This window comes from Rahnella woolbedingensis, assembly GCF_003602095.1.
Lineage (GTDB): Bacteria > Pseudomonadota > Gammaproteobacteria > Enterobacterales > Enterobacteriaceae > Rahnella > Rahnella woolbedingensis.
Genome location: NZ_RAHH01000027.1, coordinates 1 through 57,671 on the forward strand (window position 1 = coordinate 1; position 57,671 = coordinate 57,671).

The window sequence follows — 57,671 nt, forward strand, 5'->3', positions numbered from 1 at the left end:
AGGTGTTGTAAGCGCCGCCTTTGAAGCTGAAGTGTTCTTTGCCGAAATAACCTTAGGTGCCGAAGGATCAATCTCAAACCGCCGCAGGTTTCGAGCTGGATCAACATGATGATGGGTTAGATCTGGCAGCATTTCATGATGGAATTAAGGGGAGGTTTGAGTTTATGGCTGAAGTTAAGTATGGAGAAGTTGACCGAAGTGATGGAAAAAAAATAGAAGAAAATATTAAGAATGAATGGCAACTGGCTGATTCTCTTAGCGCCGTAAATTCGCCATTGCGGATAAATCTGTATGGTAAGGAAAGGATCATGGGCAAACCGATAATATCAACTGCTGTCGACCATGAACCATGGGCTATGGGTTCTAATCCGAACAGGGGAAGATAAGCACAAATGTCGGATATTTTGAGGTTTCAACAAAGAGTAAAATTATGAAAAAATCAACATTGATAACGTTATTAGTCTTTTTAGGAGTCGGTATGGTAACAACTGTGCATGCAAATTCTATAAATTTAAAAATTCGAAGTTTATTCAATATAAAAAATTCATTTTGCAGTATTAAAACAAATGAAGTTTTAGGCATGGATAACAGAAAGCCAGCTTTCTCTGGTCGTGGCGGTGGTATATCAAGCACAAATTCATTATTATTTTTAGAAAACGGAAGCAATACTATCAGCTTAGAGATTGGTGCTCTTAATTGGTTTTCAAAGGATAATTTAACTGAAAAGGAAAGAAGTGTATTCTCTAAAGATGCAGGATGCAAACTGGATTTGGTTAATTTTGATGGGGAAACGAAAAAAATAATTACTTCAATAGACGTAACTATAAATAAAAATGGCGTTCCTGTTGGAAAAAATGATAAAGGCGAACTTATTACCGGCAAGGAAATTCTAGCTGAAAACATTCAGGAAGGTCATATTGATAGCAATTTTTTCAATAAATTTTACTTCCCTAAAAAAATGAAACTTTATGAATTTTCTCAACAGGTGAATATTCATGGAGTTCAGGAGTGGGGGTGGGTAAATTCAACACCCTACAACAATAAAACTGAACAATTAAATAAGTTGCGCGCTGCATATACGCTAATGGCTGAAATTATAAACAGCAAAGATCGAAAAAAATTAAAAGAATATGACCACGTAGCTTTGAAAGCATGGTCTTACACTACAGGAGAAAGTGAGGATGAAATATTATTATCACAGTATCCTGAAGAAAAGTTAGAACAAGGCAAAGCCAGAATTGAACCGATTAATTGGGATGATTATGAAGTCAGAGTTATGAATAAAGGGCGCATTGTGCAATTATTCAATAAATCCAAACCAACCTTTTCTCCTTTAACGTATTATTACATAGATGAAGAACGTGAAAAATTTCTAGGCTATTTCGCCCCGATGTTCTCTCAGATCAATGGGGAATTCGTTCCCGTCATTTAAAAGGAATTTAAAGATGCCAATAGCCGCAAAAGTCAGTGACCAGGGGTCACAGCATGACGGATATCCGGTTACGCTCATTACCTCCGGTTCTCCTTCGGTATTTTTCGACGGGCTTCCGGCTGCACGATTAGGGGATCCGCTGACGCCGCACAGTAAACCTGAACATCCGGCTCACCCGCGTAAAATTGCCAGCGGGTCTGCGGCTGTATTTATTGATGACATACCTGCTGCCAGAACCGGTGACAGCATCGATTGCGGCGGTGTGGTTATCGGAAGTGGCACGGTGAATATTGGTTAACATGGCTGACCGGCGGCGTGTTTTATGCCTGCCGCCGGAAAGTTTTTTACAACGTCGAGCGATGTACCTGATCCCGCCCGTACACCAGCGATTCCCCGCTTATTTCAGCAATGGTTTTCGCGCCGGTTAACGTCATCGCCACCCGCATTTCTTTTTCGATCAGGTTCAGCAGATTAATAACACCTGCTTCACCGCCTGCCGCCAGTGCATACACAAACGCCCTGCCCAGCAACACGCTGTCTGCACCGAGCGCAATCATGCGCACTACGTCCAGGCCGGTGCGGATACCGGAATCGGCAAGAATGGTGATGTCGCCTTTCACCGCGTCCGCGATGGCAGGCAGTGCATGGGCGGTAGAGAGCACACCATCGAGCTGGCGGCCACCGTGGTTAGAAACCACGATGCCGTCGGCTCCAAATTTGACAGCATCTTTCGCGTCTTCCGGATCCAGAATGCCTTTAATAATCATCGGGCCTTTCCAGAATTCGCGGATCCACTCTAAATCTTTCCATGAAATCGACGGGTCGAAGTTGGTCCCGAGCCAGCCGATATAATCTTCCAGCGTGGTCGGTTTACCACGATAGGCCGAGACATTCCCGAGATCATGCGGCTTGCCGTTAAGACCGACATCCCACGCCCATTGCGGATGCATCACCGCCTGTAGCATACGACGCGCCGCCGCATTCGGGCCGCTCATGCCGGAATGCGCGTCGCGATAACGTGCGCCCGGCACCGGCATATCCACGGTAAAAACCAGCGTTTTTACGCCCGCTGCCTGTGCGCGTTCCAGCGCATTGCGCATGAATCCGCGATCTTTAAGCACGTAAAGCTGGAACCACATCGGGCGGTCGATGGCCGGTGCGACTTCTTCAATCGGGCAAACAGAAACGGTGGAAAGCGTGAAGGGAATGCCTTTTTTCGCTGCGGCACGAGCAGCCTGAACTTCACCACGACGGGCATACATACCGGTCAGGCCGACAGGTGCCAGTATCACCGGCATCGCCAGTTTTTCGCCGAACAGCTCAGTTTCGAGGCTCAGGTCGGACATATTTTTTAGGATGCGCTGGCGCAGAGCGATATCGGCCAGATCGGCGGTATTGCGGCGAAGCGTATGTTCGTTGTAAGCGCCGCCGTCGATGTAATGAAACAAAAATGGCGGCAGTTTACTTTTTGCCGCAGCGCGGTAGTCCGTTGATGCAGAAATGATCATGATGTTTTCTCGTTATCTTGCGCTCTTTTACATGGCGCTGTAGGGGTTCCCGAAGTGTAGCTGATAAACACAACTCTTGAGAAAACAAAGACAACGAAATTCAGCGCTGTTTCACGATCCCCATTAATTTTGCTGTGATCTGCACTGAAACGTAAGCAACTTTGCAAACTAAACCCACTCACTTCCTCAAAAGAGACTAAGCTCAGGGGAGACGCCCGCCCGGCGACAAATCCGAACTGCCTCCCTGCCCTCTGCCCATTACTCTCTTCATGTGAACTCTTATCGCAGCCCAGGCAACTGCCTTTTCGGGTCCACGTAAGGTATGTCGACGTGAAAAATGCTGTGATTAACTGGTTTAAAAGTAAACGAGCACCTCCTGCACCGGTCATTACCCGACGTCAACGGGCCAGCGCGCTGGAAAATTCTGCCCCCATCCGCGCCGAGCTTTTCTCTGCGGATCAGATGGAAAGATTTGGCGGAAAGCTGGCTCTGTCTCATAAGCTTTCCGGTAAAAAACTGCCTTATTACCTGCTTAAACGTCTAGACGATAACGAAAAAGTACTGACCCGCAGTTGTCTGATCCTCAGCAGTGGCGAGAAAGCCAGTATCACCCCCGCCGGTGAATGGCTGCTCGACAATTTTTATCTGATAGAAGAACAGATCCGCGTCGTGCGTCAGCTGCTGCCGAAAAACTTCGGCAAAGGTCTGCCATCACTGGGCGCACCGCATTTTTGTCCGCGCATTTATGACATCGCCACCGAAGTCGTCAGTCACAGCGACGGCCTGTGGGATATCACCACGCTGACCCGTTTTCTCTCTACTTATCAGAGTGTACGACCGCTGACGCTCGGCGAGCTGTGGGCGTTTCCGGGGATGCTGCGCCTGGCACTGATTGAGAACCTGCGCCGTGTCAGTATCGAAGTGGCGAATGCCCAGCAGGAGCGCAATCTGGCCGATTTTTGGGTCACCAAATTGCAGGACAGCGCCGAGAACGATCCGGCCAGTCAGATCATCGTGATTGCCGATATGGCGCGCAGCAATCCGCCACGTACCAGCGCGTTTGTTGCCGAACTGGTTCGCCGTTTGCAGGGCCACGGTTCAATACTGGCGCTGCCGCTGACCTGGGTGGAACAGCGTCTGAGCGAAGTCGGCCTGACCCAGCGCGAAGTGATCGACAAATTTAACCAGCAGCTGGCGGCCAACCAGCTTTCCGTCAGCAACAGTATTATGGGATTACGCCAGCTGACTGAAATGGACTGGGCGGATTTCGCCGAAAATCTCAGCGTGGTGGAGAAAATTCTCCATGAAGATCCCGCCGGGGTTTACGCCTCGATGCACTTCGATACCCGCGACAATTACCGTCATCAGATAGAACGCCTTTCACGGAACTCCCGCCACGACGAAGCTTTTGTCGCCAGCCGGGCTATTGCATTGGCACAGCAGAGCGTGGATGACGACCGGCAGCGCCATGTAGGTTATTACCTGATCGACGCCGGTCGCAAGGCGCTTGAGAAAGACTTGCAGGTGCGATACCCCTGCGTGACCCGCCTGCGCGGCCGTCTCAGTCAGACGCCGCTGCTCTCGTGGCTGGGCAGTCTGTTATTGCTGACCACTGCCGTCACTGCCGATGCACTTTACCGCTCAGCGCACCCGGCCATGCACTGGATGTGGTGGAGTTTGCTATTACCGGTGGTGCTGGTCGCCAGCCAGTTCGCGCTCAATCTGCTCAGTGAAATCACCACCCGCAGCCGGACGCCGCAACCGCTGCCGCGCCTCGAATATGCCGGTGGTATTCCGGCATCTGCCAGCACACTGGTGGTGATCCCCTGCCTGCTCGGCAGTCGTAAAAATATCGAAGCGCTGATCAGCAGCCTTGAAGTGTGTTATCTCGGCAACGCGTTACCGAACCTGAATTTCGCGCTGCTCAGTGATTTCCACGACAGTCAGAGCCAGCATAATGCGGATAACGATGCCCTGCTGGCGTATGCCACACAGCAAATTCAGATGCTGAACCGCCGCTATCCTTCGGCGCAGGGCGCACTGTTTACCTTGTTGCATCGCGACAGCGAACTCAATACTCCGCAGGGCGTGTGGATGGGGTATGAGCGCAAACGCGGCAAACTCAATGCACTTAACCGCTGGCTGCGCGATGAAGGCGAGCCGTTCTCCCTGACTGAAGGCAGTACGCAGGCGCATCTGCGTCAGGTGAAATACGTCATTACGCTCGACAGCGATACCGTATTGCCACGGGCAACCGCGCATCAGCTTGTCGCCGCGATGGCGCATCCGCTCAATCATCCGGTGTATGACGAACAGCGTCATCGGGTGGTGTCCGGTTACGCCATTCTCCAGCCACGGCTGGCGGAAGAAATTCCGGAAAACGGTCAGGGGCGTTACGCCGCCTTGTGCAGCAGTGTACCGGGCAACGATCCGTATTCGTCGATGTCTTCTGACATCTATCAGGATTTATTTGGCGAAGGCTCTTTTGTTGGCAAAGGGATTTACGACGTGGATATGTTTATCCGCGCGACGGACAATACCTGCCCGGAAAATCTGGTACTCAGTCACGACCTGCTGGAAGGCTGCTACGCCCGTTCGGGCATGCTCAGCGATGTGGTGCTTTACGAGCAATATCCGGATCATTATCTGGCGGATGTGGCGCGTAAAACCCGCTGGATCCGCGGTGACTGGCAACTGCTTAACTGGCTGGGAATTCATGTCACGCAGGAAGATGGCACGCGCTGCCGCAATCCGCTGACCCTGCTTTCGCGCTGGAAACTGTTCGATAACCTGCGCCGTAGTCTGGTGGCACCGGCGCTGCTGATCCTTATCTTCAGCGCCCTGCTGCTGGTAGCAGACAAGCTGTACTGGTTAGGATTTATTGCCGTGATCTTGCTGTTCCCGGTGCTGGTGGCGCTGGTGCTGGATCTGTTTAACAAAGGCCCGCGTCGCGCGCTGGTTCCTCATGTGAAAAGCGTGGCATCTGCCACCGTCAGCCGGATTTCCCGCGTGGTGCTCAACCTGATGACGCTGCCGCATGAAGCCGTGTATTCGGTGCAGGCGATTTTGCTGACACTGTGGCGCCTCAACGTCAGTCACCGCAAATTGCATGAGTGGGCGAGCGTCAATATCAGCGCCAAAAATCATGCACACCGGCCGACGTATTTTTACCGCCGGATGTGGGCTAATCCGCTGGCGGGGGTGGCTGTCATTCTGCTGGCTGCGCAGTCCCATCCTTCGCTGCTGGCCTTTGCCGTGCCGCTCGGGCTGCTGTGGTTTATCGCACCGCGTATTCTGTGCTGGCTGAGTCAGCCCGCGCGCCGCGAAGTGCCGGATCTGGATGCACAACAACAGAGTTATCTGCGCCAAACTGCACGTCAGACCTGGTCCTTCTTTGAAGTCTTCGTCAATGAAACCGAAAACTGGCTGCCGCCGGATAATTTCCAGGAAATTCCCCAGCCGGTGATAGCGCATCGCACCTCGCCGACCAATATCGGGCTGTCGCTGCTGGCCAATATCACCGCCTGGGATTTTGGCTATATCACGCAGGGCGAAGTGCTGGAACGCACCAGCCTGACGCTGGATACGCTGGATAAACTCGAACATTATCGCGGTCACTTATATAACTGGTACGACACGCGTACGCTTGAGCCGCTCAATCCGCGCTACATTTCCAGCGTCGACAGCGGCAATCTGGCCGGGCATTTACTGACGCTGAGCACCGGTTTACGTCTGTGGCGATCGCAGCCTGCCGTCAATATTCCGGCGTGGCTCAGCGGGCTGGAAGACACGCTAAATATGGCGGAAAACCCGGCAGATGCGCCGCTGCTGGCAAAACTTCGCGAAAGTCTGAAACAGGCGGCTGGCGAAAATGCGGCACAAGGTATTTTGCATCTGCGCGAAATGCGTGCGCTGATAGCTGCCACGGCTGAAAGCTGGCTGCAACGGCTGGCTCAGCAACTGGATGCCGGTTTGCAGGCGTGGTCAGATTTTTACGCTGAACTGTCGCCGGAGGCGCAAAACGGGCCGTTGCCTTCACTGCAATGGCTGGCGCAGCAGGATGCCCGCTCCGCTCCGTCGCTTTCCCGCGCGATCGGTCTGGCGCGCCAGCGTCTGGACATTATCGGCGAGCTGGAACAGCGCCTGAATGACCATGCGCGCATGGACTTCCGCTTCCTGTACGATAAAAACACCCATCTGCTGACCGTCGGATATAACTGCGACGCGCACAAAATGGACAGCGGAAAATACGATCTGCTGCCATCTGAAATTCGTCTGACCAACTACGTCACCATCGCCACCAATCAGCTGCCGCAAAAAAGCTGGTTTGCGCTCGGACGCCTGTTTACCGTGATCGAGAAACAACCGTCGCTGATGTCGTGGAGCGGGTCGATGTTTGAATACCTGATGCCACAACTGGTGATGCCGGCCTATCCGGATACGTTGCTGGTGCAGATGTGTCAGACCGCGGTTGACCGGCAAATCGCCTGGGGCAAGGAAAACAACGTGCCGTGGGGGATTTCTGAATCCGCCTATGCGGCGTTTGATCTCAACCAGAACTATCAGTACCACGCGTTCGGCGTGCCGGGCCTCGGCCTGAAACGTGGTCTCGGCGAAGACATGGTGGTCGCGCCTTATGCCACCATGATGGCGCTGATGATCCGCCCACAGCAGGCTTGTCAGAATCTCAACGTGCTGGAACAGTGCGGTGCGCGCGGGGAATACGGTTTTTACGACGCGCTCGATTACAGCCCGTCACGCCTGATCCGTGGGCAGATTTACATCGTGGTGCGCTCTTACATGGCGCACCATCAGGGGATGGGCTTCCTGGCGCTGGCTAATGTGCTGCTCGGCGCGCCGATGACGGCACGCTTCGCCGCCAATGCCGCGTTCCAGTCGGCACGCCTGCTGTTGCAGGAACGGGTGCCGGATGCGGTGGAACTTTACAGCCCGCGCCGTCACTTTGAATCTCATGACAACACGCTGCAAAAAGTGAACATTGAGCTGCGTGAATTTACCGACACCAGCAGTGCCTCACCGGAAATTCAGTTGCTGTCGAACACCAATTATCACCTGATGGTGACGCAGGCCGGGGGCAGCGTCAGCCGCTGGAAAGATCTGACGCTGACCCGCTGGCGCGAAGATGCGACGCGCGATAACCGCGGGATTTTCTGCTATATCAGCGATCCGCAGTCCGGCGCGGTGTACAGCAACACCTGGCAGCCGCTCGGCAAGCAAAAAGGCACCTATCACGCGGTGCTCAATGATTTTGGCGCGGAATTTAAACGTACGCAGGGTTCGCTGACCATGCAGACTCACATCGTCGTCTCACCGGAAGATGATGTCGAAATTCGCCGCATGACGGTTACGCATCATGGCCGTCGTCCGCGTGAGCTGGAAATCACCACCTATGCCGAAGTGGTGCTGGCACCTGCCGCCAATGACACTGCGCATCCGGCTTTCAGCAATCTGTTTGTGCAAACCGAACTGGTGCCAGCGCAGGAAGGGATTTTGTGTCACCGCCGACCGCGTGAACCGGAAGAACAGTGCCCGTGGATGTTCCATATGATGGCCATTCACGGCGCCGTAGAACGGGAAACGTCGTTTGAAACTGACCGCGCGGCCTTTATCGGACGGGGTAATACCCCGGCCAGCCCGCAGGCGTTGCGCCAGGCCGGACCGCTGACCAACAGCGCCGGTGCGGTGCTGGATCCGGTCATGTCCATCCGCCAGCGCATCACTCTTAAACCCGGCGTGCCGGTGATTATCGATATGGTATATGGCATTTCCGATACCCGTCTGCAAAGCCTGATGCTACTGGAAAAATACCGTGACCATCATATTGCTGACAGGGTATTCGAAATCGCCTGGTCGCATAGTCAGGTGGTGCTGCGCCAGCTGAATGCCACCGAAGACGATGCGGGACTCTATAACCGTCTGGCCGGAGCACTTGTCTTCGCCACGCAGGAAATGCGCGGAGATGCACAAGCCGTCATCGCCAACCGTCGAGGTCAGTCCGGGCTATGGGGACAATCACTTTCCGGCGACCTGCCTGTTATCCTGCTGACCATGACCAGCAGCGAGAATATCGGGCTGGTGAAACAGCTGGTCCGCGCCCATAACTACTGGCGGCTGAAAGGACTGAAAGTCGATTTGGTGGTGTTATCCAACGACCCCGGCGGCTATCAGCAGGCGTTGCAGAATCAGATCCTCAGCCTGGTCGCTTCGGGCGCAGGACCGAGCCAGACCGATATTCCGGGCGGAATTTTTGTCCGCAATGGCGAGCAACTGACTCAGGAAGACCGCACCCTGCTGATGAGCGTGGCGCGGGTGGTGATCGACGACCGGCGCGGATCGCTGGCCGATCAGCTTAATCAGCGTATGCAGTTGCCGCACGTATCGCCGTCTGCGTTGCTGCCGGTGCGCACGGCCGCAGATATTGCGCCGGTCGCCTCACTGCCGCGCGATCTGACCTGTTTCAACGGGCTGGGCGGATTCTCTCCAGACGGGCGCGAATATCAGATTGTGCTCAACGAAGGCCAGAATACGCCTGCGCCGTGGTCAAACGTGCTGGCGAATGCCGGTTTCGGTTCGGTGATTTCAGAAAGCGGGCAGGCCTATACCTGGTTTGAAAATGCCCACGAATACCGCCTGACACCATGGGAAAACGATCCGGTCAGCGACAGCTCCGGCGAAGCTTTCTATTTGCGCGATGAGGAGACCGGCAGCGTCTGGTCACCGGCACCGTTACCGGTGCGCGATAACGGCGGCTATGTGACCCGCCACGGCTTCGGCTACAGCGTGTTCGAACATACCGGGCACGGGATCAGCAGTGAGATGACGGTATTAGTGGCGGAACATGCGCCGGTAAAACTGATTATGCTGACGCTGACCAACGTCTCAGGGCGGCCACGCAGGCTGTCGGTGACCGGGTATGCCGAATGGATGATGGCGGATTTACGCGCCAAATCTGCCATGCATATCGTCACCTCCGCGGCACACGTGGCACAAGGCTGCGGCGTGCTGGCGACCAATCACTACACCAGTAACGGCTCGCCGCGCACCGCCTTTTTCGCGGTGACCGGCGCACACTGTTCAATCAGCGGCGATCGTCGTGAGTTCCTCGGTCGCACCGGTTCAACCGCTGCGCCTGCGGCGATGAAAAATCAGCGGCTCTCGGATAAAACCGGCGCGATGCTCGATCCTTGCGGTGCGGTGCAGTCGGCCACCACGCTTATCGACGGCGACCAGCGCACCTTTATCTTTGCCCTCGGCCTCGGGCAAAACGCCGGTGACGCCGAAGCCCTGATCCATCAGTTCTTCCAGGAAGGTGCCGCGCAGGCCGAACTGGACAGAGTTCATCATCACTGGCATCAGGTGCTGGATAAAATTCAGATCACGACGCCGGACAAATCTGTCGATCTGCTGACCAACGGCTGGCTGATTTACCAGACCCTCGCCAGCCGGATCCTCGCCCGCAGCGGCTATTACCAGTCCGGCGGTGCGTTCGGTTTCCGCGATCAGTTGCAGGATACGCTGGCGCTGACGCACGCGGCGCCGGAACGGATGCGCGAACAGATCCTGCTGTGCGCGTCACGGCAATTTATCGAAGGCGACGTCCAGCACTGGTGGCATCCGCCATCCGGTAACGGTGTGCGCACCCGCTGTTCCGATGACTATCTGTGGCTGCCACTGGCCATCAGCCATTACATCGCGGTGACCGGCGATCACACGATTGCAGAGGAGACGGCGCCATATCTCGAGGCACGTCTGCTGGCACCGGGCGAAGAGTCGGTCTACGAGCAACCGGTGGTCAGCGGTACCCGCGAAAACCTGTGGCAGCACGGGATCCGCGCGCTGAAACATGGTCTGAAAATGGGTGAACACGGTCTGCCTCTGATGGGCGCGGGCGACTGGAACGACGGCATGAATCTGGTCGGTCTGGGCGGGCGCGGGGAAAGCGTCTGGCTGGGCTTCTTCCTGTATAACGTGCTGCAACGTTACGGCGAGCTGGCAGAAATCCGTCAGGACGCCGCGACCGCCACGTTATGCCGCGAACAGTCGGCGCAGCTGAAACAGAACCTCAACGATCACGCCTGGGACGGAGAATGGTATCTGCGCGGCTATTTCGACAGCGGTGAAACGCTCGGTTCTCATGTCAATGCGGAATGCCAGATAGACGCCATCGCTCAAAGCTGGTCGGTACTTTCCGGTGCTGGCACGCCGGAGCGTACTGCCAGCGCCATGCAGTCGGTGGATAAGTATCTGGTGGACAGCGACGCGGGGCTCATCAAACTGCTGACGCCGCCTTTCGATGGTAACGGGCCGAACCCCGGTTATATCCGCGGTTATCTGCCGGGAGTACGTGAGAATGGCGGGCAATACACGCACGGGGCCATCTGGGCGGTAATGGCTTTTGCCAGACAGGGCAACACCGAACGCGCGTGGCAATTGATGTCGATGATCAACCCGATCAATCACAGCCTGACGCCGGAGGCGGTCAGCCGTTACAAAGCCGAACCTTACGTGATTTCCGCCGATATTTACTCGGTGGATCCGCACAGCGGGCGCGGCGGCTGGAGCTGGTACACCGGCTCCGCAGGCTGGACGTATCGCCTGATCACCGAATCTTTGCTCGGCATCACCCGCCACGGCGACGCCATTTCGATCCACAGCAAACTGCCGCAGGAGTGGCCGGAAATCACCGTCACTTACCAGCAGGGCAGCAGCCGTTATCTGATCACCGTCCGCCGCAGTACCGGAGAATATGGCGTCACACTGGACGGCACGCCGCTTGCCGGTGACAAGATCCCGCTTACCGATGACGGTACTGAACATCGGGCGGAGGTAATGCTTGGAGGTTAATGCGTTGACTGAATAGTTCGGAAGAAATGCCCTGCATTGCAGGGCATTACGCCGCCATCAGGAAGTTTATCGGGGCGTTACCGCCGATAGATGTGCTGGTGACCGACGCCAGCGACGACACGCAAATTACAGATATTGCCGTCCGACCGAGGCGGGATAAGGTCGACGGTAAAAGATCAGCTTTATTCATGCGCCCTGAGGAAAGTTGCGGTGCAGGGTATTAACCTCAAATGTGCCTTTCAGTGATATATTTTAACCATTTCAAATTATCTATAATAGGCGGTTAATTCACTTGCTATATATTTTAATTTTCTGTTTTATGGGTGTGAATTAGCTCGCCACTCATTCAATGAATATATAAACCATCAAACATACATATGGAACAATTATCAAAGGAGCAACAGTGATGCGTAAAAAAATTCCTGCACTGCTGGTTTTTCTTTCCCTGCTGGTTCTGAATACGGCTGGTGCGATTGATATAAAGCCCGGTGAATGGACAATGGGCCAAACGGGCAGCTTTCAACAAAAACTTTGCGTCACGCCTGAAATTTCAAAGGTGTTTTCACAGTTTTATAAAAATAATAAATACAAGCATGACAATTGCGAGAATTATTTAACAAATAATACCTCCCGGCACGCGGTTCTAAAAAGAATTTGCGTTGTGAACGGTGTGACATCATCCGAAATTGTGGAACTGACCCGGATGAATGAGAATAAAATTTATGCCAGAGTACACACTCTACAGGATATTAAAAAGCGATCGACATACCGGGGAGGCTCAGGGTTATTGCGCTACACGTCAAAAAAATGTTCTTAGCCCGAAATAGAAAAAGACTTGGATTTTCATCACACTCACCTCCCTTCGTAAAGACACGACGCACCTGAACGCGTACAGCGGCGCTGCCCGAATGCAAATTTCCGCCACTGGGAAAAGACTCCTTGATACAGATCATCACAAATGCGTTTTGGGTTTGATCGAATGATAATCATTATCGTTTAATGCCAGCGAATGAATGATGATTTCTTCAGGAGAAGACAAACTCAATGAGCTTAGACCTCGCGTGCTTTTACGCTGCCGCCGACGGGCTGCCGTTTCCCGACCGCTGGGCAGTAATGCCCTGGCGGTCACAGCAGCCGGTTCCGCCGCAGGAGATCCCCGCTCAGTGGCAGGCGCTTTGTCAGCGCCTGCTTCCTGCCAATAAGCGTCTGGTCTATCTGCACATCCCCTTTTGCGCGACGCACTGTAAATTTTGCGGGTTCTACCAGAACAAACTGGAAGCAGAGGCTACGGAACAATATTGCGATTACCTGATTCGGGAAATAGAACAGGAAGCCCCTTCGCCGCTGCATCAGTCCGCTCCCGTCCACGCCGTCTATTTTGGCGGTGGCACACCGACGGCGCTCAGCGCAAAGCAATTACACCGGATCATCAGCACGCTGCGGCACCGTTTGCCGCTGGCACCGGATTGCGAAATCACCGTCGAAGGGCGGATCCTTAATTTCGATGACGAACGCATTGACGCCTGTCTGGAGGCGGGGGCTAACCGTTTTTCTATCGGCATTCAGACGTTTGATACCCGTGTCCGCCAGCGTATGGGACGCCGCGCCAGCCGTGAAGAAGCGATACAGTTTTTGCGTAAACTTGGCGAGCGTGACCGCGCAGCGGTGGTCTGCGACCTGATGTTCGGATTGCCGGAGCAGACGCCTGAGAGCTGGCACGAAGATTTGCAGATTGTCCGCGATTTACCGCTTGATGGCGTCGACCTTTACGCCCTGAACCTGCTGCCTTCCACGCCGCTGGGCAAAGCGGTGGAAAATAAACGCGTCTCGCTGCCAGATGTCACTCAGCGTCGTGATTTTTACCTCGAAGGCGAAGCCTTTCTGGCGCGCGACGGCTGGCATCAGATAAGCAACAGCCACTGGGCGCGCAGCACGCGTGAACGCAATTTGTACAATTTGCTGATCAAAAAAGGCGCCGATTGTCTGGCCTTTGGCAGCGGTGCCGGCGGCAATCTCGGCGGGCAATCGTATATGACCGCACGCAGTCTGGAGATGTATTACCAGCAGATGGACGCCGGACAAAAACCCATCATGATGATGACCGCTGCGGCGACGGGTGAGCACCGCTGGCGACTGGATTTACAGGGCGGCATCGAGGCGGGACGGTACGACCTGAGCCGTATCATCACCGATACTTTCCCGCTCGAACCGCTGTTACAGCAATGGCAAGAGTGCGGTCTGATGCACACCGAAGGTCCGCGCTTTAGTCTCACTCCCTCCGGACGCTTCTGGGCCAGCAACCTGTTGCAGGCGCTGCAAACCCTCATCCCACAACTGACTTTACGGAATACCACCCATGCCAACGGATAAACTTCAGTCCCTGATCGACTTTCTCGCCACTCAGCCCGACGGCACCGTCGAAGATATCGCCCGCGAATACCGCATCACATCGCTGGAAGTGATTCAGAACCTGCCGGGAAGTTATCTGTTTGCCGGGACGCAATTCGACGCCATATGGGACAACATCACCGGATGGGGCGATGTCACGACGCTGGTCAATAATGACGACCTGATCCTCGAATTTCACGGCCCGTTACCGAGCGGAACACACCGTCACGGTTATTTTAACCTGCGCGGCAAACAGGGCATGAGCGGGCATATCCGCGCGACGCATTGTCAGCATATTGCGCTGGTGGAACGTCCGTTTATGGGAATGAGCACAGTAAGTGTCTGGTTTTTAAACGCTTCTGGTTATGCCATGCTCAAGGTCTTCGTCGGGCGTGACAGCCATCGGGAATTACTGACCGATCAGCTGAATGCATTTCGCGCCCTTCCCGCCCTTCTGGCCGAGAGAGAGAACCAACCTTGAATACTTTGCTGATTTTTGGCGCAGGCAGCGGCGTCGGTGCTGAACTGGTGGCGTTGACGGCGCAGGAACGTCCGGTCGTGGCGCTTATCCGTAACGCAGAACAGGCGCAAACGTTGCGCGCCCTGGGTGTGACCGTGATTGAGGGTGATGCGCTTGATCCCGCCGACGTTTTACAGGCCTGCGGGATGGCAGGCAGCGAAGCACAGATCGTTTCCACGCTGGGCGGAAAGCTTTCTGATTACACCGCCAACCGGCTGATCATCGATACCGCCGAACAAACCGGTATCCGCCAGATGTTGCTGGTGACGTCTATTGGCTGCGGCGACAGCTGGCCGACATTATCCGCACGCGCAAAACAGGCGTTCGGGCAGGCAGTACGCGAGAAATCACTGGCCGAAAGCTGGCTGCAAACCAGCACGCTGGACTGGTGCATTTTACGCCCCGGCGGCCTGATGAATGGCGATGCAACAGGCAAAGCACATTTGATCCAAACCGAAGCCCACGGCCGCGTGCGCCGCAGCGATGTCGCGCTGCACATTCAGCAACTGTTGGCGTCCGGCGAAGACTGGGGCGAAATCTTTGCGCTGTGCGATTCGACGCTGGAAGGGGAACGGTTTTAACCCTTCGGCTTTTGTTCAGACCTACGAATAAAGCATGAGTCAGAGTGAAACATGATGACTGACCACGGAACCGTCAATAAAACGGTGAACCATCAGTGCGGGTGGATCGTTCGCAGGCGGCACCGAAACCGTGCCAAACCACAGCGGATTTGCAGGACAGATCGACCCGCAGATGTATGCGGGTATTCCTGCTAATGTTCCGGCAACGGGCCGATGAACGTGGCCCGTCGCAATCGCCAGAGGCCGTTGCGGGTTTTGCCGTAAAAAAGCGCCAAGCTTCTGCGCATCACCACACATGATATCGTCCAGAGGGGGAATACCACTCGGGAAAACGTGATGGTGCATAAACAGCATCGACGCCGTATTCCCTTTCGCAGACAATGCTTTCTCTAACCAGGGGATGTGTTCCCCTGCACTTGCGGCAGAAGCTCCGGGGATCGTCGCGTCCAATCCGATAAGTCTTATCTCACCCATATCAGCCACAAAATGCATGGCCTGGTCGCCTTCTCCATCTGCATTCAGGTCGTTGTGCAATACAGAGCGCATTACACGGCGGTTGTCAGAATTTCCCGGCAGAATGAATTTTGGATAAGTTCTTGAATTCAGGCAGGCCGATATCTTTGTATATCCATCCCGCCAGTCGTTATCTGTCAGGTCGCCGGTGATGACCAGTACATCGGGTTTAACCGAATCCAGCCAGGCTAATGCGCACTCAAGCCGGGTTAAATTGTCATTTTCGGGTGCGGCATGAATATCTGAGATCTGAGCAATAATCACAAGTCCCCCTGCGTGAGAGCAAAAACTCCGCTGATAAAATCGAGAAAGCCGCTCATGTTACAAAGCGGCTTTTTGTTTTTGTCTTATCAGGTTATGCAATGGTTTTAATTCGCCTCAACATACCGGGCAAAATTATTCAGGATCGCCTGCCAGCCCTGTTGTTGTTGCTCCACCGGATTTTCGGTTTCTGCATCAAACGTCACATGCACGGTCACTCCCGTTTCATCAGCTGTGAATTTCACTACGCCTGTACGTTCACCGAAGGTATATTCGATGACTTCACAGGGCACGATACGGGTATAAACGCCTGCAAAATCAAATCCGAAACTGCCGTCTTTGGCCTCCATACGAGAAGTGAATTTCCCACCCGGACGCAAATCCACCGTCGCTTTTGTGGTGTGCCAGTCATCAGATGCCGTGTTCCACTTCATAATATCTTTCGGGGTGGTATACGCATTCCAGGCTTTTTCAGGCGTCGCACTGATGTGGGTCTCAACGGTGATTTTCATAGTCATGCTCCGGGGAGTGAGGGACTTTCTTTAGGCTTTCGTAGCTAATTTTAGCAGAACCACGCCAGAGAAAATCAGCAGCACGGCGATCACGCGCAGCGGGTTGAGGCTTTCGCCAAACATCACCACGCCGAGAATAAAAGCACCGATGGCGCCGATACCGACCCAGACGGTGTAGGACGTGCCGAGCGGCAGGGTTTTCATCGAAATCGCCAGCAAAATCACGCTGAGGATCATGAAGAAAATCGTGAGGATACTGGGAATAAGGCGGGTGAAACCGTGGGATTCTTTCATTGCGGTCGACCAGACCACTTCGAAAATGCCAGCGAGAAACAGATAAAACCAGGCCATGATAGTTCCTAAATGCGCAAGGTCGTCCCTGCATCAGGTTGGCTGAGTCTCTGGTCGTCCAGTCAGCATGAAGAGTGAAAGATTATAGTCCACTCTTTCATGCTTTTACAAAAACATAATCAGGATTCAAAGCGGCACCGAAAACTGGAAGCAGGCGCCGTGCTTTGGCTGTTCGATGAGTTTGATGTCGCTGCCGTGCAGTTGCAGAATGCGCCGCACGATCATCAGCCCCAGGCCGCCTGCGCGGTGTTTGTTGGTACTGAGAATCGACGGACGAACAAACAGATTATCTTTCAGCTCCGGCGCGATGCCCGGCCCGCTGTCTTTCAGCTGCACCATCACCTGCCCTGCGTGCGGCCACAGTTTGATTTCTATCGTGCCGCCTTCCGGCGTGAAGCGGATGGCGTTATCCAGCAGGTTGGTAAGCACCCGCTCAATCATGCCGAGATCGGCATTCACCAGCGGAATACCCGGTGTGATATCCGCCAGTAATTTTTGCCCGCGGGTTTCTGTCGCCAGTTCGAATTTCTGGAAAACATCCTGCACTAATTCACTCAGCGAGAAAGATTCTTTCTGCGGTTTCACCACGCCATATTCGAGGCGCGCCAGTTCGAATAATTCCTGCGCCAGCCGACCGACTTTTTTACTCTGCGTCAGGGCGATATTCAGATAGCGCTGGCGGTCTTCGTTACTCAGGTTGTCAGATTTCACCGACAAGGTTTCCAGATAGCCGTGCAGCGACGTCAGCGGTGTGCGCAGATCGTGGGAAATATTGGCGATGAACTCCCGCCGTTGCTGATCCTGCACCATCAGGCTTTGCCACTGCTGATCGATGCGTTTTGCCAGCGCGATGAACGCCTGTTGCAGCAGCGTGACTTCATCACGGGCGGAGCCTTCCGGCACATTGGTTTTCGCCAGCGCCTGAATCGCTTCCATTCCGCCCGTATCCAGCCGGGCAATCTGTTCGGTCAGTTTACGCACCGGACGCGTTACCCAGCGAAACGCCAGCGCACCGGCCAGCAGGCCGAACAACGCCACAAGCCCCATAGAACGTAACGCCAGCGCGATGGCTGACTGATATTGCGCGTCGCTGGTCAGCGTGGTGTAGGCATCGCCGAGCAAAACGATATACACGTAGCCCTCTATCTGGCCGTTAACCTGCAACGGCGCCGCGCTGAAGACCTGCGGAGTCTGCGGATCCCGCGGATTATCGCCATACACCGGCATTTTTGCGCCATGCAGCAGCGCGTTAACCGGCGCCAGATCGATGCGTTTTTGTTGCAACCTGCCGGCCGGAGCCGCATTGCCGACGATGTTGCCTTCTTTATCCAGCAGATAGACCTCAACGCTCGGATTCACCGCCATCAGCTGGTCAAACAGGGTATGGACCACTTTAGGATCCCAGTTGCCCTCGCTGAGCAGCGGATTATTGGCGGCAATCTGCGTCGCCAGATTGGCCGACAGCCGCTGGATCACCGACTGGCTGTACTGATTGCTGGAACGCACCTGCATATAGCCGGAAAGCGCACAGCAGGCGATCAGCAGCACCATAAATACCAGAGTCAGTCTTTGCGCCAGCGTGAGATTTTTCATGATTTACCCTTGCGCGTCTTCAGCGGAAGACACGAATTTATAGCCTTTTCCCCACACGGTCAGAATACGTTCCGGCTCAGCCGGATTGGCTTCTATCTTGATGCGCAGCCGGTTGATATGGGTGTTCACCGTATGCTCATACCCTTCGTGTTCGTACCCCCAGACCTGATTTAGCAGGCTGAGGCGCGAGAACACTTTGCCGGGATTTTTGGCAAAGAAATACAGCAGATCAAACTCGCGCGGCGTCAGCTCAACGGACTGCTGATTCAGCATAACTTCGCGCGCAATCGGGTCGATCGCCAGCCCGGAAAAACTCAGGGTACCGGCGTCCATTTTCATATTCCGGCTCATCGCTTCCTGCCGCCGGAAAAGCGCCTTCACCCGCGCCACCAGTTCCAGCATCGAGAAAGGTTTCGCCAGATAATCGTCCGCACCCAGCTCCAGCCCGAGCACGCGATGCACTTCGCTGGAACGTGCGCTGATAATAATGATTGGCGTGTAACGCGTCATATTGCGGGCACGGCGGCAGATTTCCAGGCCGTCGACGCCCGGCAGCATCAGGTCGAGGATCAGCGCGTCCCAGCCGCCCTTTTCCAGATGTGCCACGCCCAGATTGCCGTCTGCGGCGTGAGTGATTTGATAACCTTCATCGCGCAGATGCAGGCTCAGCAGTTCGGCGATATCTCCGTCATCTTCAACTATCAGGATCTTCTTCGTCTTATCCATGTGTCATCCCAAAACGTGGCGTTCCCCAATGGTTTGAGTCTACACAAGCAACCGGCTGTGAGTTATCACATTTTATTTAACTTTGCGTGAGGTCTCGGGGAACAAATCTGTTCAATACTCGCTTCATCACAGGGCGGACAGCCGGACTTCATCATGACAATACACACGGATTTACCCGATCAGGCAAAACAAAAACCAGCCATCGTACATCCTTTATGGCTGCGTCTGACCCACTGGCTGAATGCGCTGGCGGTGCTGATTATGGTGACCAGCGGCTGGCAAATTTATAACGCCTCCCCGCTGTTTGATTTTATTTTTCCCCGGGCCATCACACTCGGTGACTGGCTGGGTGGCGGCATTCAGTGGCATTTCGCTGGCATGTGGTTATTCGGCGTTAACGGCCTGTTTTATCTGCTGATGAACATTTTTACCGGCCGGATGAAAGAGAAATTCTGGCCGCTGACACCGCGCGGCATCTTCAACGATTTACTGGCTGCCCTGCGCGGCAAGCTGAAACACGATGATTTGCGTCACTACAACATGGTGCAGCGCGCGGCGTATGTATTCGTGATGTTCGACGGCATCGTGCTGGTCCTTTCCGGGCTGGTGGTGTGGAAATCCGTGCAATTCCCACTGCTGCGCGAACTGATGGGCGGCTTTGATACCGCGCGTTACGTGCATTTTCTGGCGATGGCGTCGCTGGTGGGATTTGTCGTGCTGCATATCGTGATGGTGGCGCTGGTGCCGAAAACCCTGATTGCCATGCTGCGCGGACGTTAAGGAAAACCGATGAAAAACATAGTTAAAAAAACCATCAGCCAGATGTTCAGTCCTTCCGACAGTGAAGCGATTTTACAGGAAGCGAAAAAGCAGATTATCCGCGAACTGGATGTGCCCTCCCGCCGCCTGTTTTTACAGCGCGGGCTGACGCTCGGCGGTGTTGCGATGCTGACCGGCTGCGACATCAGCGATAACGCCAGTGTGGAAAGCGCACTGGGTAAAATCTCCGGCTTTAACGACCGCGTACAGGGCTGGCTGTTTGGTTCAACTCGACTGGCGCCGGTATATCCAGAATCGATGATGACACGTCCGTTTCCGTTTAACGCCTTTTACGCCGAAGACGACGCACCGGAAGTCGACGGTACGGCTTATCGTCTGAAAATCGCCGGTCTGGCGCTGGATAAACGCGAATGGTCCTTGCCGACATTATACAAAATGGCGCAGGTCAGCCAGGTCACACGACACATTTGCGTCGAAGGCTGGAGCGCGATCGGCAAATGGGGCGGCGTGCCGTTTGGTGATTTTTTGCGCCTGATCGGGGCCGATCTCACCGCGGAATACGTCAGCTTTAAATGCGCCGACGAGTATTACACCAGCATTGATATGGCGACGGCGCTGCACCCGCAAACCCTGCTGGCGCTGACCTATGACGGCCAGATTTTGCCGCGCAAATACGGTTTCCCGATGAAGCTGAGAATGCCGACCAAACTCGGTTACAAGAATCCAAAACATATCGAAGTGATTGAAATAACCAACAAGTTCACCGGTGGCTACTGGGAAGATCAGGGCTACAACTGGTTCGGCGGAAGCTGAACATGATCCATAGGGATCAACACTGTCCACAACAACCTTTGTATCTCAAAACCTAAAAGAAGGAATTACCATGAAAAAGTTAACCGTAATGATGATGTCTGCTTGTCTGATGATGGGCGCTGTGAGCACCACCTATGCTGCTGACGCCATGGCGAAGAAAGATACCATGGGCCATGACTGCATGAAAAAGGACAGCATGGGCAAAGATTCCATGGCGAAAGACAGTATGGGCAAAGACTGCATGTCCAAAGATCATATGAAGAAAGACAGCATGTCTAAAGACTCCATGTCCAAAGACTCAATGTCTAAAGACTCAATGTCTAAAGACAACATGTCGAAAGACGCGATGAAAAAAGATACCTCCAGTCAGTAAGCGTCATTAAACCCGACCCTGTAGCTAAAACGCCCCCGTCTGTTCAGCGGGGGCGTTTTGTTTTTATCAATTCTGAAAACGTTATTTCGCAGCGCCGGAAGCCAGACGGATCTGAATATCGTTATCGAGATTATTCACCCAGTGGTTATAGCCGCGGTGGATTTCACCCTTTTCCGCCATCAGATTCGTACTGCTCACATAATTAATGGTGTAGCTGTTTTGTGTGTAATTGACGCGGATATTCGCCACGTGATCACGGTTGTTCAGACGGCCATTAATCACGCCCGGTCCGCCATCTGTCATGATCCATCCACGGTTTAATCCCGCGCTCATGATCGCGGTTTTAATCTGGTCTTCAGAATTGTGCGTCGTAATGGTGGTGTGTGGCGTTAATACCGATTCAGTCCGCGAGCAGCCCGCCAGTGACAAAATGCACACCAGGCCAATGAGTAACTTACTTGTAAATTTCATGTGAACCTTTTGAATATATAATTTGGGATAAAGAATTGAAAACTCAACATAATATACGCCAGTCGCGAAAAGGTGTCATGAGATGCACCGGTTGAGTTTAGGGTTCATTACACGTAGTATATAAAACATATATGATTCGTATACTACTGAGGACGCCCGATGGGTATCATCAAAATTTCAGAACTGATGCATGAGAATCTGCGTATCGCCAGTCTGGCGTACACGCGTTCCATCAACGCGCAGGCCGAACACTGGATGAAAATCGGCATGCTGATGGAGACGCATCCGGACATGACGCACAGTGAGATTTCGCAATTGCTGGTGCGTTGTAGCCTGGAATCTGAAGAAAATACCGGAAGTATTCGCACGCTGTTAAACGTCGGCGGCACACACAGGAAAGCAAGTAATGAATAATGGTTTAGACAGCCGATATTTCGTCAACAATAACCGTATGGTCAAAACGCCGGAAGGCATCGATAAAGCCCGTATCGCCGGTAAACTGGCGGCACGCGTGCTGCATATGATCACGCCTTACGTAGTGCCGGGCGTCACAACCAATGAACTGGACCGCATCTGTCACGATTTTATCGTCAACGAATTGCAGGCTATCCCGGCCAATATCGGTTATCACGGCTACCAGAAAACCACCTGCACCTCCGTCAACCATGTGATTTGCCACGGTATTCCTTCCGATAAAGCCCTGAAGAAAGGCGACATCGTGAACATCGACGTGGCGCTGATCAAAGACGGCTGGTACGGCGACACCAGCCGTATGTATTACGCCGGTGAGCCGGGCATTATGGCGCGTCGTCTGGTGGATACCACCTTTGAAGCGATGATGGCCGGTATTGAAGTGGTGCGTCCCGGCGCAACGCTCGGTGACGTCGGTCATGCCATTGCTGCTGTTGCGAAACGCGAAGGGTTTTCCATTGTGGAAGAATATTGCGGTCACGGTATCGGCATGGGCTACCACGAAGATCCGCAGGTGCTGCATTACGGCGAGAAAGGCCGCGGACTGGTCCTGCAGGAAGGCATGTTATTCACCATCGAACCAATGCTGAACGCCGGTAAAAAGCAAAATAAAGTGCTGCCCGATGGCTGGACGGTGGTGACCAAAGATCACTCTTTGTCCGCGCAGTGGGAACATATGATTGCAGTGACGAAAGATGGCTATGAGATCCTAACGCCGTGGCCTGAAAGCTAGACTCCCCTTCATCCTTCGTGTTGTCTCTGCGTTGGCTGCCTTCATTCCCCCCGGTCACTTAGTTCACTAAGCTCCCGGGGATTCATTCAGTTGTCGCCTTGATACAACACGAAAGATTTTGGGGATTTTTTAAATTAAATGAACTAACTACGCTCGATTTCTTTGGTCGCGCGGTCTAATGCATCGGTAATTTTATACAGCGTTTCCTGTTCAATCGGCCCTTTTGCCAGACGCAGATTGAGCGCCATGCGCATGTTGTTAATCGCGCGCTGCATTTCCGGAATACTACGGTTATTCGACAAAATCGCCAGGGAATGCAGTTTTTCCGTCACCGCGACGAACAATGGTTCCTGTTCAGCCAGCGATTGCGTGCCTTCGGGCGTAATCGAATATTGCTTCTTACCCCCCTCGTCCTGATCCGCCGTGATCAAACCCTGTTCTTCCAGGAAGGTCAGGTTCGGATAAATAATACTGGCGCTCGGCGTGTATTCGCCTTTAGAGAGTTCTTCAATGGCTTTGATCAGTTCATAACCGTGAGCGGAACGTTGCTGCAAAAAATGCAGCATCAGCAGGCGGATATCCCCCGTTTCGAACATCCTTTCGCGGCGGTGTTTATGATTCATCATGGTTACTTATTGTGCCAGTACGCGACACAACGGACTAAATTAGCGTCCAGACCGCGATTTTCGACGAAGTCATCATTCAGGCCTTTAACGAATTTTCCTTCGCCCGTCGCCCAGATGTAGTAATCGCTTTCCGGCAGGGACAGGCTTTTCAGCTTTTTAACTGCCGCGTCATTTTCCTGATAACCGTTTTGTTCTTCGCTGACCATCCATTCGATGTCGAAATCATTTTCTTCAGACAGATAGCTGATACAGCTGACATCTTTCACTTTTACCAGCACGGTCACTTTCGCGTCTGATGCCGCCTGTTTCAGCTCACGCAGACGGCGTTTTACGGCCGGAAGACCGGTTTCGTCACAGACATACAGCTGCCATTTATAGGTCGTCGGGATAATCAGAGAACCGCGTGGCCCGCCGATGATCAGTTTATCGCCCGGTTTCGCGCCAGTTGCCCATTCACTGGCGATACCGCCGTCGTGAAGATAGAAATCCAGCGTCAGTTCATTGGTCTGCGCATCGAAATGCAGCGGCGTGTATTCGCGGTTCAGCGGACGCGGCCCTTCGCCCCACACAATGCCTTCTTCCGTCGCGGTCGGCGGCGTGATCACATCACCCGGATTCGGCGGGAAAAACAGTTTGATGTGGTCATCAAAGCCACGGGAATTAAAACCTTTCAGCTCGTCGCCGTTTAAAACGATGCGCTGAAAACAGCCGGAAAGGGTTTCGCTGCTTTTAACCGTGATGTGACGAAAAACCAGATCGTTTTTGACACGAATAGGCAGATTTGCGGCAGGGATTTCGGTGCGATGCAGGGTCATCACGTTTTCTCTTTTGAAGTAAGGTTTAGCGAAAGATATATCTTAGTAATATTTTCCGCAACCCCGAAAATCGTAAGGACACTGACCTTAGCCCCCGTCCTTTTCATCTCCCGCTGGTTCATTTTTCACCACGCATTGCAAAGATTTCGTTAAGAACCGCATTTTTATTTATCAATTTGTTGATAACAATTATCAGTATCATTATCATTCGCACCAAGCCAAAATGGGTTGGGACAATAAATAAACTCATATTTTATAAGGACAAGGGCTTTTCACGGAAGAACTGAAAGCAGATGACCAGCGCGTCTGATTTGTCGAAAGGCAGTAAATGCGAGCAGAACTTAAAAAATTAGTGCAGGGCACAAAACAAATGTTCAAATCCTTTACACAGCAGGGTTTGGTGAAAAACGTCATTTTCATGGGGACGATTCTCACCACCACCTTTAACGTTAATGCAGCAGAAGCCGTTAAAGACACCACCGATCTGGCAGCGAATAAAACGCCACCCTCTGAAACCATCAAGAAAAAACCGGTGGTGCGTACGGCGCAGGATCTGGCGCAAAGCAACGAAGAAGTGATGACCGTCACCGAAACGATGCCTGATAAAAAACCGGGCTCGACTACCACCATCACCGCAGCAGACATGCAGAAAAAAGGCGGTAACGACTTCGGTACCATCATGCGTTATGAGCCGCTGATCAGCGCAACCGGCGCCAGCGGCGGTTCCGGCAACGGCAAAAGCGGTTTCGACCGCAGCGGCTATACCGGCTATAACATCCGTGGTCTGGAAAGCAACCGTGTCGGTATCGACGTCGACGGCATCCCGCAACCCAACGCCACCGGCCGCAGCTACGTCAGCCGCGCGGGCCTGAACACCTTTGGTATTGGCCGCGATTACATCGACCCGTATATTTACGGTCAGGTGGATATCCAGTCCGGCGCAACATCAGCCGATCGAGCCAATACCTCCATCGGCGGCGCTGTTTCCTTCCTGCCAAAATCTGCCGACGATTATCTGCGTCCGGGCAAAGAGACCTATTTCGGCTACCAGTCTGATTATGACTCCTCCGACCGTTCATGGCATAACGGCATCACGGCAGCTGCGGGTGACGAAACCCTGCGAGGCCTGATTGCCATCAGCCGTCGTGACGGTCAGGAAACCGATAACAACAGCGGCACGCACGACGCGTATCCGGCAAACTGGCACTCCGATGCGGTGATGACATCCGTAATCTGGCAACCGAATGACGAACATAAAGTCACCGGTACGCTCGATTACTACGAAAAAGTTAACCATACCCATTACGACACCTGGAACAACGCGGGCAGCGCGATCATCGGGACCTCGCAGCAGCAAAGTAACACCCGCCGCTGGGGCGCGAGCCTGAAAGACGAATGGACGCCGTTCAACGATTACGTCGATGCCATTGTTTCCAAAGTTTATTATCAGTACACCCAGGCGCACGACAACACTTACCTGCCGAACGAAAGTTTGCAGATGATGAACGTCTATTCCAACTATGACGTGAACACCTACGGTGCGGAAACCAGCTGGCTCAAAACGCTGGGACGTCATGAGCTAAGTGCCGGTATCAACGGTCGCGTGTCCAACACCGAACGTCCGTTCCGTGAAAGCCCGGATCAAAGTACGTTTACCACCATCATGCAGCCGGAATCCAACAGCCGGACTTACGTTCTGGGCGGTTTCCTGCAAGACACCATTAAGTTTGATCTCGACGGTCACAACTTCTCCGTGGTGCCTGCGGTGCGTGTTGCGTATCAGAATACCAAGGCCAAAGATCTGTCGGATCTCTCTAACAGCATCGTTTCTGAAGATCAGGTTTCCACGCTGTACGGTAAAGCCAACTCCGACACGCAGGCCCTGCCTTCTCTGGCCTTCACCTATGACATCACCCCGAAGCTGATGACCTACGTGCAGTACCAGCGCGGTGCGCAGTTCCCGGACGCCAGCCAGTTATACGGTTCCTGGAACCTCGGATCTAACTATGCCGGACGCGGCCAGTACGCGCTGATCGGTAACACGGATCTGAAAACCGAAACCAGCAACAACTTCGAATGGGGCATGAAGGGTGAAGCGACCGAAGGCGTGACATTCAAGACTTCCGTTTTCTATAACACCTACAAAAACTTCATTGCCAACACCCGTTACACCCGCTCGGGCAGCCCGGGCATGTTCACCAACGTGCCCTCCAATATTTATACGATTTATCAGGCTGAAAACCGCGATGACGCGTATATCTACGGTGGTGACCTGAGCACCAAAATCAATTACGGCCCCTGGTTTAGCAGCGTGGATGGCCTGAGCACCACCTTTGCATTTGGTTACGCGCAGGGACAATCCAAATCCAGCTACGATGGCGACAAATATGTCGACCTCGACAGCGTGCCGCCAATGAAACTGGTGGCAGGCGTGGCGTGGGATGATCCGTCCGGCGTTTACGGTACAGCGCTGACAGCGACATTTGTGAAAGGCAAAAAAGCCGAAGCGACAAACCGTCAGAGCTACACCAACGCAGGTACGCCGATCACCAGCTCCACCACGGAATACATGAATGTTCCGGGTTACGGTATGGTGGATGCGACGGCTCACTGGCAGGTCGTTAAAAACGTCAAACTCAGCGGCGGTGTTTACAACATTACCGACCGTAAATACTGGGATTATCTGAGCAGCCGTACGCTGACAGAAACCACCAATCAGGATGCTTACAACAAAGCGCTGGCCGCCATGCCGGGCCGTAGCTTCCAGTTGGGCGTGAATGTTGATTTCTAATCGATAACCGGTAATCCCCTCAGGCGTCATGCAATTGCATGGCGCCTTTTTTTGTTTCACGCCAATAACCTGTTTTCACGCACATTCACAATTCGGGTGAGCCGCTACACTCAGGTTTTACCTGACCGAAATGTGAGATTACATGGAATTAATCAGAAAGCCGCTGGTGCTGGCTCTCGCGCTGCTGCTGTTACCGGCAGCCGTTTCAGCCACCACCACCCTGCGATATACCGATCACGAACCTCTCGGCGCGATGCGCACCCGTTTTATCCACAATGTCTTTTTTCCTGCCATCGAAAAAGAGTCTCAGGGTCGCCTGAAAATTGAAGAACACTGGGGCGGTGAACTCTCGACAGGTTATGACGCATTACGCACCGTCCGCGAGGGAAAAACCGCAGATATCGGCATTGTGGTGCCGGAATATGCGGCCAAAGAACTGCCGCTGCATCAGATTTTTAAAAGCTTTCCCGTCGGGCCTTCCGGCGATAAACAAATCGCTTTTTTCCGCCGTGTTTTCACCGAAATACCCGCCTTCCCTGCTGAATTAGAAAAAGCCGGCGTGGTGAACATCTTCTCTGCGACCGGTTATCCGGTGGCCTTTTTCAGCACACATCCGCTGAAAAATCTTGAGGATATTAAAGGGACCACCTGGCGTTCAGCCAGTTTCTGGCATCAGGATTTTCTGCGTAATGCCGGAGCCCTACCGGTGACGATGCCGTGGGGCCCGCAAACCGTAGAAGCCTTTAAGACCGGCACACTCGACGGCATTATGGTCAATGTCGACAGCGGGTATGACCTGAAAATTCAGAAAATGGCGCCTGAAGTTCTGGTCTCAAAAGAGCTGTGGCTGGGCCATGTTTATCTGCTGGTGATGAATCAGAAAGTGTGGAACGGACTGGCAGAGGAAGATAAAGCAGCCATCTCGCGCGCCGCGGAAATTGCGTATAAAACCGCAGGCACTGTGATGGACAGCAGTTTCGAACCACAACTGGATGCCCTGCGTAAAGACGGTGCGAATGTCCGTGTTCTGCGACACAGTGAAGTGGCGCACTGGCAGCAGGTTACCCGTTATCAGGACGCTCAGGCGCAGTGGGTGAAACAACAGGAAGCGCTGGACAATAAAGGCGCCGGGCCGGTGATGGAAAAAGTCAGCGCGATAATGGCGGATGCGATGAAACCCGACTGATCAGCGCTAAGCAGCAGGTGCCTCAGCGCGGTGGCGGTTGTCACGCGAGCCGGTTTCTCGTGTAAACTGAAAGCCAGCACCTGCAATGTCTGTAATCTGAGGAGTCATCAGAATGAATAAAGAACTCAACGAATTTGAACGTTTTGTTATTGAAAATAAAGGGACCGAGCGCCCTCACACCGGTGAGTATAACGAACACTTTTCACCGGGCCGTTATGTCTGCAAAAGATGTTCTGCGCCGCTGTATTCTTCCGAACATAAATTTGAATCTCACTGCGGCTGGCCCGCTTTTGATGACGAAATCCCTGGCGCGGTAGAGCGAGTGCCGGACGCCGATGGCCGCAGAACCGAAATCGTCTGCGCCAACTGCAAGGCGCATTTGGGCCATGTCTTTGAAGGAGAATATTTAACCGAGAAGAATCTGCGCCACTGCGTGAATTCCGTTTCAATGGTTTTTGAAAGCGCCGACGAGCAAGGGAATTACCACAAAGCAGAGTAAGCCTGTTACGCTAAATAAGGGCCGCACATCTCTCATGGGCTGCCCTTAATAGTGAGAACGTCACAATCGCCGCCAGTCTGTCACATCGCTTTCTTAAACATCCTGAAGAATGCATTAACGGATACATATCCCACAGAGTGGAAGTCACGCCGTGCGGTTAATCAGGGGGTTACCGCTGAATCATTATCTGAATTCAAAGTTTCGCGCTAATCTGTTGGCCTGAATTTTTACAATAAGACAGCACAGGAAGACAGGAAATGGACTCGCGTAAACCGCTGGACGGATTTGCCAGCAGCGTGATGGTTGGGCTCTGTATTATCTGGGGTGTGCAGCAGGTGGCGATTAAAAGCGCCGCGGCGGATATCACCCCGTTGTTGCAGGTGGCGCTGCGCTCGGGCATAGCGGGGCTGGCGGTCATGATCCTGATGCTTATCCGCCAGCGGAAAATCCCGTTCAGCGCACAGACACTCCGCCCTGGATTGCTGGTCGGTTTGCTGTTTTCCGTCGAGTTTATGTTTGTCGCCGAAGGCCTGCGGTTCACCACCGCCGCACATATGGCCGTTTTCCTGTACACCGCACCGATTTTCGCCGCGCTCGGCCTGCATTTTCTGGTGCCGGAAGAACGGTTGAGCCGCCTGCAATGGTCCGGCGTCGGCATCACCTTTCTCGGCGTAATTGTCGCGTTTCTCTTTGGCGGCAATAATGCCGCTGCACCGCAGGCCAGCAACATGTTGCTCGGCGATTTCTTCGGCCTGCTGGCGGGAGCCTTTTGGGGCATGACCACCATCGTGGTGCGGCGCAGCGCGCTATCTTCCGGCAGTGCCACCATGACGCTGTTTTATCAGCTGGCAGGCGCATTTGTTCTGCTCGGCGCGTTGGCGTTGCTGACCGGTCAGACGCAGTTTCGCCTCACGCCGGTTTCAGTCAGCAGCATGGTGTTTCAGACCGTGATCGTGACATTCGGCAGTTATCTGGCGTGGTTCAGCCTCATGCGCCGTTATCAGGCGTCGCGTCTGGGGATCCTCTCGTTTATGACGCCGGTTTTCGGCATTATTGCGGGCGTTGTTTTTCTGCATGAACCGCTGAAAATCAACTTTATCGCCGGTGCCTTACTGATCATGCTAGGAATTCTAACGGTGAGCGCCGAAGGAATGTTGCGTCAGTGGATAGCAAAAAGGCGTCAGGGGAAATTGCGTTAACGCCTGAATACAGGGAAAATTAATCCTGATCACTAAGCGCGCAACACTAAACAGCTACCCTGCCTGTCTGATCGTTTACCAATAAATGGAGTTTATCATCACCCGTTTTCATCACATCTCCGCGGTCACGGCCGTCAAAAAAACAGCTGCCCTGATGGGGCTGGCGCTGTTACTGGCCAGCTGTTCTTCCACGCCGCCGAAATCGCTGGTCACTCCGCTGCCGCCGGTGACCAAACAGCCATTGCCGGGTAAAGCCGCGCAGTCGCAGGAACCCGTGCGCGGTGTGTGGCTGGCGACGGTTTCCCGCCTCGACTGGCCGCCGGTATCCTCGGTCACAGCCAGCAGCCCGTCGGCACGGATCAGCCAGCAGAAAAAGGCGCTGACGGACAAACTTGATAAGCTGAAAAGTCTCGGGATTAACACCGTGTTCTTCCAGGTGAAACCAGATGGCACGGCGCTGTGGGCCTCTAAAATCCTTCCGTGGTCGGATACCCTGACCGGAAAAATCGGGCAGGATCCGGGCTATGACCCGTTGCAGTTCATGCTCGATGAAGCGCACAAGCGTGGCATGAAAGTTCACGCCTGGTTTAACCCTTACCGCGTGTCGGTCAACACCAAACCCTCTACGGTGACGGAGCTGAACAACACGCTGCCGCTGCATCCGGCCAGTGTATTTGTGCTGCACCGCGACTGGATCCGCACCGCCAGCGACCGCTTTGTGCTCGACCCCGGTATCCCCGAAGCGCGCGACTGGATAACCAGCATCGTGGCCGAAGTGGTGTCGCGTTATCCGGTCGATGGCGTTCAGTTTGATGACTATTTCTATACGGAAGCGCCGGGTTCGGCGCTCGACGATAACCTGACATTCAGACGCTACGGACAGGGATTTGCTTCGAAAGCCGACTGGCGCCGCCATAATACCCAGCTGCTGATCGAGCAGGTTTCGCGCACCATTAAACAGCTCAAGCCTGGCGTAGAATTTGGCGTCAGTCCGGCAGGCGTGTGGCGCAATGTGTCGCATGACCCGGCCGGTTCCCGCACCTCGGGCGCGGCGGCCTATGATGAAGCCTATGCCGACACCCGTCTCTGGGTGCAGCAGGGTTTGCTCGATTACATCGCACCGCAGCTCTACTGGCCTTTTGCCCGCAAAGCCGCCCGTTATGATGTGCTGGCGCAGTGGTGGGCCGATGTGGTGAAACCGACCCATACGCGCCTCTACATTGGGGTCGCGCTGTACAAAGTGGGTGAGCCTTCAAAAAGTGAACCGGACTGGATGATTAACGGCGGCGTGCCTGAACTGAAAAAACAGCTCGATATGAACGAATCTAACCCGCAAATTCAGGGCACCATTCTGTTCAGGGAAAACTACCTCAACCAGCCGCAGACGCAGGAAGCCGTCAGTTATCTGAAACAACGCTGGGGAAGTTAAAAACTCGAGAACCCGCCTGAATGGCGTGACCTTCACAGTTATTAAAAAAGGCTCAACACGTTAAGCAACGTATTGAGCCTTTTTGTTTACGATTTTTTCACGAAGACTGGAAAACCTGAAAACTTAGTTTTCTTCCAGCTTCAGCGTGGTTTCACGTTTAAGGATCACGCGTAAAACAAAGTAATAAACGACGCCGATTGCCAGCCAGCTCAGGCCGAGAATTTTGGCTTCCCAGTCCATTTCGTAAATAACAAACGCAATGATACAAAAACCAATGACCGGGAACAGCAGGTGCAGCACCAGATTGCGGGATTTCTGGCGGATAATGTAGTGATTAATCACCGCAACATGCAGCACCAGAAAGCCCATCAGTGCGCCGAAATTGACCAGACGGCTGAGATTGTCGATATTGCCGTTAAACCACAAGCCTGAACACAAAGAGATCAGCCCGACCAGCAATGTACTGACATACGGCGTTTTGTAACGCGGATGCACTTTCGCCAGCAGTTTAGGCAGCTGTTTGTCACGCGCCATCGCGAAAAGAATTCGCGAGACGGCAGCCTGTGCGACCAGCGCGTTTGCGATACCCCAGGAGATAGCCGTGGACCAAATGGTGGCTTGTTTCAGCCACTCGCCACCGGCCAGATTTGCAGTCTCGTAGAAAGCCGTATCCAGGCTGGAGAACTTCATGCCAACGGCTAAATCAGCGGCGATCCAGGTCTGCAAGATAAAGAGCACCCCCACCAGCAATAATGCGCCGAGAGAAGCTTTACCTACCGTATCCACGCCGCCTTTGGTTTCTTCAGACAGGGTCGAAATACCGTCAAAACCGAGGAAGGACAATACGGCAATGGATACCGCACCCACGACCAGTGGCAGACTGAATTTATCGGCGTTATACAGAGGTTCCAGCGTTAAGTGACCTGCCCCGACGCCGGAATACAGCGCAATCAGACCCAGCACCACAAAAATGCTCAGGATAATGATTTCGGCAAACAGGATGTAGTTATTGGCCTTCGCCGTAAACTGGATCCCCACCAGATTGACCACACTGTTGAGCGCAATAAAACCGACGATCCATGCCCACGAAGGCACGTCCGGTAAGACCGGTGCCAGTGCCGCCGCACTGACGATATAAAGCAGCGAAGGCACCAGAATATAGTCAAGCAGGATAAGCCAGCCGGCAAAGAAACCTACCGTTTCGTGAATACCACGCTGTGCGTAGGCATAAACGGAACCCGAAACCGGGAAAGCGCGTGACATGGCCCAGTAACTCATGGCGGTGAAAAACATCGCCACCATGCCTATCAGGTAAGCCAGTGCCACCATGCCATTCGAGCCTTCCCACACGTAGCCAAACACGCCAAAAGGCGCGATGGGCACCATGAAAATCATCCCGTAGACCAGCAAATCTTTCAAAGTCAGTGTTCGGTGTAACTCTTGTTTATAACCAAATTGTTCGACAGACATCAATATTCCTCAATCTTCAACTTCAGCTGTGCAGCCACTGTTTTCGGCAGTGCAAACCGGCAGGTTTTTAACGGGTCAACCACCTGACAGATTTGTAAATCACCGGTGATGCTCAGCAAGTTGATGGCATCAGGCAGACTGACATCTGTGTTATCGGTAATAAAATGCGCCATATTGCGCGTGGCGATATTCGCGGCGTCGTCCAGCGTTTTTGCCGAAGCGAGTGTGAAAAGGGTGTCGCTGTTTTCCAGCATCGGAGTCGGTAATTTCCGGTTTTTAATCACCCGGAGATTGACGACAACTTCGCCGGGAATTTCCAGTCCGCAGACAGAGACTTCACCATCCCCCATTGCGGCATGTAAATCGCCCAGCGCAAACAATGCACCCGGGACATTAACCGGTAAATAGAGCGTGCTGCCGGCGGTGATCATTTTGCAATCCATATTGCCGCCATGGCTGTCCGGCGTACCGCAGGAAATAGCCTCTCCGGCCGGGGCAACGCCGATGACACCGATCATGGGGTTGATTGGGAAACGCACCCCGCCCGGCAGATGCGCCATGCCTTTTTCAACAGGAACAGTCAGGATGCGCGGTTCGGTCAGTTCATCCCCGATGACGCCCAAATCCGGTGCGGTGACCATGACCGCCTGATTTCCACGCATGGCAATATGCTTGATTTCAACGCGCAACACGTCGCCAGGTTCAGCACCTTCGACAAAAACCGGGCCGGTTGCCGGGTTGATTCGCTGCCAGTCCAGTTCATTAAATTCGGCCTGCTCAGACTGGATCTGATCAGAAAAGCAGTCGCAGGTTTCGAAGCTCACATCGCTGCCGCTGGTGAGGGTTGCAGCAGGAGGATTCTCGCGGGACATCGCATAAACCAGATGGGTGTTATCAATTCTTAACATAGTCGCCCTGTAACGTTTAAAGTGTTTTCCATTCTGTTATTCGGCTTACAGTTATTTCGACTGCTAATCACCTTTCTCAGAGTCCATATATGTTGCTATTTTCACAGAGTGCAGTGTTATTACTTATTATTTCAGGCGTAATTCCAGCATCCTCTGCGGGGTGTATTTATCGCATAAAATGATGCTCTGCATATTCGGGGATAATAAATATAGAAAACCTTTCAGAGCTGCAAGCGTTATTTAAATATGTACATTTAACGCGCGCGTCATTTTATTTATTGAAAATACAAATTCGTATTAATGGGTCTGGTCATACATCTATTCAGGATGCAGCGTCGGGTTTTACGATGACAGATACCTGCTATTTCGGAAATACATAATAGGTTGGTCATAAATAACAGGTTTTTCTTCTCCCCCCTCCCTGCTCGTCAATATTCAAAAACGTGACCCAGGTTTTGAAAAAGACATCCCGCGTCAAAAAGTGTTGACCCTCTGGCTGATAAATGTACATTCACAACTTAGTTACATAAAAGAAACATATATTCCATAATAATGAAACAAACAGGTGATAAATATGTCCAGAACTCTGCACTATTTCTTTGCCATCCTGATGACGCTCACCAGTGTCAGTGCATACGCCCAGGCTGAACCGACCAAGGGCGGTATCATTAATATCGCCATGATAGGCGAGCCCCCAACGCTCGATCCGATGATGTCCACCGCCGATCTGGTTGGCACCATCACTCAACATATTTTTGAAACGCTCTATACCTTTGATGAGAAATGGCAGGTCATTCCGCTGCTCGCCAGCCAGATGCCCGCCATTTCTGATGACGGGAAAACGTATGTGATCCCATTACGTCAGGGGGTGACGTTCCAAAATGGTCAGCCGATGACGTCAAAAGATGTCCTGGCTTCGCTGCAACGCTGGGAGAAAGTCGCCAGCCGCGGGCGTCAGACGGCAGAAACTATCACCGATATTTCTGCCCCGGATGACCACAGCATCAAAATAGTCCTGAAACGACCTTATGCGCCTTTGCTGGCCCTGCTGTCGCTGAACAATTCCGCGGCGGTGATCATGCCTGAAGCGCAAACCCGGCAAACGCCGCTGACCGAATTTATCGGCACAGGCCCTTATCAGCTGAAATCTCATCAGGCCGATCGTTTTATCCAGCTGACCCGATATGAGGGGTATCACAACCAGGCAGGAGAACCCGATGGCTACGGCGGTGCCCGCAAGCAATATCTGGATGAAATCCGTTTTGTTCCGGTAGCTGATCCGAATACCCGCATTGAAAGCGCTGTTTCCGGGCAGTTTGCTTACGTTGATTCTTTGCCGGTGGAATCGTTCGACAAGATTAAAAACGGCAAAGATAAACCCGTGTTGCTCAAACCGTATGGCTGGCCGGTATTTGTGATGAATTCCAGGCAAGGGCTGACTTCAGACATCCTGATCCGCAAGGCCATTCAGGCCGCACTGGCGCCGCAGGACATGATGACAGCAGCCTTTGGTTCGCCGGAGTTCTTCAGCACTGACGGTGCCATGTACCCGAAAGACAGTATCTGGCATACCGAAGCAGGCACTGCGCCCTATAAACCGATGGGTGATACCGCTAAAGCGCAGCAGCTGTTGAAAGAGGCGAAGTATCATGGACAAACGCTGCGTATTCTGACCAGCCGCCAGTACGAATTTCACTATAAGCTGGCGCAGGTGGCACAGGCTTATCTGCAAGCGGCGGGTTTTAAAGTTCAACTCGACGTAGAAGAGTGGGCTTCCCTGACGCAGAACCGCGCCAATCCTGAACGCTGGGATATGTACATTACTCACAGCCCTTTCCTGCCGGAACCGTCCCTGACCGGCATCATGTCTGACACCTCACCAGGCTGGTGGGTCAGCGACAAAAAACATGCGGCCTTACAGGCATTTAACAGCGAAACCGATCCTCAGAAACGCATCGCACTGTGGGCGAACGTGCAGAAAGCCATTTACGAAGATGTGCCGATGTTTAAGGTCGGTAACTTCAATGCGCTGGCGGCTCAGTCTCCGGCATTGAAGGGCGTGAGACCTTCGCCGTGGCCTTATTTCTGGAACGCCTATCTCACCCAATAATCGCCGGGACTTAACATGTTACGTTCAATATTGAATCGTTTGTTTGGCATGCTGGTGGTCATGACGCTGGTGGTCTCGCTGGTGTTCCTGATCGTCCACATCACCCCCGGCGATCCGGCGGCGGTGATGCTGGGGCCGGATGCGACAGGGGCTGATATTGCGGCGTTGCGGGATCAGCTGGGGCTCAATGCCCCGCTTTTGCAACAGTTTGCCCACTATATCGGCGGCGTGTTGCAAGGAGATCTCGGGCGTTCGATATTTCTCAATATTCCGGTGACGCAAGCCCTGTGGCAACGCGCCGAACCGACCTTTTTCCTGACCATTATGGCGCTGCTGATCGCCACACTTATCGCGTTGCCGGTAGGCATTTTGTCCGCTTATTACCGGGGCTCGCTGTTTGATCAGGTTGCCACGGGGGTCGCCATGCTGTCGGCCAGCGTGCCGTCATTCTGGCTGGGTTTGCTGTTCATTCAGTTTTTTGCCGTCAGGCTGGGGTGGTTTGATACCTCAGGTTACGGCGGGCCCGATGCCTCTTTCACCCAGCGGATGCAGCATCTGGTGCTGCCTGCGCTGTCACTTGGCGTGGTTTCCTCTGCACTGATCATGCGTTTTACCCGCGCCAGCATGCTCGACGTGCTCAATGATGATTACGTTCGCACTGCGCGTGCCAAAGGGCTGTCCGAATTTCGCGTTGTCGTAAAACATGCCTTCAAAAACGCATTGATCCCCGTCGTTACGGTGATTGGCCTGACGGCGGCGCTGCTGATTTCCGGCGCTATCGTCACCGAAACGGTATTCGGGCTTCCCGGCGTGGGCAGCCTGACCGTTTCCGCGGTATTGCGCAGGGATTATCCGGTTATCCAGGGCACGCTGCTGGTGGTTTCTGGCCTCTACGTGCTGATGAATTTCGCCGTAGATATGTTGTATTTGTGGGTTGACCCGAGGGTACGTCGCTAATGTCTATGTCATCAATTGCAGTGGCCCGCCATTCCCGCCATGACTCATTAATGTGGCAATTAATGTCGCGCCCGACCACGGCAATCGCACTGATTTTACTGGCGGTTATCGTGGTCAGTGCGGTGCTGGCGCCCTGGGTTGCCCCTTTCTCACCCAGCCAGCTGGCCATTATGCAGCGCCTGAAAAGCCCGGAAGCCACGCATCTCTTCGGCACCGATGAACTGGGGCGCGATATCTTTTCCAGAATGCTGTTCGCCGGGCAGACGTCTCTGAGCGTGGGGATCTCCGTCGTGGTATTTACCTCGGTCACCGGCGTTTTACTGGGTCTGCTGGCAGGATATTTCCGTGCGCTGGACGCGCCAATATCGCGCCTGATTGACGCGATGATGGCGTTTCCGGACATTCTGCTGGCGATTGCACTGGTCGCCGCGCTGGGGCCGTCGGCCACCAATGTGGTGATTGCCCTCGGCATCGTCTACACGCCGCGTATGGCCAGGGTTATCCGCGCTTCGACACTGGTTATTCGTGAACTGCCGTATGTCGAAGCGGCAAAAGCACTGGCGGTACCGACGCCGGTCATTTTGTATCGCCATATTTTGCGCAACCTGACTTCACCACTGCTGGTGCAATGTACCTTCATTTTTGCCAACGCCATTCTTGCAGAGGCCGGTTTGTCATTCCTCGGCGTGGGTATTTCTCCCGACATCCCGACATGGGGAACCATGATCAGCCAGGGCCGTCAGTATATCGATCAGGCGGGTTGGATCATGCTGTTCCCGGGCGTTGCCATCGTGATTACCGTGCTCTCGCTGCAATTACTGGGTGACGGATTGCGCGATTTACTCGATCCCCGACTTTCAAAAGGTGCCTGATGAACACTCACAACACACAATCTGAAGAAGCTTTACTGATCAAAGCGGTCAGGCCGATAGGTTTCGGCCCGGTTTCCAATGCGCTTAATGGCTGCATTGATGTGCTGATCGGCAGGAACGGGCAAGTGATACGAACCGCCGCTGAAATCCGCCCGGAAAAAGACGTGGAAGTGATCAACGGCAACCGCTGCTGGCTGTCCCCTGGCTGGACCGATTTGCATACGCATATCTGGTACGGCGGCACAGACATTTCCATCCGGCCTGAAATTTGTGGTTTGTCCCGGGGAGTCACCACGCTGGTCGATGCCGGTTCTGCCGGGGAAGCCAATTTTCACGGTTTGCGTGAACTGATTATTGAGCATGCCAGCGAAGACATTTTTGCCTTTCTGAATCTGGGTTCCATCGGTCTGGTGGCCTGTAACCGTGTCAGTGAACTGACCGGGCTGGCGTCGGTGGATATCGACCGCATTGCCGCCACCGTCGAAGCTAACCGGGATCTGATTGTCGGCTTAAAAGTGCGCGCCAGTGGCACCATTACCGCAGGCTGGGATATCGCGCCGGTTAAACTGGCGAAGAAGCTGGGACGGATCCTGAAATTGCCGGTTATGGTGCACGTTGGCGAACCGCTGCCGCTGTACGACGACGTGCTTAAAACGCTGGGCGAAGGTGACATTATTACCCATTGTTTTAACGGCAAAATCGGCGGTTCGATTCTGGAAGATGAAGAGCTGTACCGGCTGGTGGAAGAATCACAGCAGCGGGGCGTGGTGATGGATGTCGGTCACGGTGGCGCGTCGTTTTCGTTTGAAGTCGCCAGAGCCGCGCTGAGCAATAAACTGCTGCCGGACACCATTTCCACCGACATCCACAAGCGTTCTATGCCGGGCTCGGTATGGGATATGTCCACCACCATGTCGAAATTGTTGTCATTAGGCATGCCGCTGGAAGACGTGATCCGCGCGTCCAGCACCCGGCCACGTGAGGTGATACGCCGTCCGTATCCTGCGATGCTCGAGCAGGGCGCGCGCGCCAATTTCACCCTGTTTGAACTCAATGATTCTGACCTGATTGTACGAGACTCAAAAGGGGTTCCCAGCGCACTTAAACAGGTATTTGACCCGCGCTTCACCGTGCTGGGCGCACAGCACTGGACGGCGTCACGTTATCAGCCCGCAGAACATGCGCCGCGCTGCACTTGCGGGGGGCATGTATGAGTCCGGCAAAAGAGGATGACGTCATTTTATCGGTCAGGGATTTGCAAACTTGTTTCACCACGAAACGCCAGAATGTCACCCCCGTTGACGGAGTGACGTTTGACCTCAAGCGGGGGCAGACGCTGGCGATTGTCGGGGAATCCGGTTCCGGGAAATCAGTCACCAGCCTGTCAGTCATGGGATTACTGGGGAAAAACGGCCATGTCTCCGGCGGCGAAATTCTCTACCGCAACCGGCAACAGGAACAATTACGTCTGGACAGGTTCACTGCCGGGCAATATCGGAAGGTGCGCGGTAAAGAAATTGCGATGATTTTTCAGGAGCCGATGACCAGCCTGAATCCGCTCTTTACTGTGGGAGATCAGATAATGGAAATGATCACCCTGCATCAGCCCATGTCAAAAAAGGAAGCGCGGCGCAGTGCTATCGAAATGCTGGAGAAAGTCGAAATTCCGGCGGCGGCCACCCGGATTGACGATTATCCGCACAGCATGTCCGGCGGGATGCGCCAGCGCGTCATGATTGCACTGGCACTCTCCTGCAACCCTGCCCTGCTGATTGCCGATGAGCCAACCACCGCGCTGGATGTAACCATTCAGGCGCAGATCCTCGACCTGCTCAAACGCCTGCAAGCTGATCTGGGAATGAGCATTATCTTTATCACTCATAATCTCGGCGTCGTGGCAGAAATTGCCCAGGATGTGGTGGTGATGTACGCCGGAAGAGTCGTGGAACACGCACCGGTTGAAACGCTGTTTTCACATCCGGGACACCCTTACACCCGTGGTTTGCTGGCCTGCACGCCGAATAATCATAACGCTCCGGATGATGGCTCGCGCGGCGAACTTTACGCCATCCCCGGAGCCGTGCCTTCTTTAAGCGAGTTACCGGCTGGATGCGCGTTTTCTCCACGCTGTGAGTATGTGAGCAATGACTGTCTGGTTGCCCGGCCAGCGCTGCGCTGCGTGGGTAAAAATACCTGGTCACGCTGCATAAGGAGTGAAACGTTATGAGTGGTTCTTTAACTTCTCAGCCCGCGCCACTGCTGCGCGTCGAAGGTTTATGCCAGTATTTTAAAACGCAAGATGGCCGCACGGTTCACGCCGTTGAAGCGCTGACGTTTGACATCAAACGCGGCCATACCGTCGGGCTGGTCGGGGAATCTGGTTCAGGAAAAACCACCGCAGGGCGGGCTATTTTACGCCTGCTGGAACCGACCGCCGGACAGGTGTTTTTCAACGGGACCGATGTGCTGTCCCTGCCGTCGAAAGAGATGAAACGCTACCGGCAGAAAATGCAGATCATCTTTCAGGATCCTTTTTCCAGCCTGAATCCCCGGATGCGTGTTTCTCAGATCATCGGTGAAGCGCTGAATACTGCCGGTTACCCCAAAGGAGAGGCACGAAAAGCGCGCGTAGAAGAGCTGTTGCAACGCGTGGGGTTACAGGCAGAGCACGCGGATCGTTATCCGCATGAGTTTTCCGGCGGTCAGCGCCAGCGTATTGGTATCGCCCGCGCCATCGCCGTCGAACCTGATTTTATCGTGGCGGATGAATCGGTTTCAGCGCTGGATGTGTCGGTGCAGGCTCAGGTGCTGAACCTGCTGGGAGAACTGCAACGCTCTCTGGGATTAACCCTGTTATTCATCGCACACGATCTGACCGTCGTGGAATACCTGTGTGATGAAGTGGTTGTGATGTATCTCGGTCGCGTTATGGAACGCGGGCCTTGCCGGGAAGTCTATGCCCGTCCGCGCCATCCCTATACTCAGGCCTTACTTTCTGCCGCACCGGTGCCGGATCCGACCCGGAAAAAACAGCGCATCGTGCTCAGGGGCGATATTCCCAGCCCTATTTCTCCGCCTTCCGGCTGCGTATTCCGCACCCGTTGCCCTTATGCGACAGCGCTTTGTGCAGCGGATGTGCCCGCCGAACAGCACGTCAGCGATGAACATTGGGTGAGCTGCGTGCGCCTGCATGAACTAAACCTTCAGGAACAAGGAAGACACGATAATGCATACCAATAACCGGCAGAGTATGCCTTACCAGCGGCTGGCGGAGATGGGTATTGTTTTGCCGGTTTCTCCTGCACCCGTTGCCAATTTTAGTTCTCACGTCATCTCAGGTAATTTGCTGTTTCTTTCCGGTCAGGGCCCGGTGGGCGCGGATAACAGCAAACAGCGTGGCAAAGTCGGGCGCGATATTTCTGCTGAGGACGCTTATCAGCACGCCAGACTGACCGGCATCAATCTGCTGGCGGTGATGCATGAAGCACTGGGGGATTTAGGGCGTGTGAGACAAGTGGTAAAACTGCTGGGAATGGTGAATGCCGACAATGAATTTAGCGATCACCCCAAAGTAATTAACGGCTGCTCGGATTTACTGGTCGGCGTTTTCGGTAAACAGGGGATCCACGCCCGCTCCGCCGTCGGTTTCTCTTCATTGCCAGATCAAATTACAGTCGAAATTGAAGCGATCGTCGAATTCGAATAAACCTGCGGAGAACGGTAAAGATGAAAAATACTGAACTGGCACAGGCCTTACAGCTGACACCGGTCATCAACGTGGCCGGAACCATGACCTATCTGGGTTCCTCCATTGTCGTGCCTGAGGCGATTGAAGCCATACAGAAAATTCTGCCGGAATTCGTCAGGATGGAAGAATTACAGCGTTTTGCCAGCGGCGTGATTGCGCAGCTGACCGGCGCAGAGGCGGGTTTTATTACGGCTTCCTGCGCGTCCGGGATTTCGATGGCGGTCGCAGGCTGCCTGACTCAGGACAACCTGCTGGCTATCGAACAGCTGCCGGAACTCAGCACGCCAAAAAACGAAGTGGTGGTACAGGCGGGTCATCTGGTCAGCTATGGCGCGCCGGTGGAACAGGGCATCCGTCTGACCGGGGCAAAATGTGTGCGTGTCGGTTACGCGACGCAATGTTCTGCTTATCATCTCAGGCAAAGTATTAATGAACGGACGGCGGCGGCGGTGTATGTCGTGTCGCACCACGTTGTCGATCACGGGCAGTTGCCCTTAGCGCTTTTTTGCCAGATTGCCCACGAACAAGGGGTTCCGGTCATTGTGGATGCCGCTTCTGAGTACGATTTACAGCGTTTCCTGGCCGATGGCGCAGATATCGTGATTTACTCCGGGCATAAGTTTCTGGGGGGGCCGACATCCGGCATTGTGGCCGGTAAAAAATCCTGGGTGCGCTATGCCTGGTTACAAAATCGCGGCATCGCCCGCGGTATGAAAGCGGGCAAAGAGAGTGTTTATGGCACGATTGCCGCGTTACAGGCGTGGGAAAAGCGCGATCATCACGCCATCCGCGAGCGGGAAAACCGGGCGCTAACACTGTGGATGAGCGGCCTGCAAAACCTGAAAGGTATCCGGGTTTCGCTGGAAGCCGATCCGACCGGAAATCCGCTGACACGCTGTAAAATTGAGACTGACCCGGTGCAGGCGAAGATCACCGCCTGGGATCTGAGCAGCGCCCTGGCGGCAGGAAAACCGGCGGTTATCGTTCGTGATCATCAGGCGGAACTGGGCTATTTTTATCTCGACCCCTGCAATCTCCATCCTGAGCAGGAGCACATTGTGCTGACACGGATTGTCGATGAACTTGATAACGCGCAGCGCGCGCCTGAACCGATAATTACCGATTTCGGGCAATACCTGTTACAACGTGAGCAGTCCATATTACGCTGGCCTGATTAACCGCAACGAGATAAACATGACTCAGGAAAATGAAGAGCAGTCACCGCAGCAAAGGCGACCACGCACCAGCGGCATAGACCGCGCGATACAGGTGTTAGACCTGCTGCAACAGCAGCAACAGTCGCTGACCTGTTATGAGATGGCGAAAGCGGTGGGCGCACCGCTGTCGACCATCTATTCTGTCGTAGACGATTTGGTCAAAAAATCGATGCTCGAACGTCAGAAAAATGGGCTGATATGGCTCGGACCGCGTCTTTACTACTACGGCTTATCTTATGGCCGTAATCTGGATTTGCTGACCGTGGCGACACAAGAAATGGAAAATCTCAGCCGGCAATGCGGGGAAGTGATCCAGATTTGTGGCCGTGACGACGATAAAATGGTGGTGCTGGCAATGGCCGAAGGACGCGATCATTTTCAGGTATCCTCCAGGGTCGGGACGCGCATTCCGCTGAACTGGTCTGCCTCCGGGCGTTTACTGGTGGGGCATCTGAGTCTGGAAGAAAGGCTGGCACTGTTTACAACGTCTGCACCGCCCTCACCCACCGGAAAGGCCGAAACCGATCCACAGCGCCTGGCGCAAAGTGCTTTCACCGCACTGGAACAACGTTTGTCGATTCAGGCCAACGAATCTGATTTCTCGGTAGCCTGCATTGCTTCGCCCATTTGTGACAGCAGCGGGGCATGTCGTGCCACCATTTCAATTGTCGTTCCCGCCAGCAAGGTGGATCAGACCCTCCCGGACTTGCGGGCGCTGGCGCAAAATGGGGCAGAAATGATTGAAACCCGGCTGGGATGGCGGCCACTGCTGGCCTGAGCCCTCCCGTTGTCAGCGCCATAAATATTATCTCTCCGGTTATCCACGCCAGAAAAAGCGGGAAAACAGTATTAATACCGGATAGATTTCCAGACGCCCCAAAATCATCGCGGCGCACATCAGATATTTTGCGCCGCTGTTGAGCGTGTCAAAGGTCGAAGCCGTTGCGCCAAAACCCAGCCCCATGTTGTTGATACAGGCGGCAACGGTAGCAAACGACGTCATCAGGTCATAGCCCATCAGGCTCAGCGCCCAGACAAAGAAAACACTGATCAGGATATACAGGAAGAAGAAACTCCACACTGAACGTAACACGCGTTCGGTGACGACGCTACCGCCGACGCGGATCGGCAGCAGCGCGCGCGGATGCGAAAGCTGATGCACTTCCTGACGGGTTTGTTTAAACATCACCAGAAAGCGCAGCGCCTTGATGCCCCCGCAGGTCGAACCTACGCAGCCACCGAAAAAACTGGCCATGAGCAAAAGCACAATGACATTTGATGGCCAGCTGGCGTAATCGCCGGTGGCCAGACCATTGTCGGTAATCATCGAACTGGTGAGGAAGAAGGCGTGAACCAGGCTGTCCTGCAGGTTATACATCCCGGCATGCCAGACCTGCAAGGCAACGATCAATACGATAATAAAGGTGACCAGCAGGAAAAAACGCAGCTCAGCGTTTTGCCGGAAGGGTTGCAGCGTTCGCCGGGAAAAGGCGATAAACCAGACGGTAAAGTTAATCCCCGATAACAGGGAAAATGCGCCGGCCACCAGCTCAATTGCGTTGCTGTGATAATAGCCGATGCTTTCATTGTGCGTCGAAAAACCGCCCAGAGAAACCGTAGACAAACCGTGACAAAGGGCGTCAAAAGCAGGCATCCCGGCCATCATATAAGCAGCCGAACAGGACAGCCCCAGCAATACGTATGTCAGCCAGAGAGTCCGTGAAGTATCGGCAAGACGTGGCGTCAGACGCTCTTCTTTAAACGGCCCCGGCATTTCCGACTGATACAGTTTTGCGCCACCAATTCCGAGTAAGGGCAGAACGGCCACGGCCAAAACAATGACCCCCAATCCGCCAATAAAATTGAGCTGTGCGCGGTAATAAAGATACGTTTTTGACAACCCGCTGACATTGCCGATCACCGTTGCACCGGTCGTTGTGATCCCCGACACCCCTTCAAACAGTGCATCCGCAAAACTCAGCCCCAGCGTTTCATCCAGCCACAGCGGCATGGCGCTTATCAACGAAAACAGCAGCCAGAACAAGACGATGATAATAAATCCGTCGCGGGTCTTAAGCTGTATACCGCTGCGTTTGGTAAACAACCATGCCAGGCCGCCCACCACGAAAAATGTCAAAAATGTCGATAAAAAAACAAAGTAGCTGCGGTCCTTGTCAAACAACGCGACCAGCATCGGAGGCAGCATGGAAAAGCTGTAGAGAAAGACCAAAAAACCACAAAGATGAACCACGACCTGAAGTCTGGGGATCCTCAATAAAGATAAACGCTGCAAATCACGACTCCGGTGAACTCTGATTCTTATAAATGTACTGAGCTGTATTAAAGCTTAAAAACAACAAAAGGAAAGGAGTAAAAGGGTCAATGAAGTAAATTAATATTACATCCATGAAAATAGCCCCGCATACTGCCTGCCCTTAATTGACAGACATGCGATTGATAAAACCGGACTGATGTAAAACCGACCTGCAGACACTGAAGAAATAGTTATCTTTTCGCTTTTTTTGTATGAAGATTTTTAAATATTAACTCCACCCAAAAAAATCCTCTTTCTTCAGACGCATCGGCGTAATCGGCATTCCGTAAAAATCTGTGGTGGGACCGGTGATAACCCCGCCCAGGTCACTGATGATTTTTACTGTTGAATCCCGCGCATCGAGCAGTATTTTATCCGTTTGCGTTAACATTTCCCTGAGTGAAACCCGCGCCAGTTGCTTACCAATCCCCATTGCGCGATAGCAGGGGTCCACCGCAAACCTTCCCCAGTGCCAGTGATTATTTTCCTGCCAGCCAGAGACAGTGCCCAGAATATATTCACCTGAGCGGACTATCCAGCACTGACTTTTCAACTGTGGCGGTAATGAAATCAGTTGTTCCGGAATATTCTGTTCCTGCGCAAACGTTTCAGTTAATAGTCTCATCACTTCCGGCTGGTAATGACTGCGTATCATTTCTATTTGTATTCTGTCCTGATTGCGCGAAGCGTTCCGCCGGAAGGTATTTATTCTCAGTGTCCGCAATCCCGTTATAATTTTCTGCGCATCCTGTAATTCCATTTCATCATTAACAAATGAAAAGGCGTTATCCGCAGCGCCATCTGCTTGCGCTAATTTCTGCACACCTGCCGCCGTCAGCTGAAAACTTTTGAGACGTTTATCCTCAGTTCCGGCAATTGTCTCCACGTAATTCTTACCTGCCAGCGCATTCAGCGTCCGGCTCAGTGACGCTTTATCCATGCTCAGTTGCAGGCACAATTCAGCAAAAGGCGTCACGCCGTTTTTAGACAAATAGGTCAGCAGATGCGCCTGCGTCAGGGATAAACCCGAATCAAAACAGTTTTTATCCAGCAGCCCCAGTTCTCTGACAAGATAGCGAAGTTCGGTACGAATCGAATGAATGGCCGACATGGTTAACCCTGATAGTTGATAGTATCAACAAAACTAAAGGGTCATTATTATTCTGTCAAGGAACTGGTTGAAGGCACGGAACATCGACGTTTTCGCCCCCGTCCCTGAGGCAGCGGCTCCCTGATGCTTAGATGAGAGCAAACTGTCCTTCAGGCTGATGAGTGAGTTAAACAATCTGTCGTTGTCCCGCTTCTGCGGAAGTTTCATACGATGTATTTGCGTAGCTTGCGAGTTTTATGACGGCAAAGACCGTAATCAAACAACAGACGGCGAGGTAGCCCGAAACATAATGAGAACTACCATCCGCATACTGGACCAATAATGCACAAATCAGTGGCGTAGGTCCGGCGATAAGCATGCTGTTGAGTTCACGAGCCACGCTGATCCCCGAGAAACGGTATTCTGTAGGAAAGATTTTCGCCAGCAGCAATCCCTGCGGGCCTGCCATACCGCCGAAACCCACAATGAAGCCAATACTCATCCCCAGAGTGATCCACTCCATACTTTTTGTGTCCAGAAGAATAAACAGTGGCCACGCAAACAACGCCGTAAAAATCGCACTCAGAATATAAACCTTCGCTGCACCAAATTTATCCGCCAGCCATCCCATAATGGGCGCACTGATCACGCCGCACAGCGCAGCAATAAGCAGCGCCGTCAGCGCTTGTGATTTCGCAATACCTAAGGTGTTTGTCATATAACTCAGACTAAATGCGCTGAGGATATAGACATTCGCATTATGGCCGGTGACCGCCAGGAAGCCATAGATCAGCTGACGGGGATAGCGCGTGATCAGCATTTTTAGCGGTAATTTATGCTCTTTCTTATCCTGCTCAGCCTTTTTCATTACTTCTAAATATTCTGGTGTTTCATCCAGTTGCCGACGAATGTACAGCGCAATGACAAATAATACGGCTGAAGACAGGAAGGGTATACGCCAGCCCCAGCTGATGATATCCGTTTCCGAAAGCTGGGAAACACCGAGGAATGCCAGGCTGGCAAACATGATGCCCACGACCGTTGAGGATTGCAGCAGTGCGGTGAAAAAACCGCGCAGACGAACGGGGGAATATTCGTAAACCAGCGTAACGGCACCGGCATATTCAGCACCGGCGCCGAATCCCTGCACCATGCGCATCAGCACCAGTAAAATGGGGGCCAGGATCCCGATCTGCGCATATCCTGGCAGCAACCCAATCGTTACGGTACCTAATCCCATCAGGGAAATGGAAAAAATCAGCGCCGGCTTACGACCGAAACGATCGCCAAAGTGTGAAATCAAGACCCCGCCCAGCGGACGCATGATGAAACCAATGGCAAAGGTGGCAAACGCAGCCAGAACCCCGGCGGTCTCTGACAACTCGGGGAAGAAAATATGATTAATGATCAGCCCGGCAGCGGCACCGTAAAGTGCATAGTCGAACCACTCAATAATCGTACCAATGACAGAGGCGACAACGGCTTTTGTGACGCCCGCCTTTTGGGGAGTTCTCATAGTATGAACCATAGCTGTATTCCTTGGTGTCGGTGATAAAAGCTGTGTGGACTTCAGCGACTGGTGATGGGAAGAGGCATACTGAGCCCCTGTTCTGCCGCCAGTTGGCTGAGCGTTTCGATCAGGGATTCGGATAACGGGACTCCGTTTCGCTGCCCTTCTGCCAGCGTCGCCAGACCACGCTCACCCGGCAACCTCACGCGTTTTATGCCGGGTTTCGGCGGCGAGTCGTGGCAAGCCTGAACTAACGCGTCAATTTGTTTCAGGTAAGCGTCGTTACCCGCCATGGCGGCAGGTGAATGCAAGGTAATGGTTATGGCAGCGCTCCAGCCCTCATTGACTTCGCCCCGTCCCCGCCCGCCCAGGCAACCGGAGAGGATCTCCACCATTAGCCCCAGCGCATATCCTTTATGTCCTGCATCAGTACCGCCGAGCGGCAAAATCGTGCCCGGCGTATCACCCGTGAGCAGCGAGGGATCACCACTGGGTTGCCCCTGCGCATCCTGCAATATGGGTGTAGAAAAATGTTCGCCTGCCGCCTGCTTACGCGCCACGATGGCATTGGTTGCCAGCGAAGTTGCCATATCAATGAGGATCGGGTCGCCACTGGTGGGCGCACCTAGTGCGATTGGGTTGGATGTCAGTACCGCACCGGTCCCGCCAAACGGCGCCACGCTGCGGTGTCCGGGATCGGTCAGAGAGATAAAAATAATAAAACCGCGTTCAGTTGCTGCCTGAAGATAAGCGCTCAGACAGGCGGCGTGGTGGCTGTTTTGCACGCAAACCGTTGCCGTACCATAGCGCTCCGCGCGGGCGATGGCTTCGCTGACCGCCCGCTGAACCAGCCATGGGCCCGGCAGTTTGTTACCATCCCATGTCAGACATGCCGCAAAATCCTGAATAACACGCGGTTCGCCTTCAAGGTTCATACCGCCCTGGTGGATCTCACGCAGATAGGCAGGCAGTAGCGCAAGGCCGTGTGTCGGGGAGCCAAATCCTTCGCCACGCACCAGCACATCGGCCACCGCCCGTGCCTTATCATCAGGCATGCCTGCCCGGGACAGCAGTGCGTAACTCAGGGCAGCGAGGACCTGCATGTCATAACGTTTGCGCATGACATTCACTTTCTGGTTATCGGATAACATGACGCGATCCCGGAACACAGTGCACATCAATAGCCCGCTGACTCCAGTCAATACCCAAACCAGGCTGATCGCTGGGGAATGCTCTGCCATTTTCGATACGCATACCGGTATGCGTCAGGTCATCAAGCTGAGGGATATATTCGAGCCAGCGGGCGTTAGGCACTGCGGCGCAGAGTGAAACGTGCAGCTCCATCAGGAAATGCGGGCAAACCGGCACATTGAAACACTCTGCCAGGTGCGCCACTTTCAACCAGGGGGTGATGCCGCCGATGCGGGCGACGTCGACCTGAACAACGGAACAGGCGCCCTGCTGTAAATACTCGCGAAAATGCAGTGCGCTATACACACTTTCTCCGATGGCAATGGGCACCGGACTGTGCTGCGAAAGGCGCACATGCCCGCTGATGTCATCGGCCGGGAGTGGCTCTTCAAGCCAGCCGATATCCAGCTCTTCATATCGCCGCGCCCGGCGAATGGCTTCGTCTACACGAAACGCCTGATTTGCATCGGTGAAGATTTCAAACGACTCTCCTACGGCCTCGCGTACCGCACGCAGGCGGGCCACATCCTCATTGACCGGGCGACCCACTTTAATTTTGCATCCCTGAAAGCCTGATGCCTTCGCCTTCACTGCATCATCCACCAGTGCCGCAGGCGAAAGATGCAGCCAGCCCCCTTCGGTGGTGTATAACGGAATACTCTGTTGCGCGCCGCCCGCCATAAGGTGCAGCGGCAACCGGGCACGACGGCAACGCAAATCCCATAGCGCGATATCAATGGCTGCCAGCGCCAGTGCGGTCAAAGGCCCCACAGTGGTCGCGTGCGTCATGAACGAGAGCTCATGCCAGATGCTTTCAATCCGTTCGGCGTCTTTGCCGATTAGCGCCGGTGCCAGCGTTCTTTCCAGCAATGAAATGATCGCCGGTCCACCGGTACCGATGGTATAGCTATAGCCCGTGCCCACTACGCCATCAGCATCAGTGATGCGGACAAAGGGCGTTTCCTGACAATCAAACGACTGGATGGCATCAACCCGCTTCACTTTGGGCTTCAGTTCAACCATAAAAATCTCAACGTGCGTAATTGTGGCCATAAAACATCAACTCCTGCGGTCAAATAGGCAAAAAATACGATTAATCAGCGGCGTAAGTGACCTGGTGCTGTTCACCCAGTCCGTCAATGCCAAGGCGAATATGCTGGCCCGCCTGCAGGTAAACCGGCGGATTTTGCCCCATCCCTACGCCCGGCGGTGTGCCGGTAGAAATGATGTCGCCGGGGTGCAGGCTCATAAATCGCGAAAGGTAAGCGATCAGATAGGCTACGCCGTAGACCATGGTTTGCGTGGAGCCGTTTTGATAGCGGTGACCATCCACCTCCAGCCACATAGACAAATTCTGTGGATCTGGCACTTCATCACGCGTAACCAGCCATGGGCCTGTCGGACCAAAGGTGTCGCAACTCTTTCCTTTGCACCACTGACCTTGATGCTCCAGTTGAAAAGCGCGCTCGGACAGGTCATTAATGACGCAGTAGCCCGCCACATACTCCAGCGCTTCTTCTTCCGTGACATACTTGGCGGTTTTGCCGATGACCACTCCCAGCTCAACTTCCCAGTCCGTTTTGACTGAGTTGCGCGGGATCTCGACCGGATCATCAGGGCCCACAATGGCGTCAGGGGATTTCATAAAAATAATGGGCTCAGGTGGGACGACCGCCCCTGTTTCAGCGGCATGATCGGAATAGTTAAGACCAATACAGATGAATTTTCGGCTGTTCGCCACGCAGGGCCCAATCCGTTGTTCACCGGAGACTATCGGCAGTTGCTCCACCTGCAGGGCCGCCAGCATGGCCAGATTTTCCGCACTGAGTGCAGCAGCATCAATATCGTTAATATGATCGGCGAGAGAGCGAATACGCCCCTGATCATCAAGTAATCCCGGTCGTTCATGCCCGACCGGGCCGTAACGTAGTAATTTCATCCGTTTTTCCCCAACTTACGCGGTGTAATGAATGGATCAGGCAGTCCAGCCGCCATCGATAATATGGACCTGGCCGGTAGTAAAACTGGCGTCCGCCAGATACAGCACCAGGTCGGCAATCTCCTCCGGCGAACCGATGCGGCCAATCGGCTGACGGGCAATAAAGGCCTTACGTGCCGTTTCATAATCTCCCTGCGCGCGCAAACGCTGCTGGAGCGACGGGCTGTCGACCGTACCGGGACAGATAGCGTTGCAACGAATACCCTGAGTGATGTAATCAGCAGCGACTGATTTTGTCAGGCCAATCACTGCGGCTTTCGTCACGCTGTAGGCGAAACGGTCAGGCACCCCTTTGATGCTGGAGGCCACTGAGGCCATGTTGATGATGCAGCCATCCTGCTGTGCCAACATGCCAGGCAACACGGCCTGGATCAGCTCATACTGCGCGCGAACATTGAGCTGCCAGGCGAACTCCAGATCACTGCGCGAGCATGTCTGCACCGTGCCGTTATGTACGACTCCGGCGCAGTTAAACAGCACGTCAATAGTGCCCGTTCGTGCGATCAACGCGTCCATATCTCCCCGGTCCAGTACATCAAGAGACTCGGGCTGGATATTTTCCACGCCTTGCAGCTCACTGAGTTTTTCCCGATTCACATCGCTGGCGATGACATGGAAACCCACCTTTGCCAGGCGCAAAGCAGAGGCGCGGCCAATGCCCTGGGCTGCGCCGGTGATCAATACTTTTCTGGCTTTTTCTGCGGTCATAATACGTTTCCACTCCATTACTTGTTTGTTTCTAAAGATGGGATTTAATGTAACTGATATGCTCTCATTACCCATTAATGAATTTTGAATTCATATATGAGCGTCACAACAATTCATATTACCTGCTGTAAAATTTCGGATGAGTTCACAGAAATGATAAGATTTGAGCGGATCGGGTGAACAGGTAGCGGCGCAGAAAGGGAGAAAAAACAGAATGAATGGCCAGAAAGCGGAAGAACATAAAGACGAGGAAGGACAGGAGGATCGCTATCGTGCGCCAGCGCTTGATAAAGGGCTGGATATCATTGAGATGCTGGCGGGACGTGAAGAGGGCATTTCGCAGGCGGAAATTGCGAAGGTATTGGGACGTAAGCCCAATGAAATTTACCGCATGCTCGACCGGCTGGTGCGCCGTGGATATGTCATCCGTACCAGCGTTGATCAGTACGAACTGTCGCTAAAAATTTTTGAACTGGGAAATCGTCATTCGCCGTTTCGCCGGCTGGCGACGCAGGCCCTTCCATATCTTCGACAGTTTGCCCGTGAAGCGAAACAGGCTTGTCATCTGGTGGTTTACGATCGCGGCGCACTGACGGCGATCGCCCAGGTTGACGCGCCAGGTTACTGGGGCTTTGGTGTTCGCACGGGTTCGCGGATGGATCTGCTGAATACCGGCTCAGGACATGTGATGCTGGCTTTCTCACCCGCCAACGAGCGCGAGTTTATGCTGCGCGAAAGTGAAGATCCCGGCCTTACAATCAGCGCTGAACTCGCGCAACAGTTAACGTTGGTACGCCAGCAGGGCTACGAAATGATGCCCAGCCAGCAAACGGTCGGCGTTTATAATATTGCCGTTCCAATACTTGCCAACGGGGATAAAGTCATCGCGGCGCTGGCCTGCCCTTATTTACAGCACCTGGATTACCTGAATTCGCCCTCGCGTGATCAGGTACTCGAACAACTCAAATATACGGTGGCGCAAATCATGAGTGCGACACCCCTTTAAGTAACGGGAAGTACCTTTCAGACAGGCCTGATCCGCGAACAGCTGCATCACTGCGATGCAGCTGTTTTACTTCGTGTGTTCTGGGGCACTACAACATCACTTTCGCCGCCATTTCCCGGCTGTAGTCGCGGCTGGCATCGACCAGCACGCGGGTGTAATCGTCCCTGATATCGCCGCGCAGCAGCGCATCGGTTTCCAGTGTTTCGAGGATTTTGCCGTATTTCATCACCGCCACGCGCTGGCAAAGATGAGCAATAACGCCCAGATCGTGAGTGACCATCAGGTAGGTCAGCCCTTCCTCTTTTTGAAGATCGAACAGCAAATTGAGGATTTCCGCCTGCACGGAGACATCCAGCGCAGAGGTCGGTTCGTCGAGCAGCAGCACGCGCGGTTTGAGGATCAGCGCCCGTGCAATCGCCACGCGCTGGCGCTGTCCGCCGGAAAGCTGATGCGGATAACGGCTGCGAAACGCGCGGTTCAGGCCGACTTTTTCCAGAATGGTATTAATGCGCTGGTCCCGCTGGTCGATGCGGTGAATTTGCAGCGGCTCTTCCAGAATATCGTCGATGGTGTGGCGCGGATGGAGCGACCCGTAAGGATCCTGAAAAACCATCTGTACCAGACGGCAGCGGTCGCGACCTATGCGGTGTTCCAGCTGCTGGCCGTCGATTTCAAGTTCACCCTTCCAGTGGGTAAACAGCCCCGCCAGACATTTCAGCACCGTGGTTTTGCCCGATCCGGATTCCCCCACCAGCCCGAAAATTTCGCCCTCGCGCACCGCGATATTCACATCCGTCAGCACCTGCGTGGTTTTTGCGCCCTCACCAAAAGTCAGGTTCAGGTTTCGCACGTCAATCATGGTTTTATGCGTCATTTGGGCTCCTTAATCGGTCAGCCAGCTGGCCTGCCGCTGCATCACCGGCAGCGGATAACGGCGGTTATCCATGTCCGGCAACGCATTGAGCAGGCCGCGCGTGTACGGATGCTGCGCGTTATCCAGATCGGTGGCGGCGATGGATTCCACGATGCGTCCGGCGTACATCACCAGCACGCGATCGCAAAAGCTGCGCACCAGATTGATGTCATGACTGATAAAAATCAGCCCCAGACCGCGCGTTTTCACCAGATCGTCCAGCAGCGCCAGCACCTGTAAACGCACCGACACGTCGAGCGCCGACGTCGGTTCATCAGCAATCACCATTTCGGGGTCGGTGATCAGCATCATCGCAATCATGATGCGCTGCCCCTGCCCGCCGGAAATTTCATGCGGATACAGGCCGTATACGCGTTCCGGGTCGCGGATGCGCACCACGTCCAGCATGTTCAGCACTTTGCGTTTGGCATCCTGATACGAACATTTGTGGTGCGAACGCCACGCTTCAGCAATCTGATCGCCGACGCACAGCACCGGATTCAGCGAATATTTCGGATCCTGCATAATCATCGAAATCCGCTTACCGCGTACCTGCCGCATTTGTTTCGGGCTGGCACGCAGCAAATCGACATCCGCAAACTGCATTTTGTTGGCGGTGATTTGCGCTTTTGAAGGATGCAGATGCAACAGCGCTCGTCCCACGGTGGATTTACCTGAGCCAGACTCACCGACAATCGCCAGTTTTTCGCGCCCGAGCTGGAAGGAAACGCCACGCACAGCCTGCGTCACCTGACGGCCATTCACAAAGCTGACGTGCAAGTCCTGCACATCCAGTAACGCCGGAGCGTCAGTCATTTCGGGGATCGAGAATGTCACGAAGGCCATCTCCTAAAAAGTTGAACGCCAGGCTGTTAATCAGGATCGCCAGACCGGGAATCGTCGCCACCCACCAGCACTCCATCATGTAGGTACGGCCGCTGGAAATCATCGCGCCCCACTCCGGATCCGGTGGCTGAGCGCCAAGACCGAGAAAGCCCAGACCGGCGGCGGTCAGAATAATCCCCGCCATATTCATGGTGATACGGATGATCACCGACGGCAGACACAGCGGCACAATATGGCGCCACAACACCCGCACCGGGGATGCGCCCTGCAAACGCACTGCCGAGATAAAATCGGCCTGACGTAATGAAAGGGTTTCAGCGCGTGCCAGACGCGCAATCGGCGGCCAGGCGGTGAGCGTTATGGCGATCACCACATGTTCCAGACCGGGGCCGAGTGCAGCGACAAACGCCAGTGCCAGCACCAGACTCGGGAAGGAGATGAAAATGTCGGTGATACGCATCAGCACCATATCCGTTTTGCCACCGAAGTATCCGGCGGTGACGCCGAGCAGCAACCCGAGCGGCCCGACGGTCACCGACACCAGCAGCACGATGTACAGCGTAATGCGCGAGCCGTAAACCAGACGGCTGAAGATATCGCGGCCAAACTCGTCAGTGCCGAACCAGTGCGCTGCCGACGGCGGGCTGAGCGCGTTGTTTAAATCCTGCACCAGCGGATGAAACGGCGCGATCCACGGGGCGAAAATCGCCACAATCATCAGCACCAGAACAATTGCGCCACCGATGGCGGTCAGCGGATTACATGCCATCTGCCACAGAAAATGACCAACGCGACCCAACGCCCTTTTCACGCGCTGACGTTTTTCGTCGCCCGCGCTGAGCGTGACGGAATCGAGAGAAATCGTCATACTTTTGTCCTCGGATCAAAGACCTGATACAGCAGGTCAGAGAGCAAATTCAGCACCACGAAAATCATGCCGACCACCAGCACGCAGCCCATCACCGCGTTCATGTCGCCCAGCATCAGACTGCTGGTGAGATACGAACCAAAGCCCGGCCAGGAGAACACGGTTTCGATCAGCACTGCGCCTTCCAGCAGCGAGCCGTACGCCAGCGCCACCACGGTCAGCAACTGAACCAGAATGTTGCGAAATGCGTGATTCCACAGCACATGCCATTCGCTCAGCCCTTTGACGCGGGCGGTGATGATGAATTCCTGCGAAAGCTGCGCCAGCATAAAGCTGCGGGTCATGCGGCTGATGTAAGCCAGCGAGTGAAAACCCAGCAGAGATGCGGGTAAAATCAGGTGATTCAGCGCATTGCGGAACACTTCCCAGTTGCCGGCGATCAGCGCGTCAATCAGCATGAAACCGCTGTGGCGCGTGACCTGTCCGTCGAGGCTGAAATCTACCCGCCCGGCGCCGCCGACCCAACCGAGCCAGGCGTAAAACACCAGTAAACCCATCATGCCGACCCAAAAGATTGGCGTGGAATAACCGGCCAGACTGATGATGCGCACCGCGTAATCCGCCATGCTGTTCCGTTTTGCCGCTGCCAGCACGCCGATCGGAATACCGACGCCCGCGCCGAGAATGATCGCCAGCGTCGCCAGTTCCATGGTGGCCGGAAACACGCGCAGAATGTCCTGCGTCACCGGTTTCCCGGTCAGCAGCGCATTGCCTAAATCACCGTGCGCCAGCCCGTAAAGGTAGATGCCGAACTGCGTCCATAACGGTTTATCAAAACCGAGCTGATGGTAAACCTGCTGGTAAGTGCTGTGGTCAGCGTCCGGTCCGACAATCGCCAGCACCGGATCCACCGGCATCACGCGGCCAATAAAAAACGTGAGCAGCAACAGGCCGAACAGCGTCACGGCCACCTGCACCAGCCGTTTGCCGATGCGTCCGGCGGGGAGTGACATCCGCGCCGTTTGCTTTGAAGCAGGCGCCGGAATTTGCATGGTCATAAACCTTTACCTCCGGTTGGCTGAGCGTTTTGCGCGGCGGACTGCGGGCTGTCGTCTTTATAAACATCGCGCAGGAATGTGGTCGCAGAAGGATGTGGCAGAAAGTTTTTAACGTCCCTGCGCACCACGATGGAATCGACCATCTGTGAGACCGGCACCAGCGCCGGGATCAGCGCGTCGTAGCGTTCCTGAATGGCAAAGTAATCCTGTTTTTGTTTCTCCGGATCACGTTCCAGCAACGCCTGATCGATATCGGTGTTCAGCTGTTTGTCGTAAAAACCGGTGCGCCAGCCCTGAAAATTGGTCAGCCGTGCGGCGTCGCTGTTATCGGGGTTATACACCAGCGCGCGCAGGCTGGAGTGCGGATGGGGTTCCACGCCGCTGCCCCCGCGCCCGACCAGCATGTCGAACTTGCGCTCACGCATCGCTCCGTAAATCTGGTTGCCGGTGCCGGTGACGATTTTGGCGCGAATGCCCGCCTGCATCAGCGTGGACTGCACAGCAATGGCGATATTGAGGAACGGCTGATCCGCCAGCACCCGCAGCGTGGTATCAAAACCCTCCGGATAACCGGCGTCTGCCAGCAGCGCTTTGGCGCGAGGAATGTCGAGCTTGTAACCCGGATCCGGCAACGTCGCAGGCATCCCGACCTGAATCGGACGCTGATGCACAATGCCGTAACCGTTCATCAGTGCCTTGCCGATGCCCTGATAATCAATCAGATAGCGCACCGCTTCACGCACTTTCGGATTGGCGAAATGCGGCTCTTTCATGCTCATCGCCACGTAATAAATAGTGCCTTTTTTCACCTCATCGACCTGTATGGCCGGATCGTGACTGAGCGCGGTAACATCTGAAACCGCCATGTTATGGGCAATATCCAGATCACCTTTTTCAATCATCAGACGCAGGGTTTGTGACTCCTGAAAATGGCGGAATACCACGCGCGTTAATTGCGGTTCGCCGCGCCAGTACTGAGGGTTACGGCTCATTTTCAGCACGTCTTTCGCCTGCCAGCTGTCGAGACGAAACGGCCCGGAACCGGCTTCATTGGTGGTCAGCCAGCGGTTGCCCCAGTCGCCGTTCACTTCATGCGCCTGCACGGTTTTGCTGTCCAGCGCGACCACGCTGCCGAGCGCCGCCAGCGAGTAAATCACCAGTTTCGGGTCATTGGGTTTAGGTAACTGAATTTCGACGATACCGGGAGACGGCGAGCGCACCATCTCATCGACATTCTTTTTACTGAATCCGTAGGATTTCCATACTGACGCCTGCGCCAGATTGAGGTGCAGAATGCGGCGCATCGACCACACTACGTCATCGGCAGTGACCGGATTGCCCGAGTGGAATTTCACGCCATCGCGCAGATGAAACGTGATGAGATTATCGGCGTCGTTGACCTCCCACGAGGTCGCCAGCGCCGGACGCACATGGGTGAGTTGTTGCGGAT

At 54.0% G+C, this 57,671-nt stretch carries 52 protein-coding genes (1 of these 52 running past the window's edge); 28 read left to right on the plus strand and 24 right to left on the minus strand.

All coding sequences use genetic code 11. From position 1 onward, the window contains the following. Positions 1–164 precede the first annotated feature (164 nt). The 3 genes from D6C13_RS19700 to D6C13_RS19710 are packed head-to-tail and all read left to right on the plus strand — an operon-like array spanning position 165 to position 1,730. Positions 165–386: a hypothetical protein gene (locus D6C13_RS19700; protein WP_208642916.1), complete on the plus strand. Its 222-nt coding sequence runs from the start codon at positions 165–167 to the stop codon at positions 384–386. 44 nt (positions 387–430) lie between these two features. Continuing rightward, a complete protein-coding gene (locus D6C13_RS19705; RefSeq protein WP_244212727.1) occupies positions 431–1,432 on the plus strand; it encodes a hypothetical protein in 1,002 nt (333 codons plus the stop codon). A gap of 13 nt (positions 1,433–1,445) precedes the next feature. Beyond that, positions 1,446–1,730 (plus strand): type VI secretion system PAAR protein, encoded by a 285-nt coding sequence (locus D6C13_RS19710; protein WP_120134368.1) that lies wholly within the window; start codon positions 1,446–1,448, stop codon positions 1,728–1,730. A gap of 46 nt (positions 1,731–1,776) precedes the next feature. Here D6C13_RS19710 and lldD read toward each other — a convergent pair whose 3' ends face one another. Continuing rightward, positions 1,777–2,940 (minus strand): FMN-dependent L-lactate dehydrogenase LldD, encoded by a 1,164-nt coding sequence (lldD, locus tag D6C13_RS19715; RefSeq protein ID WP_120134369.1) that lies wholly within the window; start codon positions 2,938–2,940, stop codon positions 1,777–1,779. 330 nt (positions 2,941–3,270) lie between these two features. Here lldD and D6C13_RS19720 point away from each other — a divergent pair, with 330 nt between their 5' ends. After that, on the plus strand, positions 3,271–11,805 hold the full coding sequence (locus D6C13_RS19720; protein ID WP_120134370.1) for a glycoside hydrolase family 94 protein: 8,535 nt from the start codon (positions 3,271–3,273) through the stop codon (positions 11,803–11,805). A gap of 46 nt (positions 11,806–11,851) precedes the next feature. Here D6C13_RS19720 and D6C13_RS25675 read toward each other — a convergent pair whose 3' ends face one another. Next, positions 11,852–11,995, minus strand: coding sequence for a hypothetical protein (locus D6C13_RS25675; protein WP_167458054.1), 144 nt, complete (start codon positions 11,993–11,995; stop codon positions 11,852–11,854). A gap of 216 nt (positions 11,996–12,211) precedes the next feature. Between D6C13_RS25675 and D6C13_RS19730 the strand changes: the two genes are divergently transcribed. The 4 genes from D6C13_RS19730 (at position 12,212) to D6C13_RS19745 (ending at position 15,294) form a co-directional block, all read left to right on the plus strand. Then, positions 12,212–12,622 carry a hypothetical protein gene (locus D6C13_RS19730; protein ID WP_120134372.1) on the plus strand — a complete coding sequence of 137 codons (411 nt, stop codon included), beginning with the start codon at positions 12,212–12,214 and terminating at the stop codon, positions 12,620–12,622. A gap of 227 nt (positions 12,623–12,849) precedes the next feature. Next, positions 12,850–14,175 (plus strand): heme anaerobic degradation radical SAM methyltransferase ChuW/HutW, encoded by a 1,326-nt coding sequence (gene hutW / locus D6C13_RS19735; RefSeq protein ID WP_120134373.1) that lies wholly within the window; start codon positions 12,850–12,852, stop codon positions 14,173–14,175. Beyond that, complete coding sequence (gene hutX / locus D6C13_RS19740) at positions 14,162–14,674, plus strand: heme utilization cystosolic carrier protein HutX (protein WP_120134374.1); 513 nt, start codon at positions 14,162–14,164, stop codon at positions 14,672–14,674. The genes hutW and hutX overlap by 14 nt, the downstream gene beginning before the upstream one ends. Further along, positions 14,671–15,294, plus strand: a complete 624-nt coding sequence (locus tag D6C13_RS19745) for an SDR family oxidoreductase (protein ID WP_120134375.1) — start codon at positions 14,671–14,673, stop codon at positions 15,292–15,294. The genes hutX and D6C13_RS19745 overlap by 4 nt, the downstream gene beginning before the upstream one ends. Before the next feature lie 39 nt (positions 15,295–15,333). Here the strand turns inward: D6C13_RS19745 and D6C13_RS19750 are convergent, their stop codons facing one another. The 5 genes from D6C13_RS19750 to D6C13_RS19770 form a co-directional block, all read right to left on the minus strand. Beyond that, the gene (locus tag D6C13_RS19750) at positions 15,334–16,071 is read right to left on the minus strand and encodes a metallophosphoesterase (protein ID WP_120134376.1); all 738 of its coding nucleotides are present in this window, start codon (positions 16,069–16,071) and stop codon (positions 15,334–15,336) included. Positions 16,072–16,175: 104 nt separating this feature from the next. Further along, positions 16,176–16,580, minus strand: coding sequence for an SRPBCC domain-containing protein (locus D6C13_RS19755; protein ID WP_120134377.1), 405 nt, complete (start codon positions 16,578–16,580; stop codon positions 16,176–16,178). Positions 16,581–16,610: 30 nt separating this feature from the next. Further along, positions 16,611–16,931 (minus strand): DMT family transporter, encoded by a 321-nt coding sequence (locus D6C13_RS19760; RefSeq protein WP_120134378.1) that lies wholly within the window; start codon positions 16,929–16,931, stop codon positions 16,611–16,613. Positions 16,932–17,057: 126 nt separating this feature from the next. Continuing rightward, a complete protein-coding gene (locus D6C13_RS19765; RefSeq protein ID WP_120134379.1) occupies positions 17,058–18,524 on the minus strand; it encodes a sensor histidine kinase in 1,467 nt (488 codons plus the stop codon). 3 nt (positions 18,525–18,527) lie between these two features. Continuing rightward, positions 18,528–19,250, minus strand: coding sequence for a response regulator transcription factor (locus tag D6C13_RS19770; protein ID WP_120134380.1), 723 nt, complete (start codon positions 19,248–19,250; stop codon positions 18,528–18,530). Positions 19,251–19,403: 153 nt separating this feature from the next. Here D6C13_RS19770 and D6C13_RS19775 point away from each other — a divergent pair, with 153 nt between their 5' ends. From D6C13_RS19775 to D6C13_RS19785, 3 genes are all read left to right on the plus strand, one after another. Continuing rightward, positions 19,404–20,030, plus strand: a complete 627-nt coding sequence (locus D6C13_RS19775) for a cytochrome b/b6 domain-containing protein (RefSeq protein ID WP_120134381.1) — start codon at positions 19,404–19,406, stop codon at positions 20,028–20,030. A 9-nt stretch (positions 20,031–20,039) separates the two neighbouring features. Next, positions 20,040–20,843 (plus strand): molybdopterin-dependent oxidoreductase, encoded by an 804-nt coding sequence (locus D6C13_RS19780; RefSeq protein WP_120134382.1) that lies wholly within the window; start codon positions 20,040–20,042, stop codon positions 20,841–20,843. Between the two features lie 70 nt (positions 20,844–20,913). Then, entirely contained in the window at positions 20,914–21,216 is a 303-nt protein-coding gene (locus tag D6C13_RS19785; RefSeq protein ID WP_120134383.1) for a pentapeptide MXKDX repeat protein, read from the plus strand. An 81-nt stretch (positions 21,217–21,297) separates the two neighbouring features. Here D6C13_RS19785 and D6C13_RS19790 read toward each other — a convergent pair whose 3' ends face one another. Next, positions 21,298–21,687 (minus strand): hypothetical protein, encoded by a 390-nt coding sequence (locus D6C13_RS19790; protein ID WP_120134384.1) that lies wholly within the window; start codon positions 21,685–21,687, stop codon positions 21,298–21,300. Positions 21,688–21,846: 159 nt separating this feature from the next. On the opposite strand from D6C13_RS19790, the gene D6C13_RS19795 reads away from it, so the two are divergent. Beyond that, positions 21,847–22,101, plus strand: coding sequence for a ParD-like family protein (locus D6C13_RS19795; RefSeq protein ID WP_120134385.1), 255 nt, complete (start codon positions 21,847–21,849; stop codon positions 22,099–22,101). A 37-nt stretch (positions 22,102–22,138) separates the two neighbouring features. Next, the gene (map, locus tag D6C13_RS19800) at positions 22,139–22,891 is read left to right on the plus strand and encodes a type I methionyl aminopeptidase (RefSeq protein ID WP_425272729.1); all 753 of its coding nucleotides are present in this window, start codon (positions 22,139–22,141) and stop codon (positions 22,889–22,891) included. 143 nt (positions 22,892–23,034) lie between these two features. Here the strand turns inward: map and D6C13_RS19805 are convergent, their stop codons facing one another. Together D6C13_RS19805 and D6C13_RS19810 are read right to left on the minus strand one after the other, a co-directional pair. Continuing rightward, complete coding sequence (locus D6C13_RS19805) at positions 23,035–23,517, minus strand: PadR family transcriptional regulator (RefSeq protein ID WP_244212728.1); 483 nt, start codon at positions 23,515–23,517, stop codon at positions 23,035–23,037. 2 nt (positions 23,518–23,519) lie between these two features. Beyond that, positions 23,520–24,332: a siderophore-interacting protein gene (locus D6C13_RS19810; RefSeq protein WP_120134387.1), complete on the minus strand. Its 813-nt coding sequence runs from the start codon at positions 24,330–24,332 to the stop codon at positions 23,520–23,522. A 370-nt stretch (positions 24,333–24,702) separates the two neighbouring features. Here D6C13_RS19810 and D6C13_RS19815 point away from each other — a divergent pair, with 370 nt between their 5' ends. The 5 genes from D6C13_RS19815 (at position 24,703) to D6C13_RS19835 (ending at position 31,436) form a co-directional block, all read left to right on the plus strand. Further along, positions 24,703–27,123: a TonB-dependent receptor domain-containing protein gene (locus D6C13_RS19815; RefSeq protein ID WP_120134428.1), complete on the plus strand. Its 2,421-nt coding sequence runs from the start codon at positions 24,703–24,705 to the stop codon at positions 27,121–27,123. Positions 27,124–27,265: 142 nt separating this feature from the next. Then, positions 27,266–28,309 carry a TRAP transporter substrate-binding protein DctP gene (gene dctP, locus D6C13_RS19820; protein ID WP_120134388.1) on the plus strand — a complete coding sequence of 348 codons (1,044 nt, stop codon included), beginning with the start codon at positions 27,266–27,268 and terminating at the stop codon, positions 28,307–28,309. A gap of 112 nt (positions 28,310–28,421) precedes the next feature. Continuing rightward, complete coding sequence (locus D6C13_RS19825; RefSeq protein ID WP_120134389.1) at positions 28,422–28,808, plus strand: methionine-R-sulfoxide reductase; 387 nt, start codon at positions 28,422–28,424, stop codon at positions 28,806–28,808. A gap of 257 nt (positions 28,809–29,065) precedes the next feature. Further along, positions 29,066–30,007 (plus strand): DMT family transporter, encoded by a 942-nt coding sequence (locus D6C13_RS19830; RefSeq protein WP_120134390.1) that lies wholly within the window; start codon positions 29,066–29,068, stop codon positions 30,005–30,007. 154 nt (positions 30,008–30,161) lie between these two features. Next, a complete protein-coding gene (locus D6C13_RS19835) occupies positions 30,162–31,436 on the plus strand; it encodes a glycoside hydrolase family 10-like protein (protein WP_425272730.1) in 1,275 nt (424 codons plus the stop codon). 123 nt (positions 31,437–31,559) lie between these two features. Here the strand turns inward: D6C13_RS19835 and D6C13_RS19840 are convergent, their stop codons facing one another. Together D6C13_RS19840 and D6C13_RS19845 are read right to left on the minus strand one after the other, a co-directional pair. Beyond that, the gene (locus D6C13_RS19840) at positions 31,560–32,906 is read right to left on the minus strand and encodes an APC family permease (protein ID WP_120134392.1); all 1,347 of its coding nucleotides are present in this window, start codon (positions 32,904–32,906) and stop codon (positions 31,560–31,562) included. Next, on the minus strand, positions 32,906–33,814 hold the full coding sequence (locus D6C13_RS19845; RefSeq protein WP_120134393.1) for an acetamidase/formamidase family protein: 909 nt from the start codon (positions 33,812–33,814) through the stop codon (positions 32,906–32,908). Before D6C13_RS19845 ends, D6C13_RS19840 begins: the two co-directional genes overlap by 1 nt. 574 nt (positions 33,815–34,388) lie before the next feature. Between D6C13_RS19845 and D6C13_RS19850 the strand changes: the two genes are divergently transcribed. From D6C13_RS19850 to D6C13_RS19890, 9 genes are read left to right on the plus strand one after another with little or no spacing between them, the layout of a single operon-like run. Further along, positions 34,389–35,924 (plus strand): ABC transporter substrate-binding protein, encoded by a 1,536-nt coding sequence (locus tag D6C13_RS19850; RefSeq protein ID WP_208642917.1) that lies wholly within the window; start codon positions 34,389–34,391, stop codon positions 35,922–35,924. 15 nt (positions 35,925–35,939) lie between these two features. Then, complete coding sequence (locus D6C13_RS19855) at positions 35,940–36,881, plus strand: ABC transporter permease (protein ID WP_120134394.1); 942 nt, start codon at positions 35,940–35,942, stop codon at positions 36,879–36,881. Continuing rightward, positions 36,881–37,753, plus strand: coding sequence for an ABC transporter permease (locus tag D6C13_RS19860; RefSeq protein WP_208642918.1), 873 nt, complete (start codon positions 36,881–36,883; stop codon positions 37,751–37,753). Before D6C13_RS19855 ends, D6C13_RS19860 begins: the two co-directional genes overlap by 1 nt. Continuing rightward, positions 37,753–38,967: an amidohydrolase/deacetylase family metallohydrolase gene (locus tag D6C13_RS19865; protein ID WP_120134395.1), complete on the plus strand. Its 1,215-nt coding sequence runs from the start codon at positions 37,753–37,755 to the stop codon at positions 38,965–38,967. The genes D6C13_RS19860 and D6C13_RS19865 overlap by 1 nt, the downstream gene beginning before the upstream one ends. Then, entirely contained in the window at positions 38,964–39,980 is a 1,017-nt protein-coding gene (locus D6C13_RS19870) for an ABC transporter ATP-binding protein (RefSeq protein WP_120134396.1), read from the plus strand. Before D6C13_RS19865 ends, D6C13_RS19870 begins: the two co-directional genes overlap by 4 nt. Next, the gene (locus tag D6C13_RS19875; protein WP_120134397.1) at positions 39,977–40,993 is read left to right on the plus strand and encodes an ABC transporter ATP-binding protein; all 1,017 of its coding nucleotides are present in this window, start codon (positions 39,977–39,979) and stop codon (positions 40,991–40,993) included. The genes D6C13_RS19870 and D6C13_RS19875 overlap by 4 nt, the downstream gene beginning before the upstream one ends. Beyond that, on the plus strand, positions 40,980–41,459 hold the full coding sequence (locus D6C13_RS19880; protein WP_120134398.1) for a RidA family protein: 480 nt from the start codon (positions 40,980–40,982) through the stop codon (positions 41,457–41,459). The genes D6C13_RS19875 and D6C13_RS19880 overlap by 14 nt, the downstream gene beginning before the upstream one ends. A 20-nt stretch (positions 41,460–41,479) precedes the next feature. Then, a complete protein-coding gene (locus tag D6C13_RS19885) occupies positions 41,480–42,679 on the plus strand; it encodes an aminotransferase class V-fold PLP-dependent enzyme (protein WP_120134399.1) in 1,200 nt (399 codons plus the stop codon). 16 nt (positions 42,680–42,695) lie between these two features. Beyond that, positions 42,696–43,496 (plus strand): IclR family transcriptional regulator, encoded by an 801-nt coding sequence (locus D6C13_RS19890; protein ID WP_120134400.1) that lies wholly within the window; start codon positions 42,696–42,698, stop codon positions 43,494–43,496. Between the two features lie 39 nt (positions 43,497–43,535). Here the strand turns inward: D6C13_RS19890 and D6C13_RS19895 are convergent, their stop codons facing one another. The 7 genes from D6C13_RS19895 to D6C13_RS19925 form a co-directional block, all read right to left on the minus strand. After that, entirely contained in the window at positions 43,536–45,011 is a 1,476-nt protein-coding gene (locus tag D6C13_RS19895; RefSeq protein ID WP_120134401.1) for a TrkH family potassium uptake protein, read from the minus strand. 250 nt (positions 45,012–45,261) lie between these two features. Then, positions 45,262–46,143, minus strand: coding sequence for a helix-turn-helix domain-containing GNAT family N-acetyltransferase (locus tag D6C13_RS19900; RefSeq protein WP_120134402.1), 882 nt, complete (start codon positions 46,141–46,143; stop codon positions 45,262–45,264). Between the two features lie 166 nt (positions 46,144–46,309). Beyond that, complete coding sequence (locus D6C13_RS19905) at positions 46,310–47,638, minus strand: MFS transporter (protein WP_208642919.1); 1,329 nt, start codon at positions 47,636–47,638, stop codon at positions 46,310–46,312. A gap of 53 nt (positions 47,639–47,691) precedes the next feature. Further along, positions 47,692–48,783 (minus strand): Ldh family oxidoreductase, encoded by a 1,092-nt coding sequence (locus D6C13_RS19910; protein ID WP_167458055.1) that lies wholly within the window; start codon positions 48,781–48,783, stop codon positions 47,692–47,694. Beyond that, a complete protein-coding gene (locus tag D6C13_RS19915; RefSeq protein WP_120134405.1) occupies positions 48,770–49,876 on the minus strand; it encodes a mandelate racemase/muconate lactonizing enzyme family protein in 1,107 nt (368 codons plus the stop codon). The genes D6C13_RS19910 and D6C13_RS19915 overlap by 14 nt, the downstream gene beginning before the upstream one ends. Before the next feature lie 40 nt (positions 49,877–49,916). Then, positions 49,917–50,762, minus strand: coding sequence for a fumarylacetoacetate hydrolase family protein (locus D6C13_RS19920; protein ID WP_120134406.1), 846 nt, complete (start codon positions 50,760–50,762; stop codon positions 49,917–49,919). Between the two features lie 36 nt (positions 50,763–50,798). Continuing rightward, on the minus strand, positions 50,799–51,530 hold the full coding sequence (locus tag D6C13_RS19925) for an SDR family oxidoreductase (protein WP_120134407.1): 732 nt from the start codon (positions 51,528–51,530) through the stop codon (positions 50,799–50,801). Between the two features lie 214 nt (positions 51,531–51,744). Between D6C13_RS19925 and D6C13_RS19930 the strand changes: the two genes are divergently transcribed. After that, entirely contained in the window at positions 51,745–52,536 is a 792-nt protein-coding gene (locus D6C13_RS19930; protein ID WP_120134408.1) for an IclR family transcriptional regulator, read from the plus strand. Positions 52,537–52,624: 88 nt separating this feature from the next. On the opposite strand, the gene D6C13_RS19935 is transcribed toward D6C13_RS19930, so the two are convergent. The 5 genes in view from D6C13_RS19935 to D6C13_RS19955 are tightly spaced (at most 41 nt apart) and all read right to left on the minus strand, a layout consistent with a single transcriptional unit that may run on beyond the window. Further along, positions 52,625–53,395: an ABC transporter ATP-binding protein gene (locus D6C13_RS19935; RefSeq protein WP_120134431.1), complete on the minus strand. Its 771-nt coding sequence runs from the start codon at positions 53,393–53,395 to the stop codon at positions 52,625–52,627. A 24-nt stretch (positions 53,396–53,419) separates the two neighbouring features. Then, positions 53,420–54,286 (minus strand): ABC transporter ATP-binding protein, encoded by an 867-nt coding sequence (locus D6C13_RS19940; RefSeq protein ID WP_120134432.1) that lies wholly within the window; start codon positions 54,284–54,286, stop codon positions 53,420–53,422. After that, entirely contained in the window at positions 54,258–55,163 is a 906-nt protein-coding gene (locus D6C13_RS19945; RefSeq protein ID WP_120134409.1) for an ABC transporter permease, read from the minus strand. The genes D6C13_RS19940 and D6C13_RS19945 overlap by 29 nt, the downstream gene beginning before the upstream one ends. Continuing rightward, a complete protein-coding gene (locus tag D6C13_RS19950; protein ID WP_120134433.1) occupies positions 55,160–56,176 on the minus strand; it encodes an ABC transporter permease in 1,017 nt (338 codons plus the stop codon). The genes D6C13_RS19945 and D6C13_RS19950 overlap by 4 nt, the downstream gene beginning before the upstream one ends. 41 nt (positions 56,177–56,217) lie before the next feature. Then, positions 56,218–57,671 carry the 3' portion of an ABC transporter substrate-binding protein gene (locus D6C13_RS19955; RefSeq protein WP_425272728.1) on the minus strand. It continues 205 nt past the right edge of the window, so only the last 1,454 of its 1,659 coding nucleotides appear in the window; its start codon lies beyond the right edge, outside the window; the stop codon is at positions 56,218–56,220.

Coding starts and splice junctions, on each gene's coding strand:
- D6C13_RS19830 (WP_120134390.1), top strand. CDS start 29,066: ATGGACTCGCGTAAACCGCTGGACGGATTTGCCAGCAGCGTGATGGTT.
- D6C13_RS19880 (WP_120134398.1), top strand. CDS start 40,980: ATGCATACCAATAACCGGCAGAGTATGCCTTACCAGCGGCTGGCGGAG.
- D6C13_RS19775 (WP_120134381.1), top strand. CDS start 19,404: ATGACAATACACACGGATTTACCCGATCAGGCAAAACAAAAACCAGCC.
- D6C13_RS19865 (WP_120134395.1), top strand. CDS start 37,753: ATGAACACTCACAACACACAATCTGAAGAAGCTTTACTGATCAAAGCG.
- D6C13_RS25675 (WP_167458054.1), bottom strand. CDS start 11,995: ATGAATAAAGCTGATCTTTTACCGTCGACCTTATCCCGCCTCGGTCGG.
- D6C13_RS19700 (WP_208642916.1), top strand. CDS start 165: ATGGCTGAAGTTAAGTATGGAGAAGTTGACCGAAGTGATGGAAAAAAA.
- D6C13_RS19755 (WP_120134377.1), bottom strand. CDS start 16,580: ATGAAAATCACCGTTGAGACCCACATCAGTGCGACGCCTGAAAAAGCC.
- D6C13_RS19730 (WP_120134372.1), top strand. CDS start 12,212: ATGCGTAAAAAAATTCCTGCACTGCTGGTTTTTCTTTCCCTGCTGGTT.
- D6C13_RS19805 (WP_244212728.1), bottom strand. CDS start 23,517: ATGATGAATCATAAACACCGCCGCGAAAGGATGTTCGAAACGGGGGAT.
- D6C13_RS19710 (WP_120134368.1), top strand. CDS start 1,446: ATGCCAATAGCCGCAAAAGTCAGTGACCAGGGGTCACAGCATGACGGA.
- D6C13_RS19835 (WP_425272730.1), top strand. CDS start 30,162: ATGGGGCTGGCGCTGTTACTGGCCAGCTGTTCTTCCACGCCGCCGAAA.
- D6C13_RS19920 (WP_120134406.1), bottom strand. CDS start 50,762: ATGAAATTACTACGTTACGGCCCGGTCGGGCATGAACGACCGGGATTA.
- D6C13_RS19810 (WP_120134387.1), bottom strand. CDS start 24,332: ATGACCCTGCATCGCACCGAAATCCCTGCCGCAAATCTGCCTATTCGT.
- lldD (WP_120134369.1), bottom strand. CDS start 2,940: ATGATCATTTCTGCATCAACGGACTACCGCGCTGCGGCAAAAAGTAAA.
- D6C13_RS19815 (WP_120134428.1), top strand. CDS start 24,703: ATGTTCAAATCCTTTACACAGCAGGGTTTGGTGAAAAACGTCATTTTC.
- map (WP_425272729.1), top strand. CDS start 22,139: ATGGTCAAAACGCCGGAAGGCATCGATAAAGCCCGTATCGCCGGTAAA.
- hutW (WP_120134373.1), top strand. CDS start 12,850: ATGAGCTTAGACCTCGCGTGCTTTTACGCTGCCGCCGACGGGCTGCCG.
- D6C13_RS19860 (WP_208642918.1), top strand. CDS start 36,881: ATGTCTATGTCATCAATTGCAGTGGCCCGCCATTCCCGCCATGACTCA.
- D6C13_RS19950 (WP_120134433.1), bottom strand. CDS start 56,176: ATGTCACTCCCCGCCGGACGCATCGGCAAACGGCTGGTGCAGGTGGCC.
- D6C13_RS19915 (WP_120134405.1), bottom strand. CDS start 49,876: ATGGCCACAATTACGCACGTTGAGATTTTTATGGTTGAACTGAAGCCC.
- D6C13_RS19935 (WP_120134431.1), bottom strand. CDS start 53,395: ATGATTGACGTGCGAAACCTGAACCTGACTTTTGGTGAGGGCGCAAAA.
- D6C13_RS19930 (WP_120134408.1), top strand. CDS start 51,745: ATGAATGGCCAGAAAGCGGAAGAACATAAAGACGAGGAAGGACAGGAG.
- D6C13_RS19925 (WP_120134407.1), bottom strand. CDS start 51,530: ATGACCGCAGAAAAAGCCAGAAAAGTATTGATCACCGGCGCAGCCCAG.
- D6C13_RS19890 (WP_120134400.1), top strand. CDS start 42,696: ATGACTCAGGAAAATGAAGAGCAGTCACCGCAGCAAAGGCGACCACGC.
- D6C13_RS19875 (WP_120134397.1), top strand. CDS start 39,977: ATGAGTGGTTCTTTAACTTCTCAGCCCGCGCCACTGCTGCGCGTCGAA.
- D6C13_RS19795 (WP_120134385.1), top strand. CDS start 21,847: ATGGGTATCATCAAAATTTCAGAACTGATGCATGAGAATCTGCGTATC.
- hutX (WP_120134374.1), top strand. CDS start 14,162: ATGCCAACGGATAAACTTCAGTCCCTGATCGACTTTCTCGCCACTCAG.
- D6C13_RS19760 (WP_120134378.1), bottom strand. CDS start 16,931: ATGGCCTGGTTTTATCTGTTTCTCGCTGGCATTTTCGAAGTGGTCTGG.
- D6C13_RS19855 (WP_120134394.1), top strand. CDS start 35,940: ATGTTACGTTCAATATTGAATCGTTTGTTTGGCATGCTGGTGGTCATG.
- D6C13_RS19910 (WP_167458055.1), bottom strand. CDS start 48,783: ATGTTATCCGATAACCAGAAAGTGAATGTCATGCGCAAACGTTATGAC.
- D6C13_RS19790 (WP_120134384.1), bottom strand. CDS start 21,687: ATGAAATTTACAAGTAAGTTACTCATTGGCCTGGTGTGCATTTTGTCA.
- dctP (WP_120134388.1), top strand. CDS start 27,266: ATGGAATTAATCAGAAAGCCGCTGGTGCTGGCTCTCGCGCTGCTGCTG.
- D6C13_RS19770 (WP_120134380.1), bottom strand. CDS start 19,250: ATGGATAAGACGAAGAAGATCCTGATAGTTGAAGATGACGGAGATATC.
- D6C13_RS19850 (WP_208642917.1), top strand. CDS start 34,389: ATGTCCAGAACTCTGCACTATTTCTTTGCCATCCTGATGACGCTCACC.
- D6C13_RS19825 (WP_120134389.1), top strand. CDS start 28,422: ATGAATAAAGAACTCAACGAATTTGAACGTTTTGTTATTGAAAATAAA.
- D6C13_RS19705 (WP_244212727.1), top strand. CDS start 431: ATGAAAAAATCAACATTGATAACGTTATTAGTCTTTTTAGGAGTCGGT.
- D6C13_RS19870 (WP_120134396.1), top strand. CDS start 38,964: ATGAGTCCGGCAAAAGAGGATGACGTCATTTTATCGGTCAGGGATTTG.
- D6C13_RS19885 (WP_120134399.1), top strand. CDS start 41,480: ATGAAAAATACTGAACTGGCACAGGCCTTACAGCTGACACCGGTCATC.
- D6C13_RS19905 (WP_208642919.1), bottom strand. CDS start 47,638: ATGAGAACTCCCCAAAAGGCGGGCGTCACAAAAGCCGTTGTCGCCTCT.
- D6C13_RS19840 (WP_120134392.1), bottom strand. CDS start 32,906: ATGTCTGTCGAACAATTTGGTTATAAACAAGAGTTACACCGAACACTG.
- D6C13_RS19785 (WP_120134383.1), top strand. CDS start 20,914: ATGAAAAAGTTAACCGTAATGATGATGTCTGCTTGTCTGATGATGGGC.
- D6C13_RS19945 (WP_120134409.1), bottom strand. CDS start 55,163: ATGACGATTTCTCTCGATTCCGTCACGCTCAGCGCGGGCGACGAAAAA.
- D6C13_RS19900 (WP_120134402.1), bottom strand. CDS start 46,143: ATGTCGGCCATTCATTCGATTCGTACCGAACTTCGCTATCTTGTCAGA.
- D6C13_RS19780 (WP_120134382.1), top strand. CDS start 20,040: ATGAAAAACATAGTTAAAAAAACCATCAGCCAGATGTTCAGTCCTTCC.
- D6C13_RS19845 (WP_120134393.1), bottom strand. CDS start 33,814: ATGTTAAGAATTGATAACACCCATCTGGTTTATGCGATGTCCCGCGAG.
- D6C13_RS19765 (WP_120134379.1), bottom strand. CDS start 18,524: ATGAAAAATCTCACGCTGGCGCAAAGACTGACTCTGGTATTTATGGTG.